At 59.8% G+C, this 56,604-nt stretch carries 45 protein-coding genes and 12 pseudogenes (2 of these 57 running past the window's edge); 30 read left to right on the top strand and 27 right to left on the bottom strand.

Annotated elements, in window-relative coordinates; all coding sequences use genetic code 11:
- Positions 1–318 carry the 3' portion of a helix-turn-helix domain-containing protein gene (locus ACFOJ9_RS01865; protein ID WP_245331263.1) on the top strand. Its footprint begins 105 nt before the window's first position, so only the last 318 of its 423 coding nucleotides appear in the window; the start codon falls outside the window, past its left edge; it ends in the stop codon at positions 316–318.
- A 304-nt stretch (positions 319–622) separates the two neighbouring features.
- Positions 623–2,740: a recombinase family protein gene (locus tag ACFOJ9_RS01860; protein WP_378976692.1), complete on the top strand. Its 2,118-nt coding sequence runs from the start codon at positions 623–625 to the stop codon at positions 2,738–2,740.
- Positions 2,741–2,746: 6 nt separating this feature from the next.
- Here ACFOJ9_RS01860 and tnpB (ACFOJ9_RS01855) read toward each other — a convergent pair.
- Positions 2,747–2,833, bottom strand: a pseudogene (tnpB, locus tag ACFOJ9_RS01855) (IS66 family insertion sequence element accessory protein TnpB); the annotation flags it as partial.
- 180 nt (positions 2,834–3,013) lie between these two features.
- Here tnpB (ACFOJ9_RS01855) and ACFOJ9_RS01850 point away from each other — a divergent pair.
- Genes ACFOJ9_RS01850 through ACFOJ9_RS01840 form a run of 3 tightly spaced genes read left to right on the top strand, consistent with a single transcriptional unit; the run spans position 3,014 to position 6,185 of the window.
- Positions 3,014–4,252 carry a site-specific integrase gene (locus ACFOJ9_RS01850; RefSeq protein WP_378976690.1) on the top strand — a complete coding sequence of 413 codons (1,239 nt, stop codon included), beginning with the start codon at positions 3,014–3,016 and terminating at the stop codon, positions 4,250–4,252.
- Positions 4,249–5,181: a tyrosine-type recombinase/integrase gene (locus ACFOJ9_RS01845; RefSeq protein ID WP_378976688.1), complete on the top strand. Its 933-nt coding sequence runs from the start codon at positions 4,249–4,251 to the stop codon at positions 5,179–5,181. Before ACFOJ9_RS01850 ends, ACFOJ9_RS01845 begins: the two co-directional genes overlap by 4 nt.
- The gene (locus ACFOJ9_RS01840; RefSeq protein WP_378976686.1) at positions 5,178–6,185 is read left to right on the top strand and encodes a tyrosine-type recombinase/integrase; all 1,008 of its coding nucleotides are present in this window, start codon (positions 5,178–5,180) and stop codon (positions 6,183–6,185) included. The genes ACFOJ9_RS01845 and ACFOJ9_RS01840 overlap by 4 nt, the downstream gene beginning before the upstream one ends.
- Before the next feature lie 46 nt (positions 6,186–6,231).
- Here the strand turns inward: ACFOJ9_RS01840 and tnpB (ACFOJ9_RS01835) are convergent, their stop codons facing one another.
- Complete coding sequence (tnpB, locus tag ACFOJ9_RS01835) at positions 6,232–6,387, bottom strand: IS66 family insertion sequence element accessory protein TnpB (RefSeq protein WP_378976684.1); 156 nt, start codon at positions 6,385–6,387, stop codon at positions 6,232–6,234.
- Positions 6,384–6,785: an IS66-like element accessory protein TnpA gene (gene tnpA / locus ACFOJ9_RS01830; protein WP_378976682.1), complete on the bottom strand. Its 402-nt coding sequence runs from the start codon at positions 6,783–6,785 to the stop codon at positions 6,384–6,386. The genes tnpB (ACFOJ9_RS01835) and tnpA (ACFOJ9_RS01830) overlap by 4 nt, the downstream gene beginning before the upstream one ends.
- Before the next feature lie 273 nt (positions 6,786–7,058).
- Between tnpA (ACFOJ9_RS01830) and ACFOJ9_RS01825 the strand changes: the two genes are divergently transcribed.
- Positions 7,059–7,448 carry a transposase gene (locus tag ACFOJ9_RS01825; protein ID WP_449288643.1) on the top strand — a complete coding sequence of 130 codons (390 nt, stop codon included), beginning with the start codon at positions 7,059–7,061 and terminating at the stop codon, positions 7,446–7,448.
- Positions 7,449–7,703: 255 nt separating this feature from the next.
- On the opposite strand, the gene ACFOJ9_RS01820 is transcribed toward ACFOJ9_RS01825, so the two are convergent.
- The 3 genes from ACFOJ9_RS01820 to ACFOJ9_RS01810 form a co-directional block, all read right to left on the bottom strand.
- Positions 7,704–8,666, bottom strand: coding sequence for a D-2-hydroxyacid dehydrogenase (locus ACFOJ9_RS01820; protein ID WP_378976680.1), 963 nt, complete (start codon positions 8,664–8,666; stop codon positions 7,704–7,706).
- Positions 8,667–8,770: 104 nt separating this feature from the next.
- Positions 8,771–9,535 carry a class II aldolase/adducin family protein gene (locus tag ACFOJ9_RS01815; protein WP_378976678.1) on the bottom strand — a complete coding sequence of 255 codons (765 nt, stop codon included), beginning with the start codon at positions 9,533–9,535 and terminating at the stop codon, positions 8,771–8,773.
- Positions 9,536–9,869: 334 nt separating this feature from the next.
- Positions 9,870–11,207, bottom strand: coding sequence for an aspartate aminotransferase family protein (locus ACFOJ9_RS01810; RefSeq protein ID WP_378976676.1), 1,338 nt, complete (start codon positions 11,205–11,207; stop codon positions 9,870–9,872).
- Between the two features lie 147 nt (positions 11,208–11,354).
- Here ACFOJ9_RS01810 and ACFOJ9_RS01805 point away from each other — a divergent pair, with 147 nt between their 5' ends.
- Both ACFOJ9_RS01805 and ACFOJ9_RS01800 read left to right on the top strand, forming a co-directional pair.
- Positions 11,355–11,900 (top strand): cupin domain-containing protein, encoded by a 546-nt coding sequence (locus ACFOJ9_RS01805; RefSeq protein WP_378976674.1) that lies wholly within the window; start codon positions 11,355–11,357, stop codon positions 11,898–11,900.
- 140 nt (positions 11,901–12,040) lie between these two features.
- Positions 12,041–12,722: pseudogene (locus ACFOJ9_RS01800) on the top strand (IS6 family transposase).
- A gap of 771 nt (positions 12,723–13,493) precedes the next feature.
- Here the strand turns inward: ACFOJ9_RS01800 and ACFOJ9_RS01795 are convergent.
- On the bottom strand, positions 13,494–14,111 hold the full coding sequence (locus ACFOJ9_RS01795; RefSeq protein WP_378976672.1) for a zinc-binding dehydrogenase: 618 nt from the start codon (positions 14,109–14,111) through the stop codon (positions 13,494–13,496).
- 64 nt (positions 14,112–14,175) lie between these two features.
- Here ACFOJ9_RS01795 and istA point away from each other — a divergent pair, with 64 nt between their 5' ends.
- The 3 genes from istA to ACFOJ9_RS01780 are packed head-to-tail and all read left to right on the top strand — an operon-like array spanning position 14,176 to position 16,626.
- Complete coding sequence (gene istA, locus ACFOJ9_RS01790; protein WP_378976670.1) at positions 14,176–15,642, top strand: IS21 family transposase; 1,467 nt, start codon at positions 14,176–14,178, stop codon at positions 15,640–15,642.
- On the top strand, positions 15,632–16,408 hold the full coding sequence (gene istB, locus ACFOJ9_RS01785) for an IS21-like element helper ATPase IstB (RefSeq protein WP_206073656.1): 777 nt from the start codon (positions 15,632–15,634) through the stop codon (positions 16,406–16,408). The genes istA and istB overlap by 11 nt, the downstream gene beginning before the upstream one ends.
- Positions 16,405–16,626, top strand: a complete 222-nt coding sequence (locus tag ACFOJ9_RS01780) for a hypothetical protein (protein ID WP_095085189.1) — start codon at positions 16,405–16,407, stop codon at positions 16,624–16,626. The genes istB and ACFOJ9_RS01780 overlap by 4 nt, the downstream gene beginning before the upstream one ends.
- Positions 16,627–16,846: 220 nt before the next feature.
- Here the strand turns inward: ACFOJ9_RS01780 and ACFOJ9_RS01775 are convergent, their stop codons facing one another.
- Positions 16,847–18,187 (bottom strand): IS701 family transposase, encoded by a 1,341-nt coding sequence (locus ACFOJ9_RS01775; RefSeq protein WP_378925689.1) that lies wholly within the window; start codon positions 18,185–18,187, stop codon positions 16,847–16,849.
- Positions 18,188–18,844: 657 nt separating this feature from the next.
- Positions 18,845–20,023: a M24 family metallopeptidase gene (locus ACFOJ9_RS01770; RefSeq protein ID WP_378976668.1), complete on the bottom strand. Its 1,179-nt coding sequence runs from the start codon at positions 20,021–20,023 to the stop codon at positions 18,845–18,847.
- A 366-nt stretch (positions 20,024–20,389) separates the two neighbouring features.
- On the opposite strand from ACFOJ9_RS01770, the gene ACFOJ9_RS01765 reads away from it, so the two are divergent.
- On the top strand, positions 20,390–21,424 hold the full coding sequence (locus ACFOJ9_RS01765; protein WP_378976666.1) for an IS110 family transposase: 1,035 nt from the start codon (positions 20,390–20,392) through the stop codon (positions 21,422–21,424).
- Here ACFOJ9_RS01765 and ACFOJ9_RS01760 read toward each other — a convergent pair.
- Positions 21,412–22,482, bottom strand: a pseudogene (locus ACFOJ9_RS01760) (IS630 family transposase). The gene ACFOJ9_RS01765 and the pseudogene ACFOJ9_RS01760 overlap by 13 nt on opposite strands.
- A gap of 416 nt (positions 22,483–22,898) precedes the next feature.
- Here ACFOJ9_RS01760 and ACFOJ9_RS01755 point away from each other — a divergent pair.
- Positions 22,899–24,177, top strand: a pseudogene (locus ACFOJ9_RS01755) (IS701 family transposase).
- Positions 24,178–24,529: 352 nt separating this feature from the next.
- Here the strand turns inward: ACFOJ9_RS01755 and ACFOJ9_RS01750 are convergent.
- Positions 24,530–25,561 carry an IS110 family transposase gene (locus ACFOJ9_RS01750; RefSeq protein WP_378976624.1) on the bottom strand — a complete coding sequence of 344 codons (1,032 nt, stop codon included), beginning with the start codon at positions 25,559–25,561 and terminating at the stop codon, positions 24,530–24,532.
- A gap of 262 nt (positions 25,562–25,823) precedes the next feature.
- On the opposite strand from ACFOJ9_RS01750, the gene ACFOJ9_RS01745 reads away from it, so the two are divergent.
- A protein-coding gene (locus tag ACFOJ9_RS01745; RefSeq protein WP_378921754.1) for an IS630 family transposase occupies positions 25,824–26,893 on the top strand; the annotation gives its coding sequence in 2 pieces (ribosomal slippage) (positions 25,824–26,310 and positions 26,310–26,893; 1,071 coding nt in all).
- A 716-nt stretch (positions 26,894–27,609) separates the two neighbouring features.
- Here ACFOJ9_RS01745 and ACFOJ9_RS01740 read toward each other — a convergent pair.
- Positions 27,610–27,996, bottom strand: coding sequence for a M20/M25/M40 family metallo-hydrolase (locus tag ACFOJ9_RS01740; RefSeq protein ID WP_378976664.1), 387 nt, complete (start codon positions 27,994–27,996; stop codon positions 27,610–27,612).
- Here ACFOJ9_RS01740 and tnpA (ACFOJ9_RS01735) point away from each other — a divergent pair.
- The 7 genes from tnpA (ACFOJ9_RS01735) (at position 27,995) to ACFOJ9_RS01710 (ending at position 34,342) form a co-directional block, all read left to right on the top strand.
- A complete protein-coding gene (tnpA, locus tag ACFOJ9_RS01735) occupies positions 27,995–28,432 on the top strand; it encodes an IS66-like element accessory protein TnpA (RefSeq protein WP_378976662.1) in 438 nt (145 codons plus the stop codon). The two genes, ACFOJ9_RS01740 and tnpA (ACFOJ9_RS01735), sit on opposite strands and share 2 nt — an antisense overlap.
- A complete protein-coding gene (tnpB, locus tag ACFOJ9_RS01730; protein ID WP_378976660.1) occupies positions 28,429–28,779 on the top strand; it encodes an IS66 family insertion sequence element accessory protein TnpB in 351 nt (116 codons plus the stop codon). The genes tnpA (ACFOJ9_RS01735) and tnpB (ACFOJ9_RS01730) overlap by 4 nt, the downstream gene beginning before the upstream one ends.
- 70 nt (positions 28,780–28,849) lie before the next feature.
- A complete protein-coding gene (tnpC, locus tag ACFOJ9_RS01725) occupies positions 28,850–30,550 on the top strand; it encodes an IS66 family transposase (RefSeq protein WP_378976658.1) in 1,701 nt (566 codons plus the stop codon).
- 316 nt (positions 30,551–30,866) lie between these two features.
- Positions 30,867–31,469, top strand: a complete 603-nt coding sequence (locus tag ACFOJ9_RS38800) for a maturase (RefSeq protein WP_449288642.1) — start codon at positions 30,867–30,869, stop codon at positions 31,467–31,469.
- Positions 31,430–32,341 carry a reverse transcriptase domain-containing protein gene (locus ACFOJ9_RS38795; protein WP_449288653.1) on the top strand — a complete coding sequence of 304 codons (912 nt, stop codon included), beginning with the start codon at positions 31,430–31,432 and terminating at the stop codon, positions 32,339–32,341. The genes ACFOJ9_RS38800 and ACFOJ9_RS38795 overlap by 40 nt, the downstream gene beginning before the upstream one ends.
- A gap of 16 nt (positions 32,342–32,357) precedes the next feature.
- Positions 32,358–33,413 (top strand): IS110 family transposase, encoded by a 1,056-nt coding sequence (locus ACFOJ9_RS01715; protein ID WP_378976656.1) that lies wholly within the window; start codon positions 32,358–32,360, stop codon positions 33,411–33,413.
- Between the two features lie 281 nt (positions 33,414–33,694).
- Positions 33,695–34,342, top strand: coding sequence for a UPF0149 family protein (locus tag ACFOJ9_RS01710; protein WP_378976654.1), 648 nt, complete (start codon positions 33,695–33,697; stop codon positions 34,340–34,342).
- A 30-nt stretch (positions 34,343–34,372) separates the two neighbouring features.
- On the opposite strand, the gene ACFOJ9_RS01705 is transcribed toward ACFOJ9_RS01710, so the two are convergent.
- The 3 genes from ACFOJ9_RS01705 to ACFOJ9_RS01695 all read right to left on the bottom strand — a co-directional run bounded on the left by ACFOJ9_RS01705 (position 34,373) and on the right by ACFOJ9_RS01695 (position 36,755).
- A complete protein-coding gene (locus tag ACFOJ9_RS01705; RefSeq protein ID WP_378976652.1) occupies positions 34,373–34,714 on the bottom strand; it encodes a hypothetical protein in 342 nt (113 codons plus the stop codon).
- 49 nt (positions 34,715–34,763) lie between these two features.
- Entirely contained in the window at positions 34,764–35,249 is a 486-nt protein-coding gene (locus ACFOJ9_RS01700; RefSeq protein ID WP_378976650.1) for a M28 family peptidase, read from the bottom strand.
- A gap of 369 nt (positions 35,250–35,618) precedes the next feature.
- Complete coding sequence (locus ACFOJ9_RS01695; RefSeq protein WP_378976648.1) at positions 35,619–36,755, bottom strand: M20/M25/M40 family metallo-hydrolase; 1,137 nt, start codon at positions 36,753–36,755, stop codon at positions 35,619–35,621.
- 23 nt (positions 36,756–36,778) lie between these two features.
- Here ACFOJ9_RS01695 and ACFOJ9_RS01690 point away from each other — a divergent pair, with 23 nt between their 5' ends.
- Together ACFOJ9_RS01690 and ACFOJ9_RS01685 are read left to right on the top strand one after the other, a co-directional pair.
- Positions 36,779–37,870 carry an IS5 family transposase gene (locus tag ACFOJ9_RS01690; protein ID WP_378976646.1) on the top strand — a complete coding sequence of 364 codons (1,092 nt, stop codon included), beginning with the start codon at positions 36,779–36,781 and terminating at the stop codon, positions 37,868–37,870.
- Positions 37,867–38,211, top strand: coding sequence for a hypothetical protein (locus ACFOJ9_RS01685; RefSeq protein ID WP_378976644.1), 345 nt, complete (start codon positions 37,867–37,869; stop codon positions 38,209–38,211). Before ACFOJ9_RS01690 ends, ACFOJ9_RS01685 begins: the two co-directional genes overlap by 4 nt.
- Positions 38,212–38,574: 363 nt before the next feature.
- Here ACFOJ9_RS01685 and ACFOJ9_RS01680 read toward each other — a convergent pair whose 3' ends face one another.
- The 7 genes and pseudogenes from ACFOJ9_RS01680 to ACFOJ9_RS38790 form a co-directional block, all read right to left on the bottom strand.
- Complete coding sequence (locus ACFOJ9_RS01680) at positions 38,575–40,005, bottom strand: amidase (RefSeq protein WP_378976642.1); 1,431 nt, start codon at positions 40,003–40,005, stop codon at positions 38,575–38,577.
- Between the two features lie 79 nt (positions 40,006–40,084).
- Complete coding sequence (locus ACFOJ9_RS01675; protein WP_378987499.1) at positions 40,085–41,128, bottom strand: ABC transporter ATP-binding protein; 1,044 nt, start codon at positions 41,126–41,128, stop codon at positions 40,085–40,087.
- Entirely contained in the window at positions 41,121–42,128 is a 1,008-nt protein-coding gene (locus tag ACFOJ9_RS01670) for an ABC transporter ATP-binding protein (protein ID WP_378987496.1), read from the bottom strand. Before ACFOJ9_RS01670 ends, ACFOJ9_RS01675 begins: the two co-directional genes overlap by 8 nt.
- Entirely contained in the window at positions 42,125–43,057 is a 933-nt protein-coding gene (locus ACFOJ9_RS01665; protein ID WP_378976640.1) for an ABC transporter permease, read from the bottom strand. The genes ACFOJ9_RS01670 and ACFOJ9_RS01665 overlap by 4 nt, the downstream gene beginning before the upstream one ends.
- Complete coding sequence (locus ACFOJ9_RS01660) at positions 43,054–44,058, bottom strand: ABC transporter permease (protein WP_378976638.1); 1,005 nt, start codon at positions 44,056–44,058, stop codon at positions 43,054–43,056. The genes ACFOJ9_RS01665 and ACFOJ9_RS01660 overlap by 4 nt, the downstream gene beginning before the upstream one ends.
- Position 44,059: 1 nt before the next feature.
- Positions 44,060–45,730 (bottom strand): ABC transporter substrate-binding protein, encoded by a 1,671-nt coding sequence (locus tag ACFOJ9_RS01655; protein ID WP_378976636.1) that lies wholly within the window; start codon positions 45,728–45,730, stop codon positions 44,060–44,062.
- Between the two features lie 561 nt (positions 45,731–46,291).
- Positions 46,292–46,435, bottom strand: a pseudogene (locus ACFOJ9_RS38790) (IS110 family transposase); the annotation flags it as partial.
- Positions 46,436–46,616: 181 nt separating this feature from the next.
- Between ACFOJ9_RS38790 and ACFOJ9_RS01650 the strand changes: the two are divergent.
- The 3 genes and pseudogenes from ACFOJ9_RS01650 to ACFOJ9_RS01640 all read left to right on the top strand — a co-directional run.
- A pseudogene (locus ACFOJ9_RS01650) lies at positions 46,617–46,857 on the top strand (transposase); the annotation flags it as partial.
- Positions 46,858–47,076: 219 nt separating this feature from the next.
- On the top strand, positions 47,077–48,297 hold the full coding sequence (locus ACFOJ9_RS01645; protein WP_378976634.1) for an ATP-grasp domain-containing protein: 1,221 nt from the start codon (positions 47,077–47,079) through the stop codon (positions 48,295–48,297).
- Between the two features lie 532 nt (positions 48,298–48,829).
- Positions 48,830–48,964 (top strand): annotated as a pseudogene (locus tag ACFOJ9_RS01640) (transposase); the annotation flags it as partial.
- Positions 48,965–49,075: 111 nt separating this feature from the next.
- On the opposite strand, the gene ACFOJ9_RS01635 reads toward ACFOJ9_RS01640, so the two are convergent.
- Together ACFOJ9_RS01635 and ACFOJ9_RS01630 are read right to left on the bottom strand one after the other, a co-directional pair.
- Positions 49,076–49,780, bottom strand: a complete 705-nt coding sequence (locus ACFOJ9_RS01635) for a hypothetical protein (RefSeq protein ID WP_378976632.1) — start codon at positions 49,778–49,780, stop codon at positions 49,076–49,078.
- Between the two features lie 900 nt (positions 49,781–50,680).
- A pseudogene (locus ACFOJ9_RS01630) lies at positions 50,681–50,917 on the bottom strand (transposase zinc-binding domain-containing protein); the annotation flags it as partial.
- 191 nt (positions 50,918–51,108) lie between these two features.
- Here ACFOJ9_RS01630 and ACFOJ9_RS01625 point away from each other — a divergent pair.
- From ACFOJ9_RS01625 to ACFOJ9_RS01615, 3 genes and pseudogenes are all read left to right on the top strand, one after another.
- Positions 51,109–51,823 (top strand): annotated as a pseudogene (locus ACFOJ9_RS01625) (site-specific integrase); the annotation flags it as partial.
- Between the two features lie 77 nt (positions 51,824–51,900).
- Positions 51,901–52,191 carry an IS66 family insertion sequence element accessory protein TnpB gene (gene tnpB / locus ACFOJ9_RS01620; RefSeq protein ID WP_378976630.1) on the top strand — a complete coding sequence of 97 codons (291 nt, stop codon included), beginning with the start codon at positions 51,901–51,903 and terminating at the stop codon, positions 52,189–52,191.
- Positions 52,191–52,512: pseudogene (locus tag ACFOJ9_RS01615) on the top strand (IS66 family transposase); the annotation flags it as partial. The gene tnpB (ACFOJ9_RS01620) and the pseudogene ACFOJ9_RS01615, both read left to right, overlap by 1 nt.
- 234 nt (positions 52,513–52,746) lie before the next feature.
- Here the strand turns inward: ACFOJ9_RS01615 and ACFOJ9_RS01610 are convergent.
- Positions 52,747–54,147, bottom strand: a complete 1,401-nt coding sequence (locus ACFOJ9_RS01610) for a hypothetical protein (RefSeq protein ID WP_378976628.1) — start codon at positions 54,145–54,147, stop codon at positions 52,747–52,749.
- Between the two features lie 392 nt (positions 54,148–54,539).
- A pseudogene (locus ACFOJ9_RS01605) lies at positions 54,540–54,983 on the bottom strand (helix-turn-helix domain-containing protein); the annotation flags it as partial.
- On the opposite strand from ACFOJ9_RS01605, the gene ACFOJ9_RS01600 reads away from it, so the two are divergent.
- Positions 54,898–56,010, top strand: coding sequence for an IS630 family transposase (locus ACFOJ9_RS01600; protein WP_378976626.1), 1,113 nt, complete (start codon positions 54,898–54,900; stop codon positions 56,008–56,010). The pseudogene ACFOJ9_RS01605 and the gene ACFOJ9_RS01600 overlap by 86 nt on opposite strands.
- Positions 56,011–56,329: 319 nt before the next feature.
- Here the strand turns inward: ACFOJ9_RS01600 and ACFOJ9_RS01595 are convergent.
- Positions 56,330–56,604, bottom strand: a pseudogene (locus ACFOJ9_RS01595) (IS110 family transposase); its annotated part runs 817 nt beyond the window's last position; the annotation flags it as partial.

Genomic DNA, 56,604 nt, shown 5'->3' with positions numbered 1-56,604 from the left:
GAGATGCTGCGGCGCGTATCGGTCGACAAAATGTCGGTAACGGAGGTGTCCGACGAATATGGCGTCTCCCGGCCGACCTTCTACCAGGCCAAAGCCGACTTCGAGGACGCGGGTCTGGCCGGCCTAGTACCGAGGAAGCGCGGCCCGCACGGCCCGCACAAGATCCAGAGCGAAGTGCTGGCCTTCCTCAGGGCCCAGGTGGTTCCGGGCGAGCCCATTCGGGCACGCGAACTGACGAACCGGCTCCGGACAGAGTTCGGACTCGATGTCCACCCCAGAACAATCGAGCGTGCGCTCGGCGAAAAAAAAACGGTGTAACCATCAGTGGCGGTGCGCAATTGCATTGCGCGATGCAGTCCCGCGCCACGGAGCGATACGAAATACTGCGCGCCGCCGCGCTTGGCGCCGCGCTCCCTCTGGAGGCACGCAGCGGTCTTACCATCCTTCTGCATCGCGGCATGTGGGCCTGGGTTAGCGCGATCTTGCGTATGCCGGGCTGGTCCCCACCCGCGGCTTTGCCGCCAGTCGCCAGGCTGCCGATCGCAGACGAAACGTCCGAGCGACGCACAATCATCCACTTGCTCGCCACCATCGTGATGGCGGCCCCTGAACGGAGAACAGCATGAACGAAAAGCTCAAGGTCCAATCGCATCATCTCGAGCGTGGCGCCTACCTCTACATCCGACAGTCATCGATGCGACAGGTCATGGAGAACGTCGAAAGCACCAAGCGTCAATACGATCTTCGTGGTCGCGCGATCGGGCTTGGATGGCGCGACGACCAGATCACCGTCATCGACAGCGACCAGGGCGAATCCGGCGCTTCAGCGGCGTGGCGCGCAGGCTTCCAGCACTTGGTGTCCGATGTCGGCATGGGGCGCGCGGGGATCGTCATGGGGCTGGAAGTATCCCGCCTCGCCAGAAACAACGCGGACTGGCATCGGCTGCTGGAGATCTGCGCTTTGGCCGACACACTCATCCTCGACGAAGATGGCGTGTACGACCCGGCCAACTTCAATGACCGGCTTCTGCTGGGCCTCAAGGGCACGATGAGCGAGGCCGAGTTGCACGTTATCAAAGCCCGGTTGCGTGGTGGCATTCTCAACAAAGCACGCCGCGGTGAATATCGTTGCCCCCTTCCGACCGGCTTCATCTATAATGAGGTTGGCGATGTGGTCCTCGATCCAGACGCTCAGATCCGGGAGATGATCACCCACTTCTTCGAGACGTTCTCGCGGGTCGGGTCGGCTACGCAGACCGTCAAGGCGTTTGCCAGCGAAGGTCTGCTCTTCCCATCCCGGTTCCGCAACAGCAAGCGGGTGGTCTTCCAACCCCTGACCACATCGACAGCCTTACGCACGCTGCACAATCCTCGCTTCGCGGGCGTCTATGCCTATGGCCAGCGTCTTTACCGCAGGACCGTCGACGGAAAGAAACAGGTCCGTAAACGTGAGCCCAATGAATGGCTCGCATGCATCCCGGACGCCCATCCCGGCTATATCAGTTGGGAGCAGTTCCAGCACAACCTGAAGGCGCTCGAGGCCAATGGCCAAGGCTACCAGACCGCGCGGGTCTCGCCACCGCGCGAAGGCGCGGCTTTGTTGCAGGGGCGCGTCATATGCGGGCGGTGTGGCTGCCACATGAGGGCCCGTTACGTCACCCGGCGCGGTCAGGTGGACACTTGGTACGTCTGCAGCCGCGCCTACGTCTCTCGGGGTGAGCCTCACTGCCAGTCGATCGCAGGCTGGCCCGTCGACGCGGCGATCGGTGAACTGATCGCCGCGGAAATGACGCCCGCCGCCGTGGAATTAGCTCTGGAGATCCGAAAAGAGATCGAAGCGCGCTATGACGAAGCGGACAAACTCCGGCTCCGCGCCGTCGAACGCGCCCAAATCGATGCCGATCTTGCACAGCGGCGGTTTATGCTGGTCGATCCGAACAACCGCCTGGTTGCCGACACCCTTGAACGCGAATGGAACGACAAACTGCGCATGCTGGCTGATCTACGAGAAGAAAGAGCGCGCGCTCTACGCGAAGACCGAGCGACACTCGACGATGCAATCCGTGATCCATTGATCGCCATGACGGCCGACTTCAAAACGGTCTGGTGCGACCCCACCTTGCCGAACCGAGAACGCAAGCGACTCCTTGCCTATCTTGTCGAAGACGTCACATTGCTCAAGTTCCAGGCCGAGGGAGAGACCCGGATCCACATCCGCTTCAGAGGCGGAAGGACCGAAACATTGACCACTCAGAACCCGAAATCCTCCGCACAGCAGGTAAGGACCCGGCCCGAGGTGGTCGAATTGGTCGACAAGCTTCTCGACGATCATATCTGCGCTGAAATCGCTGACATCCTGAATGCAAGGGGAATCCGTCCCGGCGGCTCAGCGCGGCGCGGCAAGGCTGACGCCCAGTTCACCGACTTGCGCGTCATCTATCTTGTCAAGCAATATGGTCTGCGCTCGCGCTACGACCGGCTGCGCGAGCGGGGAATGCTGACAAAAGCAGAAGCCTGCGCAAAACTCGGGATCACCGAATGTACCCTGGTCAGATGGGCGAAATACGACATCGTGAAAAGACATGCCTACAACGGCTATATCGGCCTCTATGAGCTGCCAGGACCGCACGTCCCAGCCAAGCAGTGCAGCCGATGGAACCAGCTCGCCCATCGGGCAGAAGCCATCCGCCGACTCAACTCCTCAAAATGCTCCGATCTCAAGGAAAGGGCTGTAGTATGAAGCCAGTTAGTTCGAGAACAGGCAGGCGCCCTGGCCGTCGTGCCACAGAACCTTGATCAGATCGCCTCGGCGGCCACGGAAGACGAACAGGTGACCGCTGAACGGTTAGGTGGCGCGCCACCTAACCGCACTTATGTGTCGCACGAGATTTTGTGGCGGCGCCGTCCTGATGCCAGCCTGGGCCGGCAAAGACTGCAATTCTCCGCCACATAATATTTCCTACCTCTCGGATGGGTGCGGGATCCCCCTGCGCCGCTATTCCGGAGAGGCAATATGCTCGAGTTCTATTTTTCGTATAAAGGGGTGCTCAAGCGCCTGCGTAGCGGTGCGCTTGGTGACGAGATGGACCGTCTTGCAGAACATTTCTTCACGCTTGGTTACAAGCGAGCGACGGCCAAGAGTTATCTGAGCCGGATTGCGCACTTTAGCCAGTTTGCCGGGACGCGCTGCGGTCCGATGCCGATCCATCAAGATGTCGTCGACAGCTATTTGCGCACGTTTACTACGGATTCTCCGCGCATTGGGGCAGTGTCGGCGCTGGGGCACGCACGGCGAGTGGCTCCGGAGCGGTTGATAGTTTCCGTTCCAAGTAAAGAGGATGATCCGGATGCTCCGCTTCTGGCCTCCTTTTCGGACTATCTGCATAGGGTACGGGGCCTGGAGCCGAAGACCCGCGAAGGCGTTCTTCTGGGCGGCCGCCGCTTTCTGGATTGGTTCCGCCATCACCATCCCGGCCAAAACCTCGAGACGTTGACGGCTGAGCACGTCCTCGCTGCTGCCGAACATCGGCTATCGCTATCGGCGACCTCCAGCAGCCGCACGGCAGCGACTTCTCACATTCGAACATTTCTTCGGTTTTTATGTTGGGCTGGGCACCATCATCAAGATCTCGCCCGCGTCGTCCCAAGGACGCCCTATTGGCGTTTGGCGCATTTGCCGCCGCGCCTTGCATGGGATGACGTTCGGCGCGCAATCGATGCGATCGGCGCAACGATGCCGGTCGACATCCGCGATCGAGCCGTCCTGCTGCTGCTCGCCACCACGGGGATTCGCAACGGCGAGCTACGCGCCATTCGGCTGCAGGATATCGACTGGCGTGCTGGCGAGATTTTTGTCCGGCGCACCAAGGGCAAGCGTGATCGGGTGGCGCCGCTCCTCGAGGAGACCGGCGCCGCGCTCGCCGACTACATCCTGGGCGCTCGACCAAAGGTGGAGAGTCCATATCTGTTCCTGTCCTTCACGCCGCCCGTAGGACCGTTCAAGTGCGCGTCGCCTGTTTCGAGAATCGTGCGGAAGCGGTTGCGGCATGGTGGGGTCGAACTCGGGCGGGTCGGAGGTGCGCATCTCCTGCGCCACAGCCTTGCCACCCAGCTCGTCAGGCAGCGAACGCCGATCAACGAGGTCGCCGATCTTCTCGGGCACCGGAGCATCAACACAACGGTGCTGTACGTAAAGGTCGCGACCTCGCAGCTCGCCGAGGTTGCGCTTCCCTTTCCGGGAGGCGTCGCATGACCGCCTTTGCCCGATTCCTTCGCGAGAAAGCCGAGCGTTACATCGAATTGCGCCGCTCCCTCGGCTACGCCTTCAGCAAGCAAGCCGGGACGTTGCGGGCTTTCATCCACTACGTTGAGCGCGCTCAGCTCGATGGGCCCGCCACTCGAACGATGGCGCTTGATTTCGCCTTGTCGTTCGGCGGAGCCGCTAACAGCCGCGTCACTCGCCACGGCGTGCTCCGCCGGTTTTACGAGTATCTCGCCGTCTATGACGTCCGAACCGAGGCCTTAGAGTGCAGAGCTTTCCCCAGATCTAGAGCGATTCCGCCTCCGCGTATCCTCAGCGAGGCAGAGTTGGCGTCGCTCATCGACGCATGCGCCCGCCTTTCGCAAGGCACCCCTCTCAGAGGGCGGACGATGGCGACGCTGATCGGATTGTTGGCGAGCTCGGGGCTGCGATCGGGCGAAGTGGTCAGGCTTGATCGTTCCGACGTCGATTTGGCCAACGGGGTTCTCCGCGTTCGGAAGACGAAGTTCCGCAAGGACCGTCTCGTTCCTGTTCACACGACGACCCAAACAGCCCTTCGTCAATATGTGCGTGAGCGCGATGCTGCTTTTCCCACGCCCAAGGACCAGGCCTTCTTCCTCAGCTCCCGAGGCAACCGCCTCTCGGCGACCGGCCTGCAAAACGGTTTTGCTGAGGTCCGCAAGCTCGCCCATCTTGATGGCGGCAAGCCGTTAAGACCGCACGATCTCAGGCACCGTTTCGCCGTCACCCGCCTCAGCCTCTGGCACCAACAGCGCGCAGACGTTCAGGCGCTGCTCCCGTTGCTCGCCACCTATCTCGGCCACGCCAGCTACAGCGACACAGCCTACTACCTCACTGGCTCGGCGGATCTTCTCGCCATTGCGGCGGAACGCGCCTTCCTCGATGGAGGTGCAGTATGAGCGAACACTTGCTCCTCGCGCCGCTCCTTGAATCCTATTTTCGCCGGCGCCTGACCAAGCAGCGCAACGCGACTCCCGCGACCGTGGCCAGCTATCGTGACGCCTTGCGCATGCTCATACTCTTCGCCGCTGCCCGATTACGAAGGAAGCCAGCGACGTTGGCGCTAGAAGATCTCGATCGAGACCTCGTTCTCGCCTTTCTCGACGAGCTCGAAGAGAAGCGGAACAACTCCGTCGCCACGCGCAATGCCCGTCTGGCTGCGATCCGATCGTTCTTTCAACACGTGGCAGGCGCCGATCCGGCGTCCTTTGGTGTCGCCCAACGCGTGCTGACGATTCCCATAAAACGGGCGCATATTGAGGTAACGCACCACCTCTCCAAGGCAGAAGTGGACGCCCTCATTGCGGCCCCCGATCAAAGGACGTCCCGCGGGCGGCGCGACCGCACGTTTCTGCTGTTCCTGGCGCGGACCGGCGCGCGGGTCTCCGAAGCCATCGGTATCAACGCTAACGACCTTCGAGTAGAGCGGCCGCACCCGCAAGTGTTACTGCACGGTAAGGGGCGCAGAGATCGCGTCATCCCCATTCCTAAAGATCTGGTGCGAGCACTGACGACGTTGTTGGGTGAACGCGGAATCGCGCTCCACGAGACACGACCGGTCTTTGTCGGCGCCCACAACGAGCACCTCACGCGTTTCGGAGCGACCCATATTGTACGGAGAGCGGTGGCAAAGGCTGCTGCCATCAGGCCGGACTTGGCCGACAAGCCCATATCGCCACACATCTTCCGGCACTCCCTTGCCATGAGGCTCCTCCAGTCTGGCGTGGATCTTTTAACGATCCAAGCCTGGCTCGGGCACGCACAGGTCGCTACCACCCACCGATATGCCGCCGCGGATGTCGAGATGATGCGAAAGGGACTTGAGAAAGCGGGCATCGATGGCAATTACGGCGTGCGTTTCCAACCGAATGATGCCGTGCTGCAGCTGCTAGACAGCATCTGAATATTATGTGGCGGAGAATTGCAGTCTTTGCCGGCCCAGGCTGGCATCAGGACGGCGCCGCCACAAAATCTCGTGCGACACATAAGTGCGGATCGCGCTTCAGCGTCTCCTGCACAACCAACGCCAGCCCTGGAAAGCCCTTCCTCATGTCGGCGTGGCCGGTCGCCAGCCACACCCGCACGCCGCTCGGAACCGGGATCATCGCGGCCCCAGCGCGTCCAGCACGCGACGCAGAGCTTCGGCATCCACGTCGCGATCGACGCGGAGACGGCGCCCGCCGCCAAGCTCGATCTCGATGATGCCGCTCTTGCGGCTACGCCGGCCGGGAGACGCCGATGATGCCGGCGCCTCAACGGCAGGCGCAGCGGTGGCGGGAACGACCGCGATCGGGATCAACTGCGTGGCGACGGCATCAACCCGGTCGCACAGATCCTTGCGCCATCGGAAGAGCTGGCTGACGTGAATGCCCGCCGATCGCGCGACCTCAGAGGCTGTCACTCCAGGCTCGAACGACGCCGCAACCAGATGCTCCTTCTCCTCCCGCGACCAGCGCCGGCGTCTCTCGACCGACGTGATCACCTCCACTCGCGGCATCGTCATAAGGCTACTCCTAGGATTATCCCTAGGACTTCCGACGTTCGCCCTCACCTGACAAGGCGGCCCTCACCGGAGGGGTACTCAGGCCGTTCATAAACAGCTTAAGCAGGTGGGACGCGATGCGCTGGGCCTGCTGCGATTCAAGGGGAGCGCCGTTCTCGTCGCATACAATGCGGCACACGCGAGAGAGCATATCGACCTGGCACGGCCCCCAAGCACTGACCGAGTCCGGCGAGAAAAGCCGAAACGGACGCATCTCCAAGCAGGGGGGCCGTGATGACCAGGAAGCACCTCTATGAAGCGGCCACGACGCTTCTGACACGCAACCTACGATTCTCGACACTCAAAGCCTGGGGCCTAAAGCTGGCGAAGGCTCGGATGCGTACCCTGATGGCGGTCGCGAGGGCAAACCCGACCGCGCGCCTATTCATGACCGTGCCCGGCGTTGGCGTTATCACCGCCCTGTCCGTCGCCTCCTCCTTCGACGATGCATCGCGCTTCAGTCGGTCATCGAGCGCCGGCGCCTATCTCGGCCTGACACCCCGACGGTACGTGTCCGGGTTCAAGAAGGCGAGGATCGCCGTGGCCCGGAAGATGGCCGTGATCCTGCACGCCATGTGGAAGACCAACACCCCATTCCGTTGGAGCCAGGAGGAGGCGGCATAACTGCTAGTCTGACTTTGACGGATGCGTCCCCGCCGGGACGCTTGGCGCGGATCAGGCCGTCCCTGAAAATGCGGTGCCTTCGGCAACCACGAGGACCACTTCGGTCGATCCGACCACCTGACGCCAACATGCGGCGACCCACCGAGACCGACCGCGGAGAGAACCATGAACCCGGCGTGTGCGCAAAGCCGATCAACCAACTTGACCAATGCGATTAGAGAACTTTTCAGGGGGCAGACCAGACGCAGCACCTTTTCAGCTGAACCTTGTTGCCTTGTCTACCACATTTTCGAGTGGCTTTCCTGTGGCCCAACGCTCCAAATTCTCCAAAAACTGTCCAACAGCGCGTTCCTCCCAGCCGTACAAATCGGCCGACATATGAGGCGACACGAATACCTGATCCATAGTCCAGAGCGGGTGGTGCTCCGGAAGCGGCTCTACAGCAAAGACATCCAGTGCAGCTGTTCCGACCTGGCCGTCTTCCAAAGCCTTGATCAGGGCGCTCTCATCCACCAGGTCGCCGCGGCCGATATTAATCAAGCATGAGCCCCGTTTCATCTGGGCAAAACGCGTTTCGCCCATGAATCCCGTAGTCTCGGCTGTCAGGGGCATGGCCAATATGACCGTGTCGGCTTTCGGTAGAAGATCCTTCAATTCATCAGCGGAATGGACGTGACCAAAGACGGGATCACGCGCGACTACTCGCCGGCCGACGGGAATGACTTTTACGCCCACGGCCGTCAGCATCATGAAAATCTCGCGGCCGATCGCACCCGATCCGATTAGAACCGCGACCTGGTTCCGGAGAGCATAGGTTGGCCGCCAGTTCCATATCTTAGTGCGCTGAAAGTCGAATGTTTTCCGAAAATCCTTCGCGATCATCAGCATCACGCCAAGAACATACTCCGCAATTGGATGTTCGAATACGCCGCGCGTGTTGGTGACAACAACAGCGGAAGAGAGCACGTCTCTCGAAACGACGGTATTGACACCAATTCCAGGAACGTGGATCCACTCAAGTTTGGGCGGCAAGGGATTATTGCGAATTATCGTATTGTACATGTCCCAATGCAACAAACCTTCGGCATCCCGAAGTTCCTGCCGTGCCGTCTCGGAATTGTTCGTCAGGACAACGTCGGCAAACCTACTGGCCTTCTCAAGGGATGTCGGAAAGGTGGAGCCTTCCGGGAACACGGCGAGTAGTTTTTTCTTAGCCACGTAAATACCTAGTAATTAGAGAATCGCGCATACTCCCATCGTCACGCGGAGGTGTTCTTTGGGGTACGTAAGTGAATGAGAGCGAGCTTGCAGGTTACAAGGCCTCAGTTGGCATAGTCCGAACCCTGCGTATCTAAGACGCGCTTGACAGCGTCGAAGTACAGGTTGATCTCGGTCGTGAATTCCTGCTTCGAGGCTTGCAAAATGCTCCGTGATTGGACGAGAACTTCATTGGCAATCATTCGGCGCCTACCGGCTGCCATCGCGATCATTTGGGTCATCGCTGCCCGCTCGAGAAAGTAAAGCCTGTGATAGGCTTCGGCGACGGTTTCGCCGGTGGCAACAACGCCGTGATTGGCGAGCATCAAGATTTGCTTGTCCCCAAGCACTTCCGCCATCCTCTCACCCTCCTCTTGGATGTTCGCGAAACCGTTGTAAAAATAGTCATATGCGACCAATTCGTGCAGGATCATCCCGTTCTGGCTAGATGGTTCCAGCGTCATGTCCTCCAACTGCGACAATGCGGTCGCGTAAGGCATATGAGTGTGGAGCACACAGGCGATCCCCCGCCGGTGCATGGGTGCGTGAATGCTGACCGCAGAAAGGTTGGCGTTGCCCGTTCCCGCGACAACTTGGCCATCGAGGGTGACTTCAATGAGGTTAGATGCCTTCACTTCTGACCAGTGCAGCCCAAATGCATTCAGGTAAAAGCGATCTGGGTGCCCCGGCACGGTGAGCGTGAAGTGATTGTCGATGCCCTCGACGAACCCGTCGTTGACGGCCTGACGATGCGCTGCGGCCAAGTCAATGCGCGAATTCATCTGCTTGTTGTGATCATAGTTTGAAGTCCTTTGAGTATTGTCAGACATATCATTCCTTCCATTCGGTCGTGAAGTTTCGACCATCATTCTGGCGCTGTGACCGATCGAACCGTTCTCCGGTTAAGCTGCGCCAGCCAGACCCGCTGAATCGTGTGAGATGCTATTCTCAGAAAGGGATCGCGGCATCGACACCGAGCCTCCCGTGAATTTCAATGGAACATTCATCGATGTCCGCCGCGGGGGGATCCGTAGGCAATACGTTCCGTCGGATGGCCATTTATCCAACTCCACGACAGATCATTCACTCGTCGCGGAGAGTCCACCGGCCGCAAACACTGCTCGGCGACACTCACTATGTAGGCTACAGCCAATGGATATGCGGTCAAAACACACGTTTCAATGCATCTGCTAGGATCGACACCATATCGTCGATGTGAGATCTCTCGATCATGAGAGGCGGTGAGAACGCAACAATATCGCCGGTTACGCGAATGAGGAGGCCTCGATTAAAGCAGTCGACAAATACGTCGTACCCACGCGTGCCCGGCGCATCGGGTATGCTTGCCAGTTCGATTCCGGCGATAAGACCGATATTCCGGACATCCACGACGTGCGGCAGCCCTCGCAAGGAGTGCATCGCTTCCTGCCAGTAGTCTTCAACGGCGGCGGCCGCCGTGAATAATTCCTCTTTCTGATAGATGGACAAGGTGGCCAAGCCGGCCGCACAAGCCGCCGGGTGACCGGAGTAAGTATAGCCGTGAAAAAACTCGATCTGCCCAGGCTGTCCCTGCACCACCGCATCATGAATCTTGCGTTTGGCGAATACGGCTCCCATCGGGATGGATCCGTTTGTCAAGCCTTTTGCGGTAGTGACCAGGTCCGGTACGACACCGAAGTAGTCAACCGCAAAAGGTTTTCCGAGTCGGCCGAAGCCCGTGATAACTTCATCAAAAATCAACAAGATGCCATGGCGATCACATATCTCTCTCAGGCGTTGCAAGTAGCCCTTTGGTGGCACGAGAACGCCGGTTGATCCCGCAATAGGCTCAACAATGAGGGCTGCGATCGTTTCCGCTCCATGGAGAGCAACAAGACGCTCCAGATCGTCGGCCAGCTCGACACCGTGCTCGGGCTGCCCCTTAACGTAGCGATTACGGTCAGGATCATGCGTATGCCTTATATGATCGGCTCCGGGCAGAAGCGGAAAGACACGCCGGTTGTTTACAATTCCGCCGACACTCAGGCCCCCGAACCCGACCCCGTGATACCCTCGTTCCCGGCCGATTAATCTAGTTCTTGTTCCCTGGCCAATGGCTCGCTGATACGCGATTGCGATCTTCAGAGCTGTATCGACAGCCTCCGATCCCGAGCCTGCGAAAAAGACCCTGTCGAGTCCGGCATCTGTACCCCCGGGGGCGTTGATCGACAATTGTTCCGCAAATTGGAACGCCAGCGGATGCCCCATCTGGAAGGATGGTGCGTAGTCAAGAGTGGCCAGTTGCTGACCTACAGCATCGGCGATTTCCCGCCGACCGTGGCCGGCGTTCACACACCAAAGTCCGGCCGTGCTGTCCAAAATCTGCCGGTCATCGTCAGTCCGGTAGTACATGCCGGCGCTGCTCACGAGCATACGGGGTGCCGCTTTGAATTGCCTGTTCGCAGTGAACGGCATCCAGAAGCTGTCGAGCGAGTAGGTGTTTCTTGCCTGTGGAGCGGACATAATCCTCTTTCCATTTTCTCGATCATGTTTGTTGGGCTTAAAGTTAGCAAGTCCTTTTCTGTGGCCCCCTAAGTAGTTGACTATAAAGGAGCGGTGTGCCTAGTGTTGCCTAATGCGCAACGTTCTCAACACTTTCGAGGATCAACGATGGACGATGTCGGGGCGCGGCTGAGATATATCCGTCAGCAGCACAAGCTTTCCCAAAGGGAATTGGCAAAACGAGTCGGTATACCGAACTCGACGATCTCGTTAATTGAATCCAACCGGAGCAACCCGTCGGTCAGCTTGCTAAAACGTATTCTCGACGGGATACCCATTCGTATGGCGGACTTCTTCGCATTCGAGCCTGCGAATGAAGGCAAGATTTTCTATAGCGCAGATGAGTTGCTGGAGATCGGGAACCGAAAGATCTCCTTTCGGCAGGTCGGCGAAAACCTCTTCGGCCGCTCCCTTCAGATACTGAAGGAAAGGTACGAGGCCGGTACGGAAACCGGCAAGTTTCCAATCACACATAAGGGCGAAGAGGGCGGTATCATTCTCTCTGGGCGACTTGAGGTGACGGTAGAGGGTCAACGCAGGATTTTGGGACCTGGCGATGCATACTACTTCGAGAGCTGGCGGCCTCACAAATTTCGCTGTGTCGGACCCACTCCATGTGAACTAATCAGTGCTTGCACACCACCGTCGTTTTAGTTTTAGAAGAAAGGGTTTCGTCGCAAATTCTGGGTGTCAATGACCACGGAATCGGGACCCTGTTTTTTCGCGCAAAAGGGGCTCTGACGGTGATGTCACGGTAACGGGTTGTGAGGAGACATTGCGATAGACGCAGGTGGATGAACACCTCGCCGATCAGCTACAAGCGCCATCGTTTCCCACCGCAGATCATCGCCCATGCGGTTTGGCTCTACTTTCGGTTTCCGCTGAGCCTGCGCGCTGTCGAAGAAATGCTGCTGGAACGCGGCGTTGTCGTCTCCTACGAAACGATCCGCCGTTGGGCAAAGAAGTTCGGCCCGGACTACGCCCGTCGCGTCCGACGCAAAAGCCCAGTCGGGGCGACGTGTCGCATCTGGACGAGGTGGCCATCACCGAAACACTGGTTGTGGCGGGCCGTCGATCAAGACGGCTATGCTCGACGAGATCGTTCAGAGCCGGCGCAACACCAAGGCGGCAAAGCGATTGCTGACCAGGCTGCTGACCAAGCAGGGCGTCTTACCAAAGCGGATGATCACCGACAAGTTACGCCCCTGCGGGCCGCTCAGCGGCAGGCCGAATGTCGAACACCGTTCGCACAAGGGATTGAATAACCGGGCGGAGAATTCGCATGTGCCGCTGCGAAAGCGGGAGCGGATGATGCAGGGCTTCCGATCGCCAGGGGCGCTGCAACGCTTCGTCTCGATCTTCTCAGCACTGAGAAATCTCTTCGTCCCAGCCCGGTCACAACGCTCCGCATTCGAAATTCACCACCACCGCCTCCAGGCCCTGGCGGCGTGGAAAACCGTGGCTGGGGTCAGCTGATATCAGCGCCGCAGGTCTTATCGCGTTCTTACCCAGACAACGGTAAGCTCCACGCCGCTCCGCTCGTGCGGCGCATGAGGTGAATGTGCCAAGAATCCCCCTGATCGCGAGAGACGAAGGGTCCAGTGGGAGCAGACGGCAAAATGGACGTCCATTTGGACGTCTCGACAATTGGCTACGCAGGCCGGGTCGAGGTTCTGGAAGGTCCGACGGGACGGCGGGTTCGCTCGGAGGCCGATAAATCCCGGATTGCGGCCGAGAGCCTGATGCCGGGGGTGCAGGTGGCGGCGGTTGCACGCAAGCACGGCGTCGTATTTCCGGCCCAGCGACCAGGTCGCCAATCTTGATTTTGACCAAGTCACGGCCGCATACCTTGCTGTTGATTGACAGACCGAAAAGAGCGCGGTCACGAACACGCCCTTCACGATCGAGGAAGAAGCGAATCGCCAGATTTGTTTTTGTGTGAAAGGCCGCTTCGTGCCAACCGTCTTTCCGGCATTCCAAGCGGCTCGGCCCTGAGTGGCAGGATCATATTGAGAATAACCCATTTCAGTTCTCCTTGACCTTGATTGGCCGATGGAGAAACGAATTGGGGTACGGACTGCACTGCGGCCGTTTTCAGACCGTCCGGTTTTAGAGAAGCTTGGCGATAAGCTGACATTCTCCAGCCGACCTAATTGTCACCGTTCGGCTCGCTGCTGTTGCGTCCCAAAACCTACGGTCCATTCAAAGACCGATCGTCCGCAATTAGCTGACACCCCCAATCCATCCTTATGGGAGCAGCACGACCGACCCGGTCGTGCGACGGCCTTCGAGATCGGCATGCGCCTGCGCGGCCTCTGCGAGCGGGTAGGTGCGCGGCGGGGCGATCCGCACACAACCGCTCCGTACCATCGTAAACAGGGCGTCGGCGGCCTCGCGCAGTTCCTCGCTTGTACGCGTATAGGCATCAATGCCAGGCCGGGTAACGTAGAGTGAACCGAGACCTGCCAGCGACTGAACATCGAGCTTCGGGATCGGGCCCGAGGCCGCTCCAAACGCGACCACCAGCCCGCGAACGCGCGCGCACCGCAGCGATCCTTCGAACGTATCCGCGCCGATCCCATCGTAAACCACGGCCACGCCTTCGCCGCCTGTCTCCGCGCGCGTGACGGCGACGAAATCCTCCTCCTCAGTGACGATCACGCGGGCGCAGCCAAGGCGCTCGGCGATCTCTCGTTTGGCTGTGCTGCCGACCGTTCCGATCACCTTCGCGCCGATCTGCGCCGCCCATTGGCACAATATCTGCCCGACGCCGCCGGCTGCAGCATGGACGAGGATTCTATCGCCCGGGCTCACCTGATAGGTCCGGCGGACCAGATATTCGGCAGTCAATCCCTTCAGCATCATTGCGGCAGCGGCGACGGCATCGACGTCGTCGGGCAGCCGGATCAGCCGTGACGTTGGCCGGATTATGCGCCTGTATCACGCCGAGAAGTGGCGCTGCGGCACCATCGCCAGGCAATTGCATGTCCATCACACGACGGTGCATCGCGTTCTGGCCCAGGCGGGATTGCCCCGGCACAAGCCGCTGCAGAGAGCCTCAATCATTGACCCGTATCTTCCATTCATTGAGCAGACGCTGGAAAAGTTCCCCTCGCTGACCGCCAGCCGCCTTTATGCGATGGTGCGCGAGCGCGGCTACCGGGGCTTGCCGACGCACTTTCGGCACCTGGTCGCCCTGCACCGTCCCCGCAAGCCGGCCGAGGCGTTCCTGCGGCTGCGCACATTGCCGGGCGAGCAGGGACAGGTCGACTGGGCCCACTTCGGTCACATCGAGATCGGCAACGCCCGCCGGCCGCTCATGGCGTTCGTGATGGTGCTTTCTTACTCACGCGACATCTACCTGCGCTTCTTCCTCGACGCGCGCATGGAAAACTTCCTGCGCGGTCACGTCGGCGCGTTCAACACATGGTGCGGGCTGCCCAGGGTCCTGCTCTACGACAATCTCAAGAGTGCGGTGCTCGAGCGCCAGGGCGATGCGATCCGCTTCCATCCGACGCTGCTTGCCTTCGCCGGCTTCTATCGGTTCGAGCCACGTCCTGTCGCGGTTGCCCGGGGCAACGAAAAAGGCCGCGTCGAGCGCGCCATACGGCATATAAGGGAAGCATTCTTCATCGCCCGCAAGTTCACCGATCTCGACGATCTGAACGCCCAGGCCGAACAGTGGTGCCGCAACCAGGCAGCCGACCGGCCATGCCCCGAGGACCGGACGATGACGGTCCGCCAGGCGTTTGCGCAAGAGCAGCCACTGCTTCTGCCGCTGCCCGCCAACCCATACCCCGTCGAGGAGCAGGTCGCCGCCAAGGTTGGCAAAACGCCCTATGTGCGCTTCGACCTCAACGATTACTCGGTACCGCATGCTCATGTCCGGCGCACGCTCAGCGTGCGCGCCGATCTCGGCCTGGTCCGCGTCTTCGACGGCGCAAAGATGATCGCCAGTCACCGTCGCAGCTATGATCGCGACCAGCAGATCGAGGACCCTCAGCACCTCAAGGCACTCGTCGCAATCAAGCGCGAGGCGCGCCAGCATCGCGGCCTCAACAGCCTGACCCGCGCCGTGCCGGCCTGCCAGACCCTGATGATCCGGGCCGCCGAGCGTGGCTCCAATATCGGTGCGATCACAAACGCGTTGCTGAAACTGCTTGACCTGTACGGCGCGCAGGAACTGCAGGCCGCCGTCGAGGAAGCTTTGCATGCCGGCGCCTCCCATTCGAGGTCGGTTCGCGACGCACTGGAACGCCGCCGGGTCGCCCGCGGTGCTCCGCCGCCGGTCGAAACGAGCCTGCCCGAACACGTGCGGCGCAAGGATACGACGGTACGGCCGCATCGCCTCGACAGCTACGACCAACTGACCCTTGGAGGCAAAGATGATGAATAATCCCGACATCCTGCTCAACCGGGCCAAGGCGTTGCGCCTCAATGGCCTGATCACCCATTGGGACGAAATCGCTGACGCGGACTGGCTGGCCGCCGTCCTTCAATGGGAAGAAGAGGAGCGCTCCGACCGTTCGATGCGGCGACGCACGCGTGCCGCCAGGCTCGGCCACTTCAAGCAACTGTCCGATTATGACTGGCACTGGCCTCGCCGCATCGACCGCGCCGCCGTCGAGGATCTGATGACCCTGTCCTTCATGAACGATGCCGCCAACATCGTCTTTATCGGCCCCAACGGCGTCGGGAAATCGACACTTGCTCGCAATGTCGCTCACCAGGCGCTCATCTGCGGTCACACCGTCGTCTTCCGAACCGCCAGCGAGATGCTCGGCGAACTCGCCGCCCTCGACAGCGACGCAGCCTTGCGCCGACGCCTTCACCACTACGCCGCCGCCGACGTTCTTGCGATCGACGAGGTCGGGTATCTGTCCTACTCGAACCGTCATGCGGACCTGCTGTTCGAACTCATCAGCCGGCGCTACGAAAAACGCTCAACCATCATCACCACCAACAGACCCTTCGCTGATTGGTCGGAGGTCTTTCCCAATGCCGCCTGCGTCGTCAGCCTCGTCGACCGCCTCATGCACCGATCCGAGGTGATCTCCATCGAAGGCGATTCCTACCGCTTCAAGGAAGCGGCCGAGCGATCAAAGGCACAGCGCGAAAAACGCACCAGCCGCTCCTCCGGCGAAAAGGTGCCCGCAGCATGAAACCAGATCCTCAACCGTCCGGCCTCAGTCGTGGTATCCACTTCCTCATCAATCCCGAATGGACACCCGAACAGGCGCTCGCTGTCTTCGAGCTCCTCAACGATCTCGCCGATAGCATCTGGTCTCACTACGGCGTCCAACTCCAGGAACTTATCCAGGAGCAGCAACGAACACCGACCGATCACAGCGATATCGAAAAAGCCCCGTCCTCGCTCTAAAGCACACATCCTCCACACTCGGCGGCCTGCAAAGGCCGCCTTTTTGTTCCGTCCACAAGCACCAAACGCTTGTCGTCGTTTAGACGCGCTTTTGAAAAGCCATCAACACCTCTGTGCAGAGGTACTAGTCTTACTGCGTCATAAATTTGGATATTTCGGCTTCGACTGAGCGCAGCAGGGACATCGCATCAATCTGCGGGCAAGTGCGACGGTCAGTTTTCTATGCAGCGTCGCGATCGAATTTGAGGTGTGCCGTTCGGGGCGAATGGGCGGGCTCGCTGGATCGTGAACCGCGGGGAATAGGAGGTTTTTCGCTGCTTTTGGAACGGGCGATTGCTGAGGGGGGAATCGTCTCCCGTTCGGAGAGGAGAAACCCGTAAGCCGCGATGCAAAGACTGGCGTGATGATGGAATCCGCGCCAACCTCGACCCTCGTAGTGGCCAAGGCCCAGTTCCTGCTTGAGCTCGCGATAATCCCGTTCAATCCGCCACCTTAGCTTGGTCGTGGCAACAAGATCACGCAGCGCGGTCGTTTCCGGCAGGGTCGAAAGCCAGTATTTGAGCGGCTCTTTGTCACCTTCGGGCCATTCGACAAGCAACCATTCTTCGGCGTGCGGATGTCCGAGATTATAGTCTCTGGACGCGACACGAAGACGAACAGCGGTAAAGCGCGACGCAAGATCGGTATTGCTGCCCTCCCGCCATATGACGGTCTGCCACGCGTCTATCGGCAGACTTTCCGCAAGCGCCTTGGCTGAAAGAGGTTGATGATCCGCGCTTCGTTGCATCAGCGACGGCGGCCGACCCTTTCCGCTCCAGGTCTTGGGCGGTAGCGGTCCTTCGCCTGGGCGCCAAACACTGAGCGTCGGCTGGACACCCACGACATAGCTGAGGCCCAGCTCGGTCAATCCTCGGCGGAACCCGCCGTCTGCGCCGTAACCGGCGTCGGCAAGGATCACGCCCGCCGGCATCTGCGTCTCTAGCGCCGCACGTACTTGTTCAAGCGCGATCTGTGGCTTGGTTTGAAATAGGATCTCGTCCGGGATCTTCGCCTTCTTCCGGCGCTCTGGATCATTTGCCCAGATCTCAGGTAGATAAAGCTGCCAGGCAACCGGTAAGCTGGCCCCCTCATTCGCAATCGAAAGACTGACGGCAACCTGGCAATTGTCCTGCTTGCCGAGCTGGCCGCAATATTGGCGTGCGACACCGACGGAATGCTTCCCCTTCTTTGGAAAGCCAGTGTCGTCGACAATCCAGGCGGTGATCGCACCGCCACGCTCGATCATGCGCGGCAAGGCCCAATCACGAACGCGCGCCAGCAGTGCGTCATCCGACCAAGGCGCTTGTCCCACGAAATGCAAAAGCGATTGATGCTTGGCCGAAACACGTGATGGCGCCGTAACGGCGGCCAGGGGCTCCACGCTTTTGCGCGCCACCGGCATCATCAAACCCGTACAATAATCCCGCAGCGGCTCTGCCCGATCGGCATGGCCTATGACCTCGACCAGTGCTTCCAAATACCCATCAAACGCGGCTGCTTCGCAACCGTCCTCGCTGACCATGGCGCCCATCCATCGCTGTGAATCGCCAACCTATCACAACCAGGTCGCCTACGAATCCCCCTCCGCGCGCTTTCGTGACTCAGTAAGACTAGATGGGCGCCGCCTAGCTTGGTGGAACTGCCGCTGCTCACAAGGACGCTGCGACGGGCACGCACGCATAGCGAGGTATTATTGCGCCATTCGATGATCTCAGGCGGCGTCGGACAGCACGATTCCAACGTATTCGACGAGAGTGTCGCGCCATTTATCTATCCGCGAAACATGGGGGCGCCTGGTCGCTTACAAGCTACCGCTTCGACAGCACGCCGATCTCGTCCCCGAGCACGTTCGATCAAAGCACATATCAACCCGCCTCCGCCGCCGAAAAAACGCGGACGGCTGCCAAGAGTGAAATCCGACGATCAGGGGCGGGCCGATCGCCAAGCCCCTCACCCGTCAGGTACGGAAAATTGGATGCTCATATTGCGGAGAGTTCGGTGACCATTGACATGTCGAATAGTGCCAAGAAGGCGGCCAGAACGCGCTGGTTCCAGGGATACATGAGGCGCACGACTTTTTGCACAAGTCCTACAAGTCATGATCGAGAACATTCCCGAAGACCGCAACGCGAACACCCATTCTATCCATGTTTGGTCATGATTCGACTTTGCTTAGGCATCATGCGCGATACAGTCTCGGCGGTGTTTGACTCAATAGTTCTGCACCACCCTCTGTCACTAGGACGTGAGCGCCGGATCCGAATAGATAGCCGTTTTCGCTGCACAATATATTTGGCATATGCAAGGTCATGCCGGACTTCAGTATATCCTCCGCACCCGGTTCCAAGCTCAGGTCACCACGCTCAGTCCAATGAATGCCAGTCTGGTATCCGGTACGTTGGCGAAAGACTCCCCTTCTCCCGGATCGGTCCAGCACCGCGCGGCCGGCAGCGTCGACTGCCTCGGCGGATGTGCCGGGCCTAACTGCGGCAATGAGTGCGTCAAGAACCTCCTCGGCCAAGGTGTGCAGAGACTCAGTCTCAGGATGTTGGCCAAGCACAGCGCACCGTACCATCCCCACGGTGTATCCGTGTTTTGATGCGCCGACTTCCAGAAAAGCCGGCTCATTTTTACTAATTGGATGCTGAGTTGGCGGGCCATGCGGCAACTTTGTCCGTTCTCCGAATAAAATGGTGGTGCCGGGAGAAAGCCCAATTTCCCCATTCCTATTGCCGGCCTCTGCCCTGACGGCTGCCGCGATGGTCCCTGCCATCTCCAATTCGGTTACACCTTCCCGTAGCGAGCGCTGGAAGGTTTGCACTGCCAAGTCGGTCATGCGCATTGCGTCGCGCATGCACTTGAGTTCCAGATCACCCTTCACCGCTGCCACCGAAGAAACTAGGCGAGTCGCATCAACGACCTTTAGGTCGGGAAGCTGCGCCTGAAGCGCGTTAACATCTGCCAGCGCGAGGTTCCAGCAGCCAAGTTCAAAACCTATTCTCTTACTTTGCAGGCCATACCGACGAAGGACGTCGGCAGACACTTTCGCAAAATCTTGCTGATATGTATAAGTAATTATCTCGTCAATACAACTATATGACCGGACTGCTTGCTCATCATACTGTCGGACAACAAATGTTGGCGACCGACCGGGCACGATGATCAAAGGAAACGGTGCGAAGTATCCACCACTCCCGTCGTATCCACTGAGATATCGAAGATGGCCATGGGCAGTCACTACAAGTGCGTCTAGCCCCGAGCTCACCACCGCCTCCAGCAGATTGAGATGCCTGCGTTCGTACTCGGATCTCGGGAACGGGACACCTGTCACGGGAATAGCTGAGGACATCGTCGCCATATCTCACCCCAAGGATTTTCCATGTTGTGGTTCGGTTACGTCACATTTACGCATCGGACCGATGTTCGAAGCTACTGCTTAACGTCCAGATTTTGGTTCCAGCAGACATTCAGACGTCCTAGCGGCTTGCGTCAAATGCAGTTTTTATATCGTCGTCATCTGGCGACGAGATGCAGCTAAGACTCACCCATCCAGATGAGATAGTTCCTGCTCCGCCACACATTCAGTCCGCAGTGAAAATGCTTGCTAGATGCCGTAATGGGCCGGCCTTCGCGAGCATAGCCAGGTTGGGTGGCTGTCCCTCAGAATGATGGTGTTGAAACGGAGTCCGAGCGATCGGCTCCAAACATCATGAGAGGAACAGCCATGGAACATTATGCGGGAATCGATGTCTCTCTGGAAGAGAGCAGCGTGTGCATTGTTGACGCGACCGGAACGATCATGCGCGAGGTCAAGATCGCCAGCGAGCCGGAGGCGCTGGTCCGCTATTTCGACGAACTGGAATTGTCTGTTAGTCGCATTGGGCTCGAGGCCGGGCCATTGTCGCAATGGCTGCATGCCGGGCTTGTGGCCGCCGGACGCGATGCGATTTTGCTCGAGACGCGGCACGTGAAGGCGGCGCTCTCGGCTATGACGGTGAAGACCGACCGGAAAGATGCACGCGGGATCGCCCAACTGCTGAGGATGGGATGGTACCGTCCGGTTCATGCCAAATCGGTGACTTGCAAGGATAGCCGAGCCCTTCTTGTTGGACGCAAGCTTCTGCAAGGCAAGCTTCTCGACGTCGAACTTAGCATCCGCGGGATCTTGCGCGGCTATGGGCTGAAGGTCGGAGAGGTCAGTCGTGGAAAGTTTGAGACGCGCATCCGGGAGCTGACAGCAGGCCACGTCACTTTGGAGACGGTGATTGGTGCGATGCTGGCGGCGCGGATGGCGTTGTGGTGCGAGTTCAGCAAGCTCCATCGCGAGATGCTGAAGATCGCGCGCGCTGATAAGGTCTGCCACAGATTGATGAGCACACCTGGCGTTGGGGCCTTGGTCGCCCTGACCTATCGCTCGGCGGTGGACGACCCGATGCGGTTTGGAAAATCCAGTACGGTCGGAGCCTACTTCGGGCTTACGCCCAAAAAATATCAATCCGGTGAGACCGATCGGGACGGTGGTGTCAGCAAGGTCGGCGACGCCATGGTGCGAACTGCGCTCTTTGAAGCTGCGCACGTCATGCTGACGCGGGCGATCCGCTTCTCGAGCCTGAAGCACTGGGCGCTCGACGTGGCGAAACGCCGGGGCATGAAGCGCGCCAAGGTGGCCCTTGCCCGCAAGTTGGGCGTCGTGCTCCATCGCATGTGGGTGGATGCGACCGATTTCCGCTGGAGTAATACCAAGAGTCATGGAGTTTGACCGACATGAGCCCATTCTCGCATTCCGATCGATGTGATTGTTTCGGGAGCGGCGAGTAGCTTGTGCCAGGCATCGCATGCGGCGTCGATAAATGGCATCGTAGCTTTCGAAGACGCGGTTTGAGAGCCAGTTCTGCCGCATGTACTGCCAGACATTCTCGACCGGGTTCAATTCGGGCGCACGCGAGGGCAGGAAGATCGGCGTGATGTTGCGCGGCATGTTGAGGTTGGCGGTGGTGTGCCATCCGGCGCGATCCATGATGAGCACGGCATGCGCGCCCTTTTCGACATGGCGGCTGATCTCGTCGATATGGAGTTGCATGGCCTCGGTGTCGGCAAATGGCAGCGCGAGAGCTGCGCCGGTGCCCCGAGCCGGGCAGATGGCGCCGAACAGATATGCGCTCTTGTATCGCTGGTCGGCTGGCTGTCGCGGCCGCGTGCCACGCCTGGCCCACTGCCTTGTGATGCCGTTCTTCTGACCTATCCTGGCTTCATCCTGGAACCAGAGTTCCACCTTCGTACGCGGCGGCAGGTCGCAAAGATGCGCCTTCAGCGTGCGCTGCCAGTTTTTTTGAACTCTTCGATGATATGGGCGTCCTGCGCCGGGTGGTGCGGCCGGGCGCTCATATGCGAGAAGCCGAGCTTGTGCAGCAGCTTCCCGACATAGCGGGTATCGTAATCGATGCCGAAACGCTCCTTGATGACGCGCTTTAGGTCGATGCGCCGCCAGCGCACGACGCCGTCGACGGCGCGATCCGGCCCCCTCTCCACGATTGCCGCCAGTTCAGCATTCTGTTCAGGCGACAGCCGGCACGGCGGGCCCGACGACCAGTGGTCGACAAGGCCATCGGGGCCGGTCGCGTTGAACCGGTGCACCCAGTCCCGCAGCGTCTGGCGGTCCATGCCGCCAATCCGCCCCGCGTCTGCCCGGCTCATGCCGTCCAGTACCGCAGCGATCGACAATAGCCGGCTGCTCTGCCGCACATCCTTCGACCCACGCGCGAGGCGGCGCAGTTCCGTCGCCGAATAGTCCGTTCGTAACTTCACCGCTGATCCCATGGCCGAATCTCCTTCGGCAACACGGAATCACGGTTGGGCGACGCTCCAAAATCACGAAAGAGTCAGCACCCGAGACCGTTGGTATAAGGCCGCAGCGATGGCATAGGAGATAGAGCGTTCGGAGCGAGCCGAAACGGCAGCGCTCTCCTGAGGTCCCGTCGCCGGGACGAGGGCTTGGCAAGGTCGTGTGTAGTGCTGTGAATGCTTCGGCAAACCACGCTTCCTAGATTGACCTGTCAGCTCTGGATCTGATGGCATAGTGTGGCGGCCTTCGCGCTGACCACGGACAGAAGCATGATCCTGGCGACGAGATATCGTTCAGAGGGGACTTGACGAACGAAGGCCCATTACAGAAGCACTACTTTGGCAGTTATTTAGCTTCGGGCGCGTTTTGGAATTCCCAAGAGAGAGTTTGCGTGATTCATGAGAGGTCGGCTCATGGAGGGCCGATCAATGGACGTGGATTGGCAAACCGATCTCGAGCAATGGCTTCGGCCGTTTTTGGCGGGTCTTTCGCGTCCAGCTCGGCGCCGGATGTGTCCGCTGTACATTGCTGGTCTGATCGGGCCGGGCGACCGTAAGAGCGTACAACCGATGGCCGCGCGCACTGGCGAGGTCGGCTACGATCAGCTTCATCATTTCGTCGCGGCAGGGGTTTGGGACAGCGCTCCGCTCGAGGCCGCCCTGCTGAAGGAGGCAGATCGCCTGGTCGGCGATGAGGCGGGTTTTCTCGTCATCGACGACACAGCGTTACCGAAGAAGGGACAACATTCGGTTGGTGTCGCGCCTCAATACGCTTCGTCGCTTGGCAAGACGTCCAATTGCCAGTCACTGGTGTCGGTGACCCTGGCCTCGCGCGAAGTGCCGGTGATGGTGGGCCTTCGGCTCTTCCTGCCCGACACCTGGACGAATGATCCCGAGCGGATGATGCGGGCGCGCGTCCCGAAGGATCGACAGGTCGCTCTGACAAAGCCGGAGATCGCCATCGAAGAGATCGATCGTGTCATCGCCTCCGGCGCGCGTTTCGGCTGTGTGCTTGCCGACGCGGGCTACGGGTCGAGCAGCTCTTTTCGTCAGGCTTTGAGTGAGCGCGGTCTGCTGTGGGCGGTAGGACTATCGCGGCGCCAAAACGTCTATCCGGCCGATGTTGATCTGATCTTCCCGGTCGCGACCACCGGCAGGCGCCGCCAATATCACATCCCGGACCAGCCGCCGGTCTCTGCCGAGGTGATGCTGTCTGGTGAGAGATGGCACAAGATAAGCTGGCGGCGCGGCACTAAAGGTCGGCTGACATGTTTGTTTGCGGCTCGCCGTGTCCGCGTTGCGGATGGTCATAAGCACCGGATGCTCGACAATCGTATGCAATGCATGCCAGGCGACGAGGTCTGGCTCGTCGGCGAACGCCGGTCGACTGGCGAGCAAAAATACTATGTGTCGAACTTACCGGCCGATGCGAGCCTCAAGATGCTCGCCGCCACGATCAAGGCCAGGTGGGTCTGTGAGCAGGCACATCAGCAATTGAAGGAGGAACTCGGCCTCGACCACTTTGAAGGCCGATCATGGACTGGATTACATCGACACGCCTTGATGACCATGATCGCCTACGCCTTTCTCCAAGCCCGCCGCCTCAAAGCAGCGGGACGGAAAAAAAAGAGTCGGCGGACCACCGCCACAACCGAGCATGCCAGCTGTTAGACAAGCCATTCTCGACCTCTTCACGCGGTCGCCACCCCGCAGATGTCCTCACTGTCAGAAGCTGCTCGCACACGCCCTCAAACCTAAACTGCCAAAGTAGTGCTTCTGTAATGGGCCTTCGTTCGTCAAGTCCCCTCTGAACGATATCTCGTCGCCAGGATCATGCTTCTGTCCGTGGTCAGCGCGAAGGCCGCCACACTATGCCATCAGATCCAGAGCTGACAGGTCAATCTAGGAAGCGTGGTTTGCCGAAGCATTCACAGCACTACACACGACCTTGCCAAGCCCTCGTCCCGGCGACGGGACCTCAGGAGAGCGCTGCCGTTTCGGCTCGCTCCGAACGCTCTATCTCCTATGCCATCGCTGCGGCCTTGCTCCAGCGGAAGTCGGTCGCATCCACCCACATGCGATGGAGCACGACGCCCAACTTGCGGGCAAGGGCCACCTTGGCGCGCTTCATGCCCCGACGTTTCGCCACGTCGAGCGCCCAGTGCTTCAGGCTCGAGAAGCGGATCGCCCGCGTCAGCATGACGTGCGCAGCTTCAAAGAGCGCAGTTCGCACCATGGCGTCGCCGACCTTGCTGACACCACCGTCCCGATCGGTCTCACCGGATTGATATTTTTTGGGCGTAAGCCCGAAGTAGGCTCCGACCGTACTGGATTTTCCAAACCGCATCGGGTCGTCCACCGCCGAGCGATAGGTCAGGGCGACCAAGGCCCCAACGCCAGGTGTGCTCATCAATCTGTGGCAGACCTTATCAGCGCGCGCGATCTTCAGCATCTCGCGATGGAGCTTGCTGAACTCGCACCACAACGCCATCCGCGCCGCCAGCATCGCACCAATCACCGTCTCCAAAGTGACGTGGCCTGCTGTCAGCTCCCGGATGCGCGTCTCAAACTTTCCACGACTGACCTCTCCGACCTTCAGCCCATAGCCGCGCAAGATCCCGCGGATGCTAAGTTCGACGTCGAGAAGCTTGCCTTGCAGAAGCTTGCGTCCAACAAGAAGGGCTCGGCTATCCTTGCAAGTCACCGATTTGGCATGAACCGGACGGTACCATCCCATCCTCAGCAGTTGGGCGATCCCGCGTGCATCTTTCCGGTCGGTCTTCACCGTCATAGCCGAGAGCGCCGCCTTCACGTGCCGCGTCTCGAGCAAAATCGCATCGCGTCCGGCGGCCACAAGCCCGGCATGCAGCCATTGCGACAATGGCCCGGCCTCGAGCCCAATGCGACTAACAGACAATTCCAGTTCGTCGAAATAGCGGACCAGCGCCTCCGGCTCGCTGGCGATCTTGACCTCGCGCATGATCGTTCCGGTCGCGTCAACAATGCACACGCTGCTCTCTTCCAGAGAGACATCGATTCCCGCATAATGTTCCATGGCTGTTCCTCTCATGATGTTTGGAGCCGATCGCTCGGACTCCGTTTCAACACCATCATTCTGAGGGACAGCCACCCAACCTGGCTATGCTCGCGAAGGCCGGCCCATTACGGCATCTAGTAGCTTGCGTCAAATGCAGTTTCTATATCGTCGTCATCTGGCGGCGAGATGCAGCTAATACCAACGGTCTCGGGTGCTGACTCTTTCGTGATTTTGGAGCGTCGCCCAACCGTGATTCCGTGTTGCCGAAGGAGATTCGGCCATGGGATCAGCGGTGAAGTTACGAACGGACTATTCGGCGACGGAACTGCGCCGCCTCGCGCGTGGGTCGAAGGATGTGCGGCAGAGCAGCCGGCTATTGTCGATCGCTGCGGTACTGGACGGCATGAGCCGGGCAGACGCGGGGCGGATTGGCGGCATGGACCGCCAGACGCTGCGGGACTGGGTGCACCGGTTCAACGCGACCGGCCCCGATGGCCTTGTCGACCACTGGTCGTCGGGCCCGCCGTGCCGGCTGTCGCCTGAACAGAATGCTGAACTGGCGGCAATCGTGGAGAGGGGGCCGGATCGCGCCGTCGACGGCGTCGTGCGCTGGCGGCGCATCGACCTAAAGCGCGTCATCAAGGAGCGTTTCGGCATCGATTACGATACCCGCTATGTCGGGAAGCTGCTGCACAAGCTCGGCTTCTCGCATATGAGCGCCCGGCCGCACCACCCGGCGCAGGACGCCCATATCATCGAAGAGTTCAAAAAAACTGGCAGCGCACGCTGAAGGCGCATCTTTGCGACCTGCCGCCGCGTACGAAGGTGGAACTCTGGTTCCAGGATGAAGCCAGGATAGGTCAGAAGAACGGCATCACAAGGCAGTGGGCCAGGCGTGGCACGCGGCCGCGACAGCCAGCCGACCAGCGATACAAGAGCGCATATCTGTTCGGCGCCATCTGCCCGGCTCGGGGCACCGGCGCAGCTCTCGCGCTGCCATTTGCCGACACCGAGGCCATGCAACTCCATATCGACGAGATCAGCCGCCATGTCGAAAAGGGCGCGCATGCCGTGCTCATCATGGATCGCGCCGGATGGCACACCACCGCCAACCTCAACATGCCGCGCAACATCACGCCGATCTTCCTGCCCTCGCGTGCGCCCGAATTGAACCCGGTCGAGAATGTCTGGCAGTACATGCGGCAGAACTGGCTCTCAAACCGCGTCTTCGAAAGCTACGATGCCATTATCGACGCCGCATGCGATGCCTGGCACAAGCTACTCGCCGCTCCCGAAACAATCACATCGATCGGAATGCGAGAATGGGCTCATGTCGGTCAAACTCCATGACTCTTGGTATAAGATGAACCGCCCCGGGTTTGCCGGAGGCCGTTTCGTTTGATGAGGTGGAACGGCCCACTACCGCAGCATCAGAGTGCTAAACGTGGTCGTTCGCCGGAGGCGTACCGCGCACACAGCGCGCCGTAATGATCAGCCACTCGCATCGCGGACTTCATCGAGGCCAGCGGTTAAATGACCGCGCTGAAAGGCCGGACATATGACCGCACCGTACCCGTGTGATGAGCCGTCTGAAGAAAGCACTTGCCTGAAGGGCCAATCGTATGGACCCCGCCCTCCAGGCGAGGTGAAATCTCGAACGTCAACTGCAACAAAGGAGGATGTCATGCAGGTCGTTCGAATAGGTCTGGATCTTGCGAAATATGTGTTCCAGCTTCACGGGTCGACTGCCACGGAAAAGTCGGCGTGCGAAAGACGCTGCGTCGCGATGCGGTAGCCTGCTTCTTCGCCAAGCTGTTGCCACCGAGCGCCGTGTTCAAGTTCAAGATCATGGCTCTGCAGGCTTCCGACAGTCAGTCGGAAATCGCGCTGAGTCCCAGATCCAGTTTCGGCGGTACTTCTTGCACTTCCCGCTCTTCCAGCCTTCCGCCCCCGCGTGATTTTTCGCCAACAAGAAATTGAATCGTCGAAATCCCAAACTGCTTCGCCTCAGATAAGCGTGACGAGTAGCGAGAATTGCCAGCCTTGGATGCGTTGCTTAGAAGTGTTTAGCCGCGGTTCAGGTGTTTCACGTCACACAGGATCATCTCGGCGGCATCGGCGAGCACCTGACAGCCGAGCACCAGGTCGGCATCGTCTGTGTTTTCAGTCCAATGGTGGCTAATGCCACCGATGCTTGGCACGAAAAGCATCGCGGCTCTCAATTTGCGGCCCACAACCTGGGCGTCGTGACTGGCGCCACTTGGCATCCTCACGTAGGCATCGGGTGCATGGCGCCCGGCCGCCTTCTCTATCGCTTTCTGGAAAGTGGGATCCATATGCCAGGGCTTGCCGGTCTCGGTCCGCTCAATCTCGGCACTGCAGCCGGTTTTATTCGTAAGCGGTGCACCAAGGCACCTTGCAATAGGCCGATGAACATGGAGCTTTCGCGCCATGAAATTGGAACATGCAGAGGGCGATTTGGTCGCCGAGTTAAGTGGTGCGGCGGCGGCCGAAGACCGTGCAACAGTGGTTGGGCGCTCGCGGCAACGAAGGCTGTGGAGTTGCGCCGAGAAGCGCGCGTTGGTCGACCTGGCGAGCGCGGCGGGGTCGTCGGTGACCGAGGTCGCGCAAGCGTTCGGCGTAGCCCCATCACAGCTCTATGCCTGGCGCAAGCAGATGGCCGGCGGCGAGCCTGATGCCGATCAGGCGATGGCGACCTTCGCGCGCATCGACGTGAGCGATCTGCCCGAGGTTGAACGCCCCGTCGCCGATTGCCCGGACCCGGCCGGCAGGATCGTCGTGGCCTTTCCGAGCGGCGCGCGATTGCGGATCGACGGGATCGTCGATCCGACAGCACTGCGCATCGTCCTGGCGGAGTTGACCAAGTGATCACGGTGGTGCCGACCGACCGGATTTACTTGTGCTGCGGCGCGACCGATATGCGCCGCGGGATCAACAGCCTGGCGCTGATGGTGCAGCAGGTGCTTGCGCTCAATCCGCACACTGGCGCGATCTTCTGCTTCCGTGGACGCAAGGGTCATATCATCAAGATTCTGGCGCATGACGACCAGGGGTTCTGCCTTTTTACAAAACGGCTTTCCGAGGGTTGTTTCGCCTGGCCAACCACCAAGGATCAGGTCGCCGTGTCGCTCACCAAGGCGCAGCTTTCGCTGCTTCTGGACGGGATCGACTGGCGCCGGCCGAGCAAGATTTATCGACCGCGTTTGGCTGGCTGATTTTGCTCGTTTCTTATTGATTTTGTGTCGATTCTGCTTCCGTAACGGGGCTCTTTCGTATTTAATTTGGGTGTCGGAACAGACCCCCTCAATCGCTGATTTCCTCGCCCGGATCGCCCTTCTGGAGGCGGCCGTTTCTGCCCGTGACATCACCATCGCTGAGCGGGATGAGCAACTGCGAAGGGAGCGCGCCGAGGCCGCACTTCGCATCCAGCGCCTGCAGCTGCAGATCGCTCGCTTCAATCGCAAGGCCTTCGGCCGCTCGTCCGAGAAGCTGGGCCAGATGCTGCTCGAACTCGAAGATCTCGAGACAGATTTCGCCGTCGGCCTGCCCGATATCGAGCTGCCCATCGTCGCCGACACCGACAAGGTCCGGGTGTTGCCGGTGCGCAAGCTCAACCCCAACCTGCCGCGAAAGAGGATCGTTCGCGAACCCTCTTGCGCATGCTGCCCGGGCTGCGGCGGCGATCTGCGCGCCATGGGCGAAGATAGCGAGGAGATGCTCGATCTGGTCGCCCAGGCCTGGCAGGCGATGGAGACCATTCGACCCAAGTACAGCTGCCGGACCTGCGATAAAATCATCCAGGCGCCGGCACCAGCCAAGGCCATTGCACGCGGCAAGCTCAGCTATGCCGCGCTCGCCCATATCATGATGGCCAAGTGGGGTTATCATCTACCCTTCTACCGTCAGGCACAGATGATGGCCGCCAAGGGCGTCGATATCGAGCGATCCACCCTTGCGCGCAGCGCCGGCTACGCCGCCGCCTTGCTCGATCCGATCTACAATCGCATCCGCGAGATCGGCCGTACCCGCACCAAGATACACACCGACGACACGCGGCTTCCGATCCTGGCGCCCGGCACCGGCAAGACGCACAAAGGCGCGCTCTGGGTTTACGTCGCCGACGACCGCAACTCGGGTTCGCAGGAGCCGCCGATCGCCTGGTATCGCGCCACCATGGGACGCGTTGGCGAGAGCGTGATGACCGAGCTCGCCGGATTTGCCGGCACGCTCCAGGCCGACGGTTTCAGCGGCTATAACCAGATCTACAAGGGCGGCGCCATTCGAGAAGCTGCCTGCCTGGCCCATCTGCGTCGCAAGATATTCGACGTTCACGACAGCCAGCCGACCGAACTCAGCACGACGGCGATGGCCGGTATCCAGGCGATCTACCGGATCGAGGAAGAGATACGGGGGCTCCCGCCCGCCGAGCGATTGGCCGCACGACGAAGGCGGACCCGACCACTGGTCCGGGCGCTGCGACGACAGCTCATGCGCCAGGGCAACGGCTTGTCGCATCATGCCGATATCGCCAAGGCCTTCGCCTATGGCGCCAGGCGATGGCGTGCCTTCAATCGCTTCCTCCACGATGGCCAGATCGAGCCTGACAACCTGATCGCGGAGCGGGCCATTCGTGGATTTACGGTCGGCAGGCGCAATTGGCTTTTCTCGGGCAGCTTCGCCGGGGCAGAGCGGTCCGCGGTCGTGCTCAGCATCATCGAGACCTGCAAGCTGTGCGGCGTCGATGCGGAAGCCTACATGGCCGATGTCACCGAGCGCATCCAGAACGACTGGCCAGCCTCGCGCTGGGACGAGCTGATGCCGTGTTGGGGTGGACGGCTCCCAACGGCATCGCAATGTGCCAGAATGAGTTCGTTGAAAGCTCAATCGAGGGAGACCGTCCGTGGAAGAGATTATCAGAATTGGCATGGATACGTCAGTGCGCCGGGAGACTGGCAAGGAGTAGGAGGTGAAAGTCCACCACGATGAAGGGCTAGCAACCCATATCGGCCCCAAGCCGTGCGCAGGCAACCGTGAGGATGTCGGCGAAGCGTCGGTTGGGGAGCGTGCAGGCCAGCCATTGAGCCGCGAAAGTCCAAAATCCCGGGTGCCGACGGCGTTGACGTTCCGGAAGGCAATACGATTTGAGCGCGTTACGCGAGCGCTCAGCCGACCCGGCGTGGTCTGAGACCCTGGCATGCACGGAAGCTCCTTGTACGGGAACCGGGAGATCTCTGGATTGGCCACCCAACCCGTCCTGCGGGTGGATGGTCCGCAGTGGGAAGGCGAGGAGTCGTAGCCGCTGATGAACGATCCAGAGAAGTCTGACTTCGGCATAGTAGCTGTGAAGCCGACGAACAAAGCCGGGCGACCGGTGGCGGAGTTGGTGGAGCGAAGGCCGGGGACCAAGGGGAACGCGGAACAGCAACGCATGCACCGGACACAGGGCCGGGATCGCATGTCCCAGTCGCTGGATCGCGTACGGAAAGCCGCAAGGCTGAGGAAGAAGGACAGGTTCACCGCGCTCTTCCACCATATCACTGTCGACGCACTCCGGACGGCGTTCTACGCGCTCAGGCGCAAGGCCGCCCCCGGGGTGGATGGCATGACATGGCAGGACTACGAGGCAGAGCTTGAGCCCCGGCTCATCGATCTGCACGCCCGGGTCCAACGGGGAGCGTACCGCCCGCAACCGTCACGCCGGACGTTTATACCGAAGGCAGATGGGAAGCAGCGGCCGCTGGCAATCGCAGCTCTGGAAGACAAGATTGTCCAAGGGGCGACCGTCATGGTGCTCAACGCCATCTATGGGGCGACTTCTGCGGCTTCTCCTACGGGTTTCGACCGGGGAGAGGGCCGCACGATGCGCTGGATGCGCTGTGCGTCGCGATCGACCATCGGAAAGTGAGCTGGATAATTGACGCCGACATCCAAAACTTTTTCGGGGCGGTCAGTCAGAAATGGCTGGTTCGCTTCCTGGAGCATCGGGTCGGCGATAAGCGCATCATCCGCCTGATCCAGAAATGGTTGAAGGCAGGTATTCTCGAAGACGGGGTCGTGACCGTAGACGACAAGGGGACGGGTCAAGGCTCGGTGATCTCACCGCTCCTCGGCAATATCTACCTGCACTACGTACTCGATCTGTGGGCGAAACGCTGGCGACAGCACGACGCCGCCGGCGACATGGTCATCGTGCGCTATGCCGATGACCTGGTGGTCGGCTTCGAGCGCGAGGACGACGCCCGTCGATTCCTCGATGCGATGCACGCGAGGCTTGAGGAGTTCGAACTGTCGCTCCATCCGGACAAGACCCGCCTGATTGAGTTTGGTCGCTTCGCGGCGGCTAATCGCAAGCGGCGCGGCCTCGGGAAGCCGGAGACCTTTATGTTTCTCGGGTTCACGTTCATCTGCGGCAAATCGCGCAGCGGGCGCTTCCAGCTTCAACGGAAGACCCGCGGCGACCGCATGCGGACGAAGCTCAGGAACATAAAGGAGGAGCTGTGGCGTCGGCTGCACTGGCCCATACCCGAACAGGGGAAATGGCTAAGGCAGATCGTGAGCGGGCATTTCGCCTACTTCGCGGTGCCGACAAACGCGCGCGCTTTAGCCGCGTTTCGGCACCATGTGGAAGAACTCTGGAGGCGCACGCTTCGGCGGCGTAGCCAGAAGGACGGATTCACATGGGGCCGGACCACAAAAGTGACAGAACACTGGCTCCCGAAGCCACGCATCCTTCATCCATGGCCCGACGTGCGCTTCGCCGTCACACACCCAAGGTAGGAGCCCGGTGCCTTAATTGGGCTCGCCGGGATCTGAGCGGGGGGCGCCCGGTAACGGGCGTCCCTACCGCGAAAAGAGCGTTTTCCAATTGCATGGCGTGAACGCAGGCGAGCAACCAGTCCTTCGCAAGAAGCTTTCGCGTAGGGAGATGGTGAAATTCTTCGAGAAAACGCCGCCGACTACTATCGCACTCGAAGCCTGTGGAGGCTCTCATCATTGGGCGAGGCTGTTAAGTTCGTTCGGTCATGAGGTGAAATTGATAGCGCCTCAGTTGGCGAAACCTTATGTGAAACGCGGCAAGAACGACGCGGCGGACGCGGAAGCTTTGTGTGAGGCGATGAGCCGACCGACGATGCGCTTCGTGCCGGTGAAGACCGCGGACCAGCAGGCGGCGTTAATGCTGGTCGGTGTGCGAGAGAGACTCATTCGCAATCGAACGCAGCTCGCCAATGCCATACGCGGGTTTGCCATGGAGTTCGGCATCGTCGCGGCCAAGGGCATGTGCCGCATCGAACCGTTGCTGGAGCGGATTGCGGCGGATCAATCCCTGCCTGAATTGGCCCGCGAGCTTTTTGCCATGCATGGCGTTGAGTATCGCGACTTGCTTACCGAAACGAAAGCCGTCGAGGAAAAACTGACCGCGTTGCATCGCTCCGATGAATGCAGCAGGCGCCTGGCCGAAATTCCGGGTGTCGGGCCGGTCGGCGCATCGCTTTTGATGATGAAGACCCCAGATCCCCGAACGTTCAAGTCGGGTCGCGATTTTGCCGCTTGGATAGGACTCACGCCCAAAGACCATTCGACCGCAGGCAAGGTCAGACTGGGGGTGATCACACGTGCTGGCGACGAAATGCTGAGGAGCATATTGGTGGTTGGCGCGACTGCTCTTCTTCAGCACGTCAGAGCAGGTCGAAGCAGGCATGCTTCCCGATGGCTCACCGAACTACTGCAACGGAAGAAACCAAAGCTGGTTGCGGTGGCGCTCGCCAACAAGATCGCCCGTGTCGCCTGGAAGCTCATGGTGAGCGGCGAGGCGTATCGGCGGACAGAGGAGCAAACGCAAGCAACATAGGAATTGGCCATCACGGTGAGCAGAATAGAATGCTACCGTGTTGAGCTGATGCTGTGAACTTGCAAGAGAAAAGCAGATGGTGGATCGATCGATCCAAGACGCGTGATACTCCGTCAGTTCCATTGGCCTTTCAAGGTCGTTGCCGTGTTAGGAACATGCGTTGCGGAAACCATCTTGGCCAGTGGTCATGTGCGACCACACACAAAGGCCGCACATATGGAAGCAAGCGATCCGATCAAAAATATCTGTAAAAAACACTTGCAAGTGGGAGCCGTCCACATATGGAATTGGGTGCGCCGCGAAGAGATGCCGCTCTCCTTGGCGGCATGAGCGCGATCGATGACATGGCGCTGTCGGACGAGGCGCTCGAGGCCTGGATGGCCACCAAGACCGCCCCCCGTCCGTTGGTGCGGACCATGTCGGCGCTGGATGGCTTCGTAACGGCGGCGGTCACCGGACCCCGGTTAGCGGACCCGCAAGACTGGATGTGCCCGCTCATGGGGTTGCCGCGCGACGTCCTGGCCAAAGGCTCTGCAACCGATCATGCCGTGTTTGCCAGCCTCGCCAGGATCCACAACCGGCTCAACGAGACGCTGTTCGACAGACCGCAGGATTATGCGCCCCGATTCGCCACCAAGCCCAGCGGCGGCATCGACCCCCGGCCGTGGTGCCAAGGGTTCTACGCGGCCATGAATCTCAACATCAAACGCTGGAAACGGCTGCTCGACCTCGACAACCCCAACCACGGCCTGCTGCTGCCAATCCTGATCTACTGCGTCGACAAAAAGGGCAGGCCCGTCCTCGGAAAGCCCCGACCGGGGCCCGAGACCGCGCATTTCATCGAACACGAGGCCTACAAAGACATCGCCCTCGTCATCCCCGCCCTCCGCGAACTCCACCACGTCACCCGTTATGACGATCCGGAGTGATCGCCGGCGGCGCGCCGACCAACGGCTGAACTACATAGATGCACCACCAGACGATCTCGGGAAAGGTGCCTGGGCGCACCGCTTACTTTTATTCGCGGTCTCTTCAACCAAGTCCCTTAGCACCGCATCGAGGCGCTCAAGCACCGGCATCTCTGAATCTCGGAACTGGAACAGCATCTCTGCTCTGCCCGGAATTATGCTGAGCGCGCCCGGCTCTAGGGTAATGCGGCCCGTGGTCCAGACGGAACGCGGACCGGCCACATCCGGAAAGCGCTCGGCAATGGCCATGGCCAGCGTAGCTGCAGCGACGCCGGCGTCTTTTCGGATAGCTATGCGCGTCGTGCCGGCGTGATTTTGAACGCCGTGAAACACGATTGAGTACTGCCATATCCCGACGATACTGGTAACGACACCGATCCGCTTACTCGAGGCTTCCAGCGCGTCGCCTTGCTCTATGTGTGCTTTCTAGGTAACCTAGGTGGCGTTCCGGCTCCACCAGCGATCGGGGAATGCCGGCTAGACCGGCCGCACGGAGCGCGTCCCTCAGCGCCAGCCCGTGGTCGACATTCACCGCACGGTCCATCTCCGCCTCATCGATATCACCGACGAATGAACGACTCCCGAGCATCGACACGTAGTGACCTTCTTCATCCGCCCAGGCGACCGGGGCAATGGCAAAACCGGCGCAGTCCGGCGTTTCCGCAAAGATGCGGGCAATCTCGAGCCCGTAGATTACGCCGAGCGCTCCGTCCAGCCATCCGGCATAATTCTGAGATTCTGCGTGCGATCCGATCAACAGCGATCGCCGCTCTGAACGCGGCATGCCGAACACATTACCGACCCCGTCGATATGCGCCTGAAGGCCTACGGCTTCGTATTGCTGCGCAAGCCAGCGGCGACCGCCCATGTCCTCCTTAGTATAAGTGGGGCGGTGGACCCCTGTCCTATATGCGCCAAATTGCGCGAAACGTCTGAGCTCCGAGAGCAAGCGCCTAGCGTTGACCTTTGGCATCCGCTGTACCATCCCGTTAGTTGAAACTACCGCCGGCTCTCGGACCTGATTAATTCGCCATCTGACCTCTGGCGAACCACTTGACCGAGATCGCGTTCAGGAATTTGCAACAGGCCAAGCTCGTACAATAACGCAGCGCCTGTCCGAATCCCGCTGTAAAAGCAGCTGAGTTCTAGATTTTCATTCGGCGCGTGATTTGCCTCGTCATGGTTGGCGTATGGAGTTTCGAAATGAGGAATGCCGAGGATCTTGCTGAAGACGTAACTAGGAAGGCTGCCGAAGCCGGCGGGGACCAGCAGAGGTTCCTCGCCTTGCGCCGCCACGAAAGCACGGCGCGGTGAAGCAGGAAGCGATAGGTGTTTTTGACGGGCACATGCTCTCTAGCGCAATGAACTCCACATCGGGCGCGAATTTCTCCACATGGGCGGCTATCTTGCGAAGGATGTCTTGAGGGTCCTGCGCTTCCACGAGCCGTACGTCACATTTCACGAAAGCTTCGCTGGGCAGGACGGTCTTGCTACCAGGTCCGCCATAGCCGCCATGGAATCCATTGATCGTTAGAGTCGGCTGGAAGCAGAGACGCTCGTAGAACGGCCTTTCGTCCGGTGCATCAAATCCCGAAATATCCAGGCTCCGCATGACAGCCTCGAGATCGAGCGGTAGGCGCTCGACCGCAGCAAGTTCCTCGCGTGATGGTGGTTCGATGTCCTCGTGGAAACCATCAATGGAGATTTCACCGTCGGCATTCTTCAGGGTGCCGAGAAGGTGCACCAACGTCCAGATCGGATTGGGCACAACACCACCGAAGTTACCCGAGTGCAGATCGCGACAGGCATGGCGACAACGCAGCTCAAACGAGACAACGCCGCGCGAGCCAAACTTGATCACAGGTGCACCGCTCGCATGACGAGGACCATCGGCCGTGACGGCAAGATCAGCTTTGAGGGCATCCGTGTTGGCGCGCACGAAATCGGCAATGTGCGGACTGCCGATCTCCTCTTCGCCTTCCAACAACAAGATAACGTTGCACGGTAACGAGCCATGCGTCGTTAGATGAGATTCAATTGCCAGGATCTGTGCGAAATGCTGGCCCTTGTTGTCGCCTACACCACGGGCAAAAATCCGACCGTCGCGCAGTGTTGGTTCAAACGGTGGCGTGAGCCATTTGTCTATCGGGTCAGGCGGCTGGACGTCATAGTGCCCGTAGAGCAGTACCGTGACCTTACCCGGTGCCTTTTCCCACCGCGCCACAACCATGGGATGCCCGGCCGTCGACACGAGGCTAGTTTCAAGCCCGATATTACGAAGCATTTCGACGAGAAAGGCGCCCACTTCGTCGATACCTAGCAGGCTGTTGAAAAAGGCTCTCGCGGCCGGATTGGGATCGTGATTCACTGTCACCGAAGGAACTCGGAGACTGAATCGTGCGCGGTGGCGACAATCGAACTGGCGAACTGTTCAGCTATGTGGACCTCGAGGCGCGGGTTCGGCGGGATCATCCGCTTCGGACGATCCGTGCGATCGTGAACGAGGCACTGTCGGCGCTGGAGCGAGAATTCGCGGCGCTGTATTCGCCGATCGGGCGACCATCGATCCCGCCGGAGAAGTTGCTTCGGGCTATGCTGCTACAGGCGTTCTATTCGATCCGTTCGGAGCGTCTGCTGATGGAGCGGCTGGAATACGATCTTCTATTCCGCTGGTTCGTCGGCATCGGTGTTGACGACGCGGCGTGGGACTATTCGGTGTTCTCGAAGAACCGCGACCGGCTGCTCGAAGGCGATATCGCGGCGAAGTTTCTGAACGCGGTCTTGGCACGGCCCAAGGTGAAGAAGCTTCTCTCCACGGATCACTTCTCAGTCGATGGCACGCTGATCGAGGCTTGGGCCTCGATCAAGAGCTTCAAGCCGAAAGACGGCCCGGATGAGCCGCCGTCGGGTGGCGGCGGGCGCAATGAGGAGGCGGACTTCCACGGCCAGAAGCGGTCGAACGAGACGCATGCCTCGACGACCGATCCCGATGCGAGGCTCTACCGCAAGGGCAAAGGCAAGGAAGCCAAGCTCAGCTTCATGGGGCATGGGTTGATGGAGAACCGCCATGGTTTGCTGGTCGATGCCTGCCTGACGCCGGCTGACGGGCATGCCGAACGGGTGGCGGCGCTGCACATGATCGAGCCGCATGCCGACCGGCCGCGAGCAATCACGCTCGGTGGCGACAAGGGCTATGATGCGCAGGACTTCATCAACGAACTGCGCTCGATGAAGGTGACCCCGCACGTGGCGCAAAACACGAACGGGCGCCGTTCCTCTATCGATCGCCGCACGACCCGGCACGGCGACTACGCCGTCAGCCAGCGCATCCGCAAACGGATCGAAGAGGCGTTCGGCTGGATAAAGGTCGTCGCAGGTCAGCAGAAGACGAAGTACCGTGGCCGAGATCGCGTCGGATGGGCCTTCATCTTCGCTGCAGCCGCCTACAATCTGGTGCGGTTGCCAAAGCTGCTGGCGGCGCCGACATGACCGCGCCTGCTGGCTGCCAATTGATCGGCCGCTGGCGCATCGTCGAGGCCGATCTGTGGGATCGCGCCTATCTCAACCTCGGCGGACCCGCCACGATCACCATCAGGGCCGACAATAGTGGTGAGATCGCCTTTGGCGCTCTGCAAGCCGGCCTCGATCTGAGCTACAGCCCCTCGACGGTCTGCTTCACGTGGGCCGGCTTCGACGAAATGGACGAAGCCACAGGTGATGGCTCCGCCGAACTGCTCGACGACGGCTCCATCGAGATCGCATTCGCCTATCACAATGGCGATGAGGCCATCCTCAAAGCCAAGCGCGACACTTCTTCAACAGCCTGCTAGATTCTCGGCACTGATGCTTGGATGACGGAGATAATCCATCAGACGCTCAACAGACCCGGCACGGTTCCTTTCGATATGCTCGAAAACGGCCTTCAAGGCATCAGAAGGAAACATCTTTTTTCCTGATATAGTGCTAAGAGCCATTGGTTACTAACCCGACTGCTGCAGCGCGGTAATCTGAAGAATGGGTTCAAGATCCTCCTCAGGCTTACCCTGCGCGTCCCTTCGTGCTTCGGATTAACTGTGGCGAACCCTATCATTAGTTGCGTTAGATCGCTTAATACCGCGTGCATCGGCCTATTCGAAGCCTTTCGATTCCGGAAGATTGCTCGAATTTCAGAGTTGGAACACTGGAGGTAATCGTCAACTGTTCCCCGCTCGCACCTTTGGTCGCCAGTGGCGCCACGGTCTGGCTTCCTCCAGATCGCGTGCGACTCGGACCAGTGTGGCCTCGTCCCCAAAGCGGCCGACGATCTGAATACCGATCGGGAGTCCGCTGGCGCTTTGTGCCAAAGGTAAGGACACCGAAGGTTGTCCGGTGACATTGAATACGCCAGTGTACTGACAGATCGCCGTATCCGCTTCCGCGTATTGCTCTGCAGAGACCGTCGGGTTAGTCGCAGAATAGATGCCGCCATGAGGCACGGCCACGATCGGTATTGTGGGCGTCAGCAGAATGTCGAAGGCATGGATCGCCTCGCCCACGCAGAAGCGCATTTTCCGGAGGGCCTCTTCAATGTTCACCGCTCGGAAGAGAGACAAATCGCGGCTAAATTCATACCGTTTGAGGGTGACTGGCTCCAAGGTGTCCGCGCTGATCGTTCGCCCCATGGCCCGCGCCGCTGCTTCGAGCAACCTCGCGGTCGTCGGGGCGAGATACAATCTGCTGTACTCGACAGGCTCATATGGCGGCTCCATGTCTGTTACCGTGTGCCCCATCTCCTGGAGAAGCGTTGCCGTTGCCTCGACAGCTCGCAGCACTTCCGGATCGAGGTTGAGCGCACCCCAACTCGTTCTCGCGACACCGATCCGCAGACGACCGGTGGCCTGTGAGAGTTCCTCCACATACGGACGGTTCGGCTGGACGATGATAAATGGATCGCCGGGATGGGGACCAGAAAAGACGTCCAGCGCAGCGGCCATGTCGCGTACAGTTCGACACAAAACAAACTCGCGGCTGGAACCGTTCGATGCATCCTGATTGTTTGGGCCGCCGGAGACGCGTCCTCGGGATGGATTCAGTCCAACAAGGCCGCACCAGGCAGCAGGGATGCGAATCGACCCGCCGCCATCACTGCCATGGGCAATTGGAGTAATGCCGGCGGCCACCGCCGCTGCTGTTCCTCCGGAGGAGCCTCCCGCGGAAACTTCCAAATTCCACGGATTGCCGGTGATGCCATTGAGAATGGATTCGGTCATTACCGTAGATCCAAACTCGGGCGTTGTTGTTCTCCCAATGGTGCGAAGGCCAGCGGCCTGGGCGCGGCAAAAAAAATAGCTATCGGTGTTGGGGAGATGGCCTTTGAACAGGCGGCTTCCTTTTTCCTGGAGGCGGCCAGCTTCGGTGGCCCCGATATCCTTGCGAAGGAATGGCACGCCATTGAAGAGCCCTGCGTCGCTGCCGGCAACGGTCTCAGCATCATCATAGAGTTCGATCACAGCGTTGATGTGCGGATTGATCTCGTCGTGTGCCTCTCGGGCTAGCCGCGTCAATTCCAAGGGCGTCACTTCGCCCGCGCGCACGAGAGAGGCCAAAGCGGTGCCATCGTACTCTACGTATTCACTCAGTCTCATTGCAGCACTCCTTGCTTTCACCAGTCTCAGCGGCAGATTGTGGCTTTGAAGTCGGCCTAAGCTTCTGCGCCGTCCATGCTCACAAAGGGGCAAGTCTCAGAAGCTCCGAGCGAGCATTCACTTCGCCAGTCCGCCAGCACGCGGACAGGTGCTGCGGCCCCACTTCAACGGCAGGCGGTTCCTCTTGCCGGCACCGATCGATTGCCATCGGGCAGCGTGGATGAAAACGACACCCGTTCGGTATGCGCGCGGCACTTGGGACCTCGCCTTGCAGGGCCGGCAGCTCTCTACGATCTGCGTTGCTGCCAATCTGCGGGGTGGCGTTGCGCAAGGCGACGGTATACGGATGGCGGGGGTTGAATGTGATGTCGTCGGCGGTGCCGATCTCGACCAATTTTCCAAGATACAAGACGGCAATCCTGTTGGCGATCAGCCAGGCGAGCGGCAGGTCGTGGGTGATGAACAGCAGCGCCATGTTGTGTTTTTCACGCAGGTCAACCAGCACCTGAAGAATCTGTGCTCGTATCGACACATCGAGCATCGACACAGGCTCGTCAGCGACGATGAGCTCCGGTTTCACCGCAAGCGCTCCTGCGATCACGGCGCGCTGGCGCTGCCCGCCAGAAAGTTCATGTGGGAAGCGGGCGAAGAAATCACCGGGAGGATTGAGTCCAGCTGCCGCAAGCGCCTCGCTGACCCGCTCTGTGAGTTGCCCATTGTTCTCGACCAGCCGCAGGGAGCGCAGCGGCTCCGCCACAATATCGAACACCGTGTGTCGCGGGTTGAGCGCCTGATAGGCGTCCTGAAAGATCATCTGCACGCGATTGCGGTAAGGACGTAAGGCCGAGGAGCCTTGAACCGACGTCATGTCGCGGCCCTCGAACAGCAACCTGCCGCCTGTAGGCTGGGCAAGCTTGGTGATGACACGGCCCACTGTTGTCTTGCCGCTTCCCGATTCACCCACGAGGGCGACGATCTCACCGCGTCTGACGTTGAGGTCGATCCCATCCACCGCCCGCACGGCACCGGCAGGCCGGCCCAGGACACGGTCGAACAGCCCACCCTGGACAGGAAAATGGACCTGCAGGCTCTCAAGACGAAGGATATCAACGCTGTCAGGCATGGACTGCAACCTTGTCTTCTTGCGAAGACCGGTGAAGGTGACAGGCGACACGTCCTCGTCCCAACTTATCGAGGCTGGGGACTTCGGTCGTGCAAACCGCCATGGCGGACGGACAACGCGGATGAAAAGCGCACCCCGAAGGTCGGTTCACCAAGTTGGGGGGATCCCCGGGAATGGGCCGGATCATCTTTTTGCCGTTCGCGGGGTTCGGGATCGAGTCGATCAGCAGTCTGGCGTATGGGTGCTTAGGCTGGGCGAATATATCGGCGACCGTGCCGTCTTCGACGATCCGGCCGGCGTACATGATCATCACGCGATCACAGGATTCAGCCACGACAGAAAGGTCGTGGGTGATCAAAATGAGGGCAAGGTTAAGCTGTGATCGCAAGGCACCCAGCAGCTTCAGGATCTGAGCCTGTGTAATGACGTCGAGTGCCGTGGTCGGCTCATCGCCAATGACGATCGAGGGGCGACATGCCAGCGCCATAGCAATCATGACCCTTTGACGCATGCCGCCCGACAATTCGTGGGGATAGGCGGCGCCGCGATCCGCCGGAATGCCGACGCGCTCCAGCAGCTCCCGTGCCCGCGCAGTCGCCTCGCCACGCGACATGCCGAGCTTCAGCATACACGGTTCGGCGATCTGCTTGATGATGCGGTGAACAGGATTAAGCGCATTCATCGCGCCCTGGAAGACTACGGACGTTTCGCTCCAGCGATGTGGCCGCATCGCTGCATCGTCCTCGATCGGCAGTCGGTTGCCGCGATAGCGCACCTCGCCACCGCTGACCCGCGCGTTGGGTGATAGCAGACCGGCGATCGCCATTGCAGTCGTGGTCTTCCCGCTGCCCGATTCTCCGACGAGGCCAACGGCCTCTCCGGCCCGGAGCGCGAAGCTCACGCAGTCGATTGCTCGCGATGAAACGCCCTTGAGCCCATAGTCGACAGAGAGACAGTCGATTTCCAGAAGCGGTGCCTTGTCTTGGGAGGATTTTGTTATGGAATCGCCCTCCGCCGTGGATTGAACGTGTCGTCGAGCGCATTGCCAACCAGGACGAAGCCAAGAGAGACAATAAGCACGCACGCGCCGGGCGCACCAAGGTACCACCAAGCTCCTGAGCTGGCGGCACCAGCACGCTGCGCGAGAGAAAGCAAGGTGCCCCACGATGGCTGCAGCGGGTCACCGAGCCCGAGAAATGAAAGAGCAGTCTCGGTATAGATCGCGCCGGCGACAACCAAAGCACTGTTGGCCGCGATCTGCGGCACGAGGTTCGGCAAGAGATGGCGTACCATGATGTTGAAGTCGCTGGTGCCCACAATCCTGGCGCGCTCAACGAATTGGCGTTCTCGCAGCGACAGCGTCTGGCTTCGAACGATGCGCGCAACAAAAGCCCAGCTCGTCAAGCCGATGACCAGAATGATCACGAACAGGGAAGGACGGAAACCAAGGATATCTCCGCGACGCGCAATTACTTCCAAAATCACAGGCGTGACGACAAGAGCCAGCACGAAGGACGGCATGACAAAAAAGAAATCAGTCAAGCGCATCAGCCAAACATCGACGTTCCCACCGTAGTAGCCCGACGTCATGCCGACCGTTGTCCCGACGATTAGGCTGATTACAGTCGCCAGCAGCGCGATTGTAAGCGATATGCGTGCGCCATGGACGACCAGATTGAGCACGTCCCGCCCTACTTCGTCTGTCCCCAGGAGATGCTGGCTTTGAGGCGGCGCGAGGGAACCGCCGGTTGCGGTGGCTGCAGTCTCAAGTGGCCCGACGAGGGTATTGGGCATCGAAGCCAGCACAAGAAAGAATACGAGACACAACAGGCCGAGCTGAGCCCCAGCACGACCAAGAAGTTGTTGCAGGAAGCCATTGATCGCTCGCGCCCGGATACGCCAAGGAGATTGCACTGTACTTTCGCTCATTGCCGGACTCGTGGATCAAGTATGTTGTAGGCAAGATCGGCGGCAAGGTTTGCGACAACGACCGACGCGCCGAGCAACAGGAATATGCCTTGAAGAACTGGGTAGTCCCGCGCGTTGAGCGCCTCGACCGTCAGGCGGCCGATCCCCGGCCAGGCGAACACGGATTCGACGGTGATGGCACCCGCCACCACGTAGCCGAGATTGAGCGTCACCAAAGTCACGACCGGTAGCATTGCATTGCGGAAAGCATGACGCATCAGCATCTGGCCGCCGGTCAGTCCCTTGGCCCGGGCGGTCACCATGTAATCCTCGGTGACGACGTCGCTCATCGCGGCGCGGGCGACCAGCACATATTGCCCGATCAGGCCCAAAGCTACCGCGGAGACAGGAAGCACGAGATGGCGGGCGCGGTCGACCAGCCAGGCGAGGGGACCGGCGCTCGCGACAGTCGGCGAATATTGGCCGTAACCAGGAAGCCAACCCAGTGCCGTGCTGAAAATTACCACCAAGAGCATGGCAAGCCAGAACGGCGGTGTCGAGTAGAGGGCTAGAGAGGTGCCCGTGGCGACATGGTCGACGACTCCTCCCCGCCGCCAACCGGCGTAGATGCCGAGTATGACCCCGGAAACGATTGCGATGAGCTGGGCTAAGCCGACCAGAGCAATCGTGGCCGGCAGCCGCTCCATGATCAGGTCGGCGACACGCCTGCCCCTGAACTTGAAGCTATAGCCCAAATCGCCCCGGAGTGTTGTCGATAGGTAGTTGAGAACCTGGTCGGGGATCAGCGGCCGGTCAAGGCCCCAGCGCTGGCGCTGCGCCTCGATCTGCTCAGCGGTCACGGCGGTGCGCGCTCCCGCCAGTAGCATGCTGGCGGGGTCGCCCGGAACGATCCTGAACAAGATGAAGTTCAGGATCGCCACCATCAGAAGCGTGATGACGGCCCTGAGGAGAATGCGCTCGATGCGCTGGTTCGCCCGGCGTCCCTGTCCGTTGGTCAGCATCCTAGACCGGCCTTAGCCGATCGAGCGGAAAGTAGCTCTCCATCGACAGCATATCCTCCGTCCCCCAGCCCTCGAAGCAATCCTTGCGACGCGCGTCGAGCTGGAAGGGGTAACACAGCATGATATAGGGTGCTTCGGTGTACAGGAGACGCACCGCCTGATCGACCAACGCTTGGCTCTTCTTGAGGTCCACGGTAACGTCGAGATCCGACAGGAGCTCGTCGAATTTGTCATTTGACCAGTACGACGTGTTGTCGACGCCGATGCGCTTGCTGCGGGCGAAGCGGAGTAGCGAGCCAGGAAAGGCAGACGGCCAGCTGCTGGAAATGAGCAGGTCCCAGCCTCCCCCGCCGTTCGTCGGCGCTGCCGTGCGTGCACCGAGCGCGCCGGACTCGAGCTGGGTCACCGATACGGGAATGCCAATTTGTCCCAACCAGCCGGCGACGAGCTGCACGGCCGCGATCGGAATCTCGACGTTACCGGAGCCGCTCCCGGTGAGCAGCTCCAGCTGGAAGCTGTTGCCCTCCTTGTCCTCTCGGACGCCGTCGCCGTTCGTATCCCGATAGCCGGCGGCATCAAGTCGGCGGCCCGCCTCGGTGAGATCGAAGTGGCGCCTGATGTCGCTCAGCTCTGAATAGTAACCTGCTGCTATCGACATAATCGGCCCCACGCCAGGATCGGCTAGCCCGTGGAAGGCTCTATCGACGATGGCCTTCTGGTCGATTGCGTAGCCAATCGCATCACGAAACGCCGGATCCTGCAGGGCTTTGGTGCCGCCTGCCCCCTCCCCCGACGCGGTATTGAAGGCCAAGTAATTCCGCTGCGGAATGCGCACTTGACCGACCTGGATCGCGGGATCCTTTGAGAGGTCGGCCCATTGGGCATACGTCAGGCTCATACCGTAGTCGAGGCTACCGCTCTTTAGACCTTGGGCGATGGGATCGGGCATACTGAAGAAGCTTAAGATCATACCGGCGGTCCCAGGTTGCCCCGTGCGGAAGTACGGGTTCGGCGTGAGGCGGGCAAACTGACCCTGGTGAAACTCCGTAACTATCATAGGCCCCGTGCCCACTAGCGGAGGGTCGTTGCGGAAGGGACCGAGCGCATCGGCGTAGCTGATGTCCTTCCAGATATGCTCGGGGACGATCACCTTGTAGTTGTCGATCGGCCAGCGGGTGGGCACCTTAGTCACGATTTGCAAAGTCTCGTCGTCGACGGCCGTAATCGAGTCGACGAGTTCGAAGCCGCTTGTGTCGTTCCACCCGGCGTTTAGCTCGTGAGGCGTGCCTATGGAGCCGCGCAGATATTTGAAGGTGAACGCGGCGTCCCTGGCCGTGGCGGGCTGGCCGTCCGACCACTTCATGCCAGGCCAGATCTTGAACGTCCACGTGACGTTGTCGTCGGCAACGGACCACTCCTTCGCAAATCCCTTACGGTCGGGGTGGCGCTGGGCGTCCCAGGCGACCAGAAGGTCATAGACGAAGACCATCGGCCAAAACGAAGACCAGGTGGCGAACGGATTCAACGTGTCGGGGGCGATGATTCCGCCGAGGCGCACCACGTGATCGTCACACGACGACGCAAGCGCTCTTGAGTGCACCACCCACGGCGCTGCCGACGCTACCAGCATTGCCTTCATGACCGCACGGCGGCTGAGTGGCCACTCGTTCATTCTGTCCTCCCTTCAAGCTCTGATTACGCCGCAATTCCAGTGCCGCTAGGCTCGTGATACCAAGCCCGTGGCCTTGGGTAATGACACGGCTGTTCCCTTTTATTTTCTGTGGCTTAGAGTGGCATCGTCGTCTCAGAATTGGCAAACATAGAATCTATATCGCAACAATCTAGAATCCAGATGGTTAGTTGCTCACTTCGGGGCGAGGTCAGACCATTCTGGTGAGCGGTGTGCCGGCCAGGGGCGCTTCGGATGGTGTAGGGGGAGAAGGTTCCAGCGAGCCGTGTGGCGGACAGACGGAGCGGAAGCCGTTGGTCACACCGTGCGGAAGACGACGAAGGACGCAAGCACCGCTGGGCCGCATTGTTAGTGGACGCACGTGGCGATGTGTGACGAAGGTGAACAGATGGGCGCGGATGCTCCGGATGCGCTGCTTGAGCTTCTCGCCGGCCAGCCCCTTTGGCTTCAGGTTCTTGATCGCAGCGACAGGCGCTGGGTCGAGTTGGGACTCGAATTTGACGATGCCGCACGACTTGGTAGCGCCGCGCAACCAGCCGGCGCATCCGTTCGGAAAGGCTCGTTCCGAAACCCCTCCAGTGCCGTTCGGGTCATATCAATACGGCCGGCGCGTCGAAGCTGACCGTCTTGCCAGAAAACCACCTCACCGAAAGTTCGGTGGATATCAATCCCAATCACGCGTCGCATCCTCCTGTCAGATCGAGTGACGGGAGCGGCGGGCGACACGACAACTACGGATCTGCGCTCTCGGCGCAACCGGGCGAGTCGCAGAGGCGGCCAGCTAATAACACGAGCGCGCAGCTCATCGTGTGCATCGGCCTGCCCGCGCTTTCGTGCTCCCGGTGCCTCCGTCCGGATGTTGGCACCAAGAATCCTTATACCGGTTACGAACGCCATTGAGGCATTGAACTCCAAGTTGCGCCGTTCTCAACGCGCGGCCACTTCCCCCAATGACGACGCAGCCATGAAGCTGCTATATCTGCTGCTGAACCAGGCGGCCGAGCAATGGAAACGACCGCCGCGCAAGTCTTCGAGGTTAAGACCAGTTCGCCGTCGTGTTCGGCGAAAGGTTCGTCAGCCAGTACCGGCCTTGCGCACAGAATTCCTGACAGTCCCCCGCCCCTCGCCATCAACTCGCCGATCCTCCTTGCGTCCTGATTTCAACCGCGGCAACAAAACCTTCAACGAAATTTACGAATTCTTTGCGCCTGGAAGTCGCTGACGGTAGTACATTGAGCGCAAAGTCTGAGGTCAGAGACGGCTGAACAGAGCTGATAACAATCTGCTCCCGGACAATCGCACAGCACAGAGATTCGGAGTAACAGCCAATGGCAAGAAGAGCGCTCATCCTGGTTGAAGGTACAAGGAGCAATGGTCCGATATACGTCCAAGCCGCCCAGCATCTTGGTCTTCATCCAATTACCCTGTCGGCTGATCCAACCCGCTACGACTATCTTGCGATGGAAGGAGCTGAGGCGATCCGTGTCGATACAGACAATCTCGATGCGCTCATCCGCGCATGTTCCGGGCTGCGTGCGACCTATGACATTGCTGGCATTACGTCCGCCACGGAGTCGTTCTATGCGACAGTCGGTAGGCTCTGCCGGCATTTCGGTCTACCGGGGCCTAACCCCACATCGATTGAACAATGCTGCGCCAAATTTAGTCAACGCCAGCTTCTCGCGGAGGCCGGCGTCCCAATACCTGCTTATCGCGTGGCAGCGAATGCGGCGGAGGTTGAACGCTCTGCCACGGAAATCGGCCTGCCGGTAATTCTTAAGCCAACCGTCGGCACCGGCAGCAACGGTGTCCGATTGTGCCGTGATGTCGATGAGTTAGCCGAACATACGACCCATCTGTTGGGCGGGAAGCACGTATGGCGGTCTACGCCGAGCCTACTGGTCGAAGAATTCGCACAAGGCCCTCATTATATCGTCCATACAATGGGAAACGAGGTCATTGGGATCGAGGCCGCTGACTTCGACCGCCCGCCGCATTTCGTCTTTCGTGAGGGCATCTTTCCGGCCCCGCTGGATGATGATGAACAAGAGCGTATCATCGATGTTTCGCTGCGCTGTTTGCAAGCTCTCGGCTTTGGCTGGGGGCCAACGGCTATCGAACTCCGGTGGACGAAGCTTGGCCCTGTCGTCATTGAAGTCAATCCGCGACTTGCTGGGGGAGTTGAATCGGTTCAGCTGGCTCACGGTGTCGATCTCGTCACCGAGCACATCAAGCTTGTCATCGGCGATAAATGCGATTTGCGCAGAAGGCATTCGCGCATTGCGGCCTGGCGGTCCCTACTTCCTGATCGCGATGGCATCCTCGATTGGATCGATGGCGTCAGTCTGGCAGCTGCTGTACCTGGTGTCGCCGAGGTCAAACTTTATGTTGAACACAAGATGCCAATCGTCAGGAAAGGCGATTACCGAGACTGTATGGGATATGTCATAGCCGTTTCATCCAGCCGTGCTCGGACCGAGGCGATACTTCAGCGTGCCGTCGACTTGATCGACTGGTCGATCACACCATTTCCGACCCTCCGCGAATAGCAAAATCTGTTCTGAACCGTTCAAACTGGACCGCTTTTGGCTAAACTAGTTTCCGTCCATAAACGGCAAGCTATTGATTTTGTTTAGTGAATCGCTGCTTTGCGCGAGCAAGGCCCGGCGGTTTCAGGTATCTTGGATCAAGCCACTGATTCCAATTCCCTGCCACCGCCGGAGCCGACAATGCGCCAAGAACGCACCGTCCAAGATGGGGTATTCGGCCTGGTGTCTAGCCGTCTCCCGCTGAGGAAGATGCAAAGGAGGTGCTGCGCTCCTGGCTGATGGCAAAACGTGGTCTGGACGCAACAGCCACAAGCATCAGGAAAGGAACGCAGCGTGAAGCACTATATTGGCCTGGATGTGTCGAGTGAAAGAGACCTCCGTTTGCATCATCGACGAGACCGGCAAGATTTGCTGTGAAGGAAAGGGTGTCCGCCATCCCGACGACCTCATCGCTGTTCTCAAGGATCCGAGTTGGCGGATCGAGCGAGTCGGGCTTGAGGCCGGGCCCACCCTTCACCGCAAGCTTCTGGCGATCGCCCGCGATGATGAGGTTTGCCGCCGACTGATGACAATTCCCGGAGTTGGCCCGGTCGTGGCGCTGGGCTATACCGCGACCATCGACATTCCGGCCCGGTTCCGCAATTCGAAAGCGGCTGGGCCGGTTTTAGATCACTGGGGCAACGTCATTTCTGTCCAAACAATGGGATCGGGTCACGACTACCCCGCCTCCGACACAATGGTGCAGTTTTAAAGGGCACTGTTGGCTGCGTCTATGCCGTTAGGCGACGGCCGCGAACGTCATCCGGTAAAGGGTTGCGGTGTCATAGATGGGCAGCCCTGTGATACGGCGAATTGCCGGCGTGACCATCGGGAACATCGTACATTCAAACAGGAGTGCCGCAATTTCCGGATGCGCCTCGCGAAGTCGCAATACACAGGCTGCAACATCTGACTCAATCTCGGCGACACTGGTCGGCCGTGGCGGACGCGTCATCTCGTTTTGCCACAAGGCACCGCCTTCGATACCGCCGATAACCACCCTTGCCCGTTCGGCTGGATCATCAACATCGAGCAGATCTTCGCCGCAATGCGTCGAGTCGGCGGTTAGGACGGCGATCTTTGCGTCGGCCGGTATCTGGCGAAGTAGCGTCGGGGCCAGAAGCAGGCTCGACATCGCCACAGGCACCTTCACCGACGCGGCCACTGCCGCCTGATGCCGGATACTAAACCCGCAGTCCCCGCTTATGGCCACGGCGCCTCGCTCGATCAAGCGTCTGGCGGCTGCAATGTAGGCCGGTTCGAGCGCAGAATCGCCGGGGATCACCCTGTCCGCCCAAGCTCCTTCCACTGTCTCTATAATTATCGGGAAGTCGAAAGTTGCCGGGTTGAAGACCGAGCCCGGACGCGGAGGCGGCAATTGGCCGGGCGCAAGCCCGCCTTCGAGTCCTAGGATTCCGAGAGCTTTTTGTGGTTGGCTTGTCATGGACGCAGCTTTCTCGAAAGTTATAGATGGGGCTTTTTCGCGTCCACCAAGGTCGACATCTCTACGCTTTAAGTGGGACACCGCCCGGTGCGTTCCGTCAGCGTAACGTTCTAGACTACAACTAAATCAAAAAAATTTCGCGTGGTGCAGTGGTTAGTGCTTCGGCGTCGGAATCGTGACACGAAACGTCTCGCTGATAAAATATCCGAAATCTCCATCAATCCAGTTCCCCAGACCAGGTGGAAGGTCAAGTTTGGCTTCAATGCAACTAAAAGTCCGGACATTCTGCTCGTCAAACTTACCAACGACAAAGTCGGTTCTCGCCCCGGGGAGAGGATCAAGGGAGGGTAGCAAAATAGCGCCGCTGCCGGAACGCCGGTCAGACAGCGGAGATGGCTTTGCGCGGTGACAAATTAGGGCATCCAGGCCTGCCCTCTCCACGGCTTCGAGCACCACTGCTGCCGTCTATCATATTCGGATTGCTCAAAAAATGCTCCGGCACAGGGATTTGCCGTCCGCTTCGAATTCATCGAGTGTCTCCATAACGTCGCAGGAGGGACAGATCACGCCCCGTCAAACATCTTATGAGAACTCCGCACTTCTTTTTGGACGTTCTCTGAACAACTTCTCCCAAGTCCCACTTGAGGGGCTAAGCTGTAGGGCCATTCACACTTTCTCAAGTGGGACAATCATCCCAACAGTGGCTTACGTCAAATGCAGTTTCTATATTGCTGTCATCTGGCCGCGCGATGGAATCAAAGTGCACAATCCACCAGGCACCTATTGGGGAGACCTGACATGGTGGACGGCCTCCGCTCCCGGCATCGCAATGTGCAAACGGGACCTTGTGAAATAGCTCCCGAATGAACCGGACACGATCTCCATCTTGATAAGGGATAGGATCTCGGCGCCGAGGTGCCTGGGCTCCGGGGCAATCGTGCGCAGCGTCTCGGCCGCAGCCTTGAACAGGATCGTGTAAACCCCCGTCTTGTTCTGGAAGGCGATCGCGGCGACCTCGGCCGGCAGCGTGAACACCACGTGGAAATAGGCAACCGGCAGAAGCTCGCCCTGCCGTGCGGCCAGCCAGTCCCGGCATGCCTTACCCTGACATTTGGGGCAGTGCCGGTTGCGGCAGGTAATGGGAAACGCCCATTACCTGCCCTGGACTAACCCGCTCCGCCACGGCGGAGCGGCAAGGGGGGTGTACGCCGACGGCGCGGTCTTGATGGCGTCCTCTGTCGTGCCGGTCAGGCGTTCAATAGGAGCTCCGACTGCGCGAGCATGGGGTGGCTGCTTGCAGCCCATTCCATCGGACAAAGGAGCTTGTCATGACCAACCTTCGGCAACGCATGAGCGAGGACATGCAGGTGCGCAACTTCGCGCTCACCACCCAGCTCTCCTATCCCTGCAACAGGTGTCGCTATTCGCCCGCCACTTCGGCAAGTCGCCCGACGTGCTCGGGCGCGAGGACATTCGGACCTATCAGGTCTATCTGACCAACGAGAAGAAGCTGGCGTCCGGTTCGATCCACACCGCCATCGCGGCGCTGCGCTTTCTCTACAGTGTGACGCTCGAAAGGGACTGGGCGCCTGAAGAGGTCCTCCCGTTCCCAAAGAAGCCGAAGAAGCTGCCGATCCTCCTCAGCCCCGGGGAAGTTCAGCAATTCCTCGGCTGCGTCCTCAACGTCAAACACCACGCCATCCCGACCACCTGCTATGCCGCCGGCTTGCGCATCTCGGAGGCGGTTCAGCTGAAGACCCCGGACATCGACAGCCAGAGAATGGTCATCCGCGTCGAGCAGGGCAAAGGCCAGAAGGACCGCTACGTAATGCTGTCGCCCAAGCTGCTGGAGATCCTGCGCAGCTATTGGAAGGTGCGCCGGCCAGAGGCGTGGCTCTTCCCCGGCGATCGTGCCGGCCAGCCGATCACCAGGGATGCGGTGGGACAAGCCTGCGCGAAAGCGCGCGACCTCTCCCGCTTGCCCAAACCGTCACGCCGCACAGCCTGCGGCACGCCTTTGCCGTCCATCTATTGGAGATTGGAGGCGCGAATTTCCCCGCACCTTTTGCCGTTGAGTGCTCTGAGGCAAGGTGTCCACCAAAATAGGTGGACACCTTGTGATGGAAGACGTTTTTGCGTTCTGCAATCGCCGTCGCGACCGGATGAAGCTCCTGTTCTTCGATCGGTCGGGCTTTGTGCTGGTCCTGAAGCGGCTGACCGAGGACAAGTTCCGTTGGCCGCGCCGGGAGGCAGCGGTGGTCACGCTTAAGACCGAGCAATTGCACTGGATCCTCGACGGCATCGATATCGATGCGATGGTGCGCCATCCGTGCGGCAATATCAGGTTGCCGGTTGAGGGCTCTCGAATTGAGCGGTTGACGTGGCGGCATGCTTTCGATTCAAGAATCTGATGAATCGACCCGGCGAACCGACTGTTGAGGAGTTGATGGCGCGTATTGCTGCGCTGCAGGCGGAGAACCGTCAACTCACGAACGCGTCGTCAAACTCGAGGAAGAGCTGGCGCACGACTGCATCGTTTTGCACCGCGCAGTGAAAAACACATTGACCGCCTCTTCAATGAAGCCGAACAGGCCGCGGATGAGGACGCCGCCGACAACGAAGATGGCGATGTCGTTGCCCTGCCGGATACGGGCTTGCCGGCGACCGAAGGGGCGACGGGAAAGAAGCGCGACCGCAAGGCCTTGCCGGGAAACCTGCCGCGCGAGCGCGTCGTCAGCGGCTTCGTTCAATCCTCAAACCGACTCTGCGTTCATCAAAGATGCTCTAGCCTATTGCTGAAGTTCAGGTTGCTGGTGATGACGATACTGGTTCACTCATATATCTTGCAGATGGAAGAGCAGTGCCCGATCGGCATATCGCCAGAACCAGACCTCTTCTAATCGACCAAGTTCACCTCCGCGACCTCTTCACGCGCGTGAACGTCTTGACGATCGAAGGTTGGAAATTTAGTCGATAGCGACTGGCAGTAGAATCCCGCTTCTCCCAATATTCATCACAGCATCAAAGCTTGCTCGTGACTGAAAACCTGCTAGGCGGCCACCGAATACATAACAATCAATTCCATACGCCATTTTCTTGATCGACCGGCTTGACGGGTGAAGAGCCGTAATCTCTCTGGGTCTGACGTACTCTTGCACGACGTACGGTTTGCGGGCGGCCCGGTCGATGTGTTCCTCCCACACCTCTGAGGACGTGAGACGCCCAACCAGGACATGCTCGCCACGCGTCGCGTTTGAAGGCTTCAGGACAAGATTGGCCTTGTTCTGCCGGATATAGCTGATGAGCTCGATCCGACGCCGTTCCGGGTCAGTTGTCACTCCCGCTCTAACAAGGCGGGTCCATGCAACATGGCGTGCAATAAACTCGATCTGCTCGGCATTGAAGTTCGAGTGGAATCGATCATCGCTGAGTACAGCAAGAATGGCCTTATCAGACAATACCCACTGGGAGATCCACGGGTTTATCGACACGACCTCTTGTGCCGCACAGGCGTCTAAGTAGTCTCTACATTCGTCAGCTTCCGCCATTTCTCTCACATCGAGTTTATTGTAAACAAGCTCGATAAGTTCGCCGTCCGGCCCGACTAGCCCACGGGGCGTTCGCTTCATCTCGCAAACATCTAGCAACGCTGCTTTGGCGCCTGCGTGCCTTAAACCATCCACAATCCAATCTACTTCGTTCGTATAACGGCCGCGAAAGTTAACTACGGCGGCGGTTCTGAGTTCGCGTCCACTCGCAGCGCGAAAGGTAGACACCAGCTCTCGGACAAAGCAGTTTGGATCTTTCGCGAAAGGCTGCTTGGTCACGTCGAGTGACAGACCATGTGTCAACGGGTTGGGTATCTGGCTCCAGATTTTCGCGGCAAGTCCGTTCTGAATAACGCCGCCAGGTCCTTCTGTATTCGTTTCAATTATTTTATAATAGCCATCAATACCGATAAGTCCATCCAGTCGACATATTGTTACGATCGGTCTATACTTTGGGAGGCAAGCGATCAAATGACGCAAATGTTTATATGATGGAAATAGATCTTGCATCTCATGATTGAAACAATACATCTCTGCCGCGACATCAAGGAGCTTTATGATAACTTCAGCAGTAACGCTGAGGTGATTGACCAGCGCTCTGTCTATCGCAAGGGGTCGGAGACATACGGGATACGCCCGGCCCTCAAAGTGCATACCCGCCTCTGCAATCGCGCTGGACAGTTCGTCTTGAGTTTCCCAGATCGAGGCTGAATCGCAGGTTGCGAGCTCGCAGAGGCGGCGCTCAATTTGAGCATCCGCCTCGCTGATTGCAGGCACCGTCGCAATTGCAGCTAGTCCCGACGCCATCTGAGTTGTCATTGGCAGCTCCTATCTAGTGGCCTTATAGGCATTGGAATTTCGCGCGACCCGACAGATTCTTGGGCACAGCGCGAGTTTGGTTCTAGGATCGATCTGGTCAGGCAGTCAGCAAGCCGCCAGAGCGCGGCAAATCTCGTCGCTGACGGCACTCGAAAAATAGTGTGTTTGCGCTTTTTCAGGAACTGCCAATTCTGGTGGCTTGACGCTGCCACGATTCCGCGGTTTCCGATCCTCCGGCGGTTCATCTCTGCGGAGACTACATTACTGTAGCTCTCGACGTGACGGCGACGAGAGTTGCGGCCGCGCCGCGGCACGATTGGCCGTTTCCGATGCGGATCTCAGCGACGCCAGGGGTCCAAATGGTATTTCCGTCTTTTTCCAGTCGGGACTTAATCCTCGACCGCATCGACGCCGCCTCTCAGGAACCGGGTCATATAAGCGGTGGAAGGTGGCGCGGGGAATGCCGAGCTTTTCCAGCGTGCGGCGCGCCGGTAGATGCGACTGCTCGACGAGCCGGATGATCTCCAGCTTCTCGGTGGCGGGATATCTCATTCGTCGTCGCCTCCATCCGCGATCATGCTTTTTTTGAGGAGCCGCAGTTCCAGCGCCTGCAACCTCCTTCAGACCGCGGGGCTCGCAACGCAACAGCTTGACCTCGTCGGTGGTGGCGGCGCGCCGTGTCGCCGGCCAGCCGCTTCTTGCCGGCTTCGAGGAACTCCATCGACCAGTTGTAATACAGGCTCTCGGCGAATGCCTTCGCGCCGGCACAGACCCTCCAGCACGATTTCGTTGACCGTTTCGCCGATCGATCGCCAGCGCCTGACGGCGCTGCTCAGGGATCGTAATGCGCCGCAGAAGCATGTCTGGCGCGCCGAGATCGTTCTGTTGAGTGACGACGGCGTGGGCACCGTCGAGATCATGCGGCAAACCGGCAAGTCCAAGACCTGCGTGTGGCGCTGGCAGGAGCGCTTCGCCGCCGAAGGCTTCGAAGGGCTGCTGCGCGACAAGACGCGGCCCTCGCGCATTGCGCCACTCGGACCCGAGGTGGCCGAGCGCGTGGTAGCGCTGACGCTTGCAGACCCGCCGGGCGAGACGACGCACTGGACCGCCGACATGATGGCGACGGCGGCCGGCATCAGCGCCAGCGCGGTGCGCCGCATCTGGAAGACGCACGGGCTGCAGCCAAATCGCTGGCGGCAGTTCAAGCTCTCCAACGATCCGAAATTCGTCGACAAGCTGCGCGACGTCGTCGGCCTCTATGTTGATCCGCCGGCCCACGCCATCGTGCTGTCGGTCGATGAGAAGAGCCAGATCCAGGCGCTCGACCGCACGCAGCCTGGTCTGCCCATGAAGAAGGGACGGCTCGGCACCATGACGCACGACTACAAACGGCATGGCACGACCACGCTGTTTGCCGCCCTCAACGTGCTGGACGGCACCGTCATCGGCAAGAACATGCAGCGCCACCGCCACCAGGAGTTCATCCGCTTCCTCAACGCCATCGAGGCGCAAGTGCCGGCCGGCAAGGCCGTCCACGTCATCCTCGACAACTACGCCGTTCACAAGCATCCCAAGGTGCGTGCCTGGCTCGACCGCCATCAACGCTTTACCTTCCACTTCACCCCGACCTCGTGCTCGTGGCTCAACGCCGTCGAGGGCTTCTTTGCCAAACTGTCGAAGCGGCGCCTCAAGCGAGGCGTCTTCCACTCGGTCGTCGACCTCCAGGCGGCAATCAACCGCTTTCTCGCTGAGCACAACCAGAAACCAAAGCCCTTCACTTGGGCCGCCGACCCAGACAAAATCATCGCTGCCGTTAAACGCGGGCACCAAGCGTTGGATTCCATCCACTCTCATGATTGCTGACAATAGCCTTTGGCATAGGTTGCAGTCGGCCGAATCCGATCGGCGGCCGAGGTACTTGTACGGCGGATATGAGGTGCAAGAGGCGGGACTTGAACGTCGGTCAACAATCTCTCATCCGCGGGTCGAGCCGCATGACCTTGTTTCGTTTGGGGCTGCCTCTGTCTAGGTGGCGAGCGTCAAGGCTCATAGTGGAGACGAGGGCTCCCCGGCATTGTCCCGCCTCCAGCACCGTATATCGCGCCGAGGCTGATGTTGGATGTTGCGATCTCCTCTCCTGGCTGCCTGTCAAGTTGATGTCATGCCGCCTTTGGGGTGATTGAACCGTGCAGGCGATCGACCAGATGAAGCCCACCATCTCGCGTGCGATGGCGACATTGACGACGTTGGCGTTCTTGCCGCGCGCGCTGAGCCGACGATATCGGGTACACAGTCGAACCTGCGCTTTCCATCCGATGTCGCGAACGACTTTTGGCAACGCCTCGATTCGATCGACCTTGTGACGGCCGATGCGCGGCCTCATCCGGTAAGCCCAGGCGCCTTCGACCAGCGCGCGCCGGGCATGGGTGTTGCCGGTCTTGGTGATGCCGCCGCGCC

The organism is Mesorhizobium cantuariense, assembly GCF_042647205.1.
In the GTDB taxonomy this organism is placed as follows: Bacteria; Pseudomonadota; Alphaproteobacteria; order Rhizobiales; family Rhizobiaceae; genus Mesorhizobium; species Mesorhizobium cantuariense.
This window is presented reverse-complemented; position numbering and strand designations above follow the sequence as displayed.

Excerpts from the sequence above, each read along its gene's own strand:
- tnpA (WP_378976662.1), top strand. The coding sequence starts at position 27,995 with ATGAAATTGGAACATGCAGAGGGCGATTTGGTCGCCGAGTTAAGTGGT.
- ACFOJ9_RS01770 (WP_378976668.1), bottom strand. The coding sequence starts at position 20,023 with ATGGCGACGATGTCCTCAGCTATTCCCGTGACAGGTGTCCCGTTCCCG.
- ACFOJ9_RS01740 (WP_378976664.1), bottom strand. The coding sequence starts at position 27,996 with ATGGCGCGAAAGCTCCATGTTCATCGGCCTATTGCAAGGTGCCTTGGT.
- ACFOJ9_RS01710 (WP_378976654.1), top strand. The coding sequence starts at position 33,695 with ATGGAATTGGGTGCGCCGCGAAGAGATGCCGCTCTCCTTGGCGGCATG.
- ACFOJ9_RS38800 (WP_449288642.1), top strand. The coding sequence starts at position 30,867 with ATGAACGATCCAGAGAAGTCTGACTTCGGCATAGTAGCTGTGAAGCCG.
- ACFOJ9_RS01840 (WP_378976686.1), top strand. The coding sequence starts at position 5,178 with ATGAGCGAACACTTGCTCCTCGCGCCGCTCCTTGAATCCTATTTTCGC.
- ACFOJ9_RS01810 (WP_378976676.1), bottom strand. The coding sequence starts at position 11,207 with ATGTCCGCTCCACAGGCAAGAAACACCTACTCGCTCGACAGCTTCTGG.
- ACFOJ9_RS01815 (WP_378976678.1), bottom strand. The coding sequence starts at position 9,535 with ATGTCTGACAATACTCAAAGGACTTCAAACTATGATCACAACAAGCAG.
- ACFOJ9_RS01700 (WP_378976650.1), bottom strand. The coding sequence starts at position 35,249 with ATGGGCGGTCGCCGCTGGCTTGCGCAGCAATACGAAGCCGTAGGCCTT.
- ACFOJ9_RS01610 (WP_378976628.1), bottom strand. The coding sequence starts at position 54,147 with ATGACAACTCAGATGGCGTCGGGACTAGCTGCAATTGCGACGGTGCCT.
- ACFOJ9_RS01850 (WP_378976690.1), top strand. The coding sequence starts at position 3,014 with ATGCTCGAGTTCTATTTTTCGTATAAAGGGGTGCTCAAGCGCCTGCGT.
- ACFOJ9_RS01775 (WP_378925689.1), bottom strand. The coding sequence starts at position 18,187 with ATGGTCAGCGAGGACGGTTGCGAAGCAGCCGCGTTTGATGGGTATTTG.
- ACFOJ9_RS01860 (WP_378976692.1), top strand. The coding sequence starts at position 623 with ATGAACGAAAAGCTCAAGGTCCAATCGCATCATCTCGAGCGTGGCGCC.
- ACFOJ9_RS01765 (WP_378976666.1), top strand. The coding sequence starts at position 20,390 with ATGGAACATTATGCGGGAATCGATGTCTCTCTGGAAGAGAGCAGCGTG.
- ACFOJ9_RS01845 (WP_378976688.1), top strand. The coding sequence starts at position 4,249 with ATGACCGCCTTTGCCCGATTCCTTCGCGAGAAAGCCGAGCGTTACATC.
- ACFOJ9_RS01805 (WP_378976674.1), top strand. The coding sequence starts at position 11,355 with ATGGACGATGTCGGGGCGCGGCTGAGATATATCCGTCAGCAGCACAAG.
- ACFOJ9_RS01600 (WP_378976626.1), top strand. The coding sequence starts at position 54,898 with ATGCCTTCGCGCCGGCACAGACCCTCCAGCACGATTTCGTTGACCGTT.
- ACFOJ9_RS01665 (WP_378976640.1), bottom strand. The coding sequence starts at position 43,057 with ATGAGCGAAAGTACAGTGCAATCTCCTTGGCGTATCCGGGCGCGAGCG.
- ACFOJ9_RS01675 (WP_378987499.1), bottom strand. The coding sequence starts at position 41,128 with ATGCCTGACAGCGTTGATATCCTTCGTCTTGAGAGCCTGCAGGTCCAT.
- tnpB (WP_378976630.1), top strand. The coding sequence starts at position 51,901 with ATGGAAGACGTTTTTGCGTTCTGCAATCGCCGTCGCGACCGGATGAAG.
- tnpA (WP_378976682.1), bottom strand. The coding sequence starts at position 6,785 with ATGACGATGCCGCGAGTGGAGGTGATCACGTCGGTCGAGAGACGCCGG.
- ACFOJ9_RS01660 (WP_378976638.1), bottom strand. The coding sequence starts at position 44,058 with ATGCTGACCAACGGACAGGGACGCCGGGCGAACCAGCGCATCGAGCGC.
- ACFOJ9_RS01635 (WP_378976632.1), bottom strand. The coding sequence starts at position 49,780 with ATGACAAGCCAACCACAAAAAGCTCTCGGAATCCTAGGACTCGAAGGC.
- ACFOJ9_RS01750 (WP_378976624.1), bottom strand. The coding sequence starts at position 25,561 with ATGGAACATTATGCGGGAATCGATGTCTCTCTGGAAGAGAGCAGCGTG.
- ACFOJ9_RS01680 (WP_378976642.1), bottom strand. The coding sequence starts at position 40,005 with ATGAGACTGAGTGAATACGTAGAGTACGATGGCACCGCTTTGGCCTCT.
- istB (WP_206073656.1), top strand. The coding sequence starts at position 15,632 with ATGATGAATAATCCCGACATCCTGCTCAACCGGGCCAAGGCGTTGCGC.
- ACFOJ9_RS01825 (WP_449288643.1), top strand. The coding sequence starts at position 7,059 with ATGACCAGGAAGCACCTCTATGAAGCGGCCACGACGCTTCTGACACGC.
- ACFOJ9_RS01780 (WP_095085189.1), top strand. The coding sequence starts at position 16,405 with ATGAAACCAGATCCTCAACCGTCCGGCCTCAGTCGTGGTATCCACTTC.
- ACFOJ9_RS01685 (WP_378976644.1), top strand. The coding sequence starts at position 37,867 with ATGACCGCGCCTGCTGGCTGCCAATTGATCGGCCGCTGGCGCATCGTC.
- istA (WP_378976670.1), top strand. The coding sequence starts at position 14,176 with ATGCGCCTGTATCACGCCGAGAAGTGGCGCTGCGGCACCATCGCCAGG.
- ACFOJ9_RS01795 (WP_378976672.1), bottom strand. The coding sequence starts at position 14,111 with ATGATGCTGAAGGGATTGACTGCCGAATATCTGGTCCGCCGGACCTAT.
- ACFOJ9_RS01645 (WP_378976634.1), top strand. The coding sequence starts at position 47,077 with ATGGCAAGAAGAGCGCTCATCCTGGTTGAAGGTACAAGGAGCAATGGT.
- tnpB (WP_378976684.1), bottom strand. The coding sequence starts at position 6,387 with ATGATCCCGGTTCCGAGCGGCGTGCGGGTGTGGCTGGCGACCGGCCAC.
- ACFOJ9_RS01655 (WP_378976636.1), bottom strand. The coding sequence starts at position 45,730 with ATGAACGAGTGGCCACTCAGCCGCCGTGCGGTCATGAAGGCAATGCTG.